General features: G+C 38.9%; 44 protein-coding genes, 2 tRNA genes and 1 rRNA gene. 40 read left to right on the top strand and 7 right to left on the bottom strand.

Annotation, left to right across the window (positions count from 1 at the left end; translation table 11 throughout):
* Nucleotides 1–19 precede the first annotated feature (19 nt).
* The 4 genes from QCQ61_RS12975 to QCQ61_RS12990 form a co-directional block, all read right to left on the bottom strand.
* Nucleotides 20–96: transfer RNA gene (locus QCQ61_RS12975), tRNA-Ala, on the bottom strand.
* Between the two features lie 141 nt (nt 97–237).
* Nucleotides 238–311 (bottom strand) — tRNA-Ile (locus QCQ61_RS12980).
* Nucleotides 312–494: 183 nt separating this feature from the next.
* Nucleotides 495–2,018: ribosomal RNA gene (locus tag QCQ61_RS12985) — 16S ribosomal RNA — on the bottom strand.
* 582 nt (nt 2,019–2,600) lie between these two features.
* Nucleotides 2,601–3,299 carry a DUF4294 domain-containing protein gene (locus QCQ61_RS12990; RefSeq protein ID WP_279448078.1) on the bottom strand — a complete coding sequence of 233 codons (699 nt, stop codon included), beginning with the start codon at nt 3,297–3,299 and terminating at the stop codon, nt 2,601–2,603.
* A gap of 125 nt (nt 3,300–3,424) precedes the next feature.
* On the opposite strand from QCQ61_RS12990, the gene QCQ61_RS12995 reads away from it, so the two are divergent.
* Complete coding sequence (locus tag QCQ61_RS12995) at nt 3,425–4,510, top strand: M42 family metallopeptidase (protein ID WP_279448079.1); 1,086 nt, start codon at nt 3,425–3,427, stop codon at nt 4,508–4,510.
* Between the two features lie 329 nt (nt 4,511–4,839).
* Here the strand turns inward: QCQ61_RS12995 and QCQ61_RS13000 are convergent, their stop codons facing one another.
* Nucleotides 4,840–6,237, bottom strand: coding sequence for an alanine/glycine:cation symporter family protein (locus QCQ61_RS13000; protein WP_279448080.1), 1,398 nt, complete (start codon nt 6,235–6,237; stop codon nt 4,840–4,842).
* 79 nt (nt 6,238–6,316) lie between these two features.
* Between QCQ61_RS13000 and QCQ61_RS13005 the strand changes: the two genes are divergently transcribed.
* Nucleotides 6,317–7,582, top strand: a complete 1,266-nt coding sequence (locus QCQ61_RS13005) for an acyloxyacyl hydrolase (protein WP_279448081.1) — start codon at nt 6,317–6,319, stop codon at nt 7,580–7,582.
* On the top strand, nt 7,579–8,901 hold the full coding sequence (locus tag QCQ61_RS13010; protein WP_279448082.1) for an acyloxyacyl hydrolase: 1,323 nt from the start codon (nt 7,579–7,581) through the stop codon (nt 8,899–8,901). Before QCQ61_RS13005 ends, QCQ61_RS13010 begins: the two co-directional genes overlap by 4 nt.
* A 15-nt stretch (nt 8,902–8,916) precedes the next feature.
* On the opposite strand, the gene QCQ61_RS13015 is transcribed toward QCQ61_RS13010, so the two are convergent.
* Complete coding sequence (locus QCQ61_RS13015) at nt 8,917–9,867, bottom strand: phosphoribosylaminoimidazolesuccinocarboxamide synthase (RefSeq protein WP_279448083.1); 951 nt, start codon at nt 9,865–9,867, stop codon at nt 8,917–8,919.
* Nucleotides 9,868–9,962: 95 nt separating this feature from the next.
* A complete protein-coding gene (locus QCQ61_RS13020) occupies nt 9,963–10,916 on the bottom strand; it encodes a PhoH family protein (RefSeq protein WP_279448084.1) in 954 nt (317 codons plus the stop codon).
* 209 nt (nt 10,917–11,125) lie between these two features.
* Between QCQ61_RS13020 and QCQ61_RS13025 the strand changes: the two genes are divergently transcribed.
* The 37 genes from QCQ61_RS13025 to QCQ61_RS13205 all read left to right on the top strand — a co-directional run bounded on the left by QCQ61_RS13025 (nt 11,126) and on the right by QCQ61_RS13205 (nt 57,495).
* Nucleotides 11,126–11,965: an SAM hydrolase/SAM-dependent halogenase family protein gene (locus tag QCQ61_RS13025; protein WP_279448085.1), complete on the top strand. Its 840-nt coding sequence runs from the start codon at nt 11,126–11,128 to the stop codon at nt 11,963–11,965.
* Between the two features lie 131 nt (nt 11,966–12,096).
* On the top strand, nt 12,097–12,390 hold the full coding sequence (locus tag QCQ61_RS13030) for a putative quinol monooxygenase (protein WP_279448086.1): 294 nt from the start codon (nt 12,097–12,099) through the stop codon (nt 12,388–12,390).
* Between the two features lie 166 nt (nt 12,391–12,556).
* Nucleotides 12,557–14,953: a gliding motility-associated ABC transporter substrate-binding protein GldG gene (gene gldG / locus QCQ61_RS13035; RefSeq protein WP_279448087.1), complete on the top strand. Its 2,397-nt coding sequence runs from the start codon at nt 12,557–12,559 to the stop codon at nt 14,951–14,953.
* 210 nt (nt 14,954–15,163) lie between these two features.
* Nucleotides 15,164–16,282 carry a DNA polymerase III subunit beta gene (gene dnaN / locus QCQ61_RS13040; RefSeq protein WP_279448088.1) on the top strand — a complete coding sequence of 373 codons (1,119 nt, stop codon included), beginning with the start codon at nt 15,164–15,166 and terminating at the stop codon, nt 16,280–16,282.
* Nucleotides 16,283–16,471: 189 nt separating this feature from the next.
* On the top strand, nt 16,472–17,287 hold the full coding sequence (locus QCQ61_RS13045) for an alpha/beta fold hydrolase (protein ID WP_279448089.1): 816 nt from the start codon (nt 16,472–16,474) through the stop codon (nt 17,285–17,287).
* Complete coding sequence (locus QCQ61_RS13050; protein WP_279448090.1) at nt 17,287–19,299, top strand: ATP-binding protein; 2,013 nt, start codon at nt 17,287–17,289, stop codon at nt 19,297–19,299. The genes QCQ61_RS13045 and QCQ61_RS13050 overlap by 1 nt, the downstream gene beginning before the upstream one ends.
* A gap of 174 nt (nt 19,300–19,473) precedes the next feature.
* Nucleotides 19,474–20,517, top strand: coding sequence for a T9SS type A sorting domain-containing protein (locus tag QCQ61_RS13055; protein WP_279448091.1), 1,044 nt, complete (start codon nt 19,474–19,476; stop codon nt 20,515–20,517).
* Nucleotides 20,518–20,728: 211 nt separating this feature from the next.
* Entirely contained in the window at nt 20,729–21,067 is a 339-nt protein-coding gene (locus QCQ61_RS13060; protein WP_279448092.1) for a type II toxin-antitoxin system RelE/ParE family toxin, read from the top strand.
* Between the two features lie 4 nt (nt 21,068–21,071).
* A complete protein-coding gene (locus tag QCQ61_RS13065) occupies nt 21,072–21,404 on the top strand; it encodes a helix-turn-helix domain-containing protein (protein ID WP_279448093.1) in 333 nt (110 codons plus the stop codon).
* A gap of 2,199 nt (nt 21,405–23,603) precedes the next feature.
* On the top strand, nt 23,604–24,998 hold the full coding sequence (mnmE, locus tag QCQ61_RS13070) for a tRNA uridine-5-carboxymethylaminomethyl(34) synthesis GTPase MnmE (RefSeq protein WP_279448094.1): 1,395 nt from the start codon (nt 23,604–23,606) through the stop codon (nt 24,996–24,998).
* A gap of 242 nt (nt 24,999–25,240) precedes the next feature.
* The gene (locus QCQ61_RS13075; RefSeq protein WP_279448095.1) at nt 25,241–25,591 is read left to right on the top strand and encodes a helix-turn-helix domain-containing protein; all 351 of its coding nucleotides are present in this window, start codon (nt 25,241–25,243) and stop codon (nt 25,589–25,591) included.
* Nucleotides 25,591–26,685, top strand: a complete 1,095-nt coding sequence (locus tag QCQ61_RS13080) for a site-specific integrase (RefSeq protein WP_279448096.1) — start codon at nt 25,591–25,593, stop codon at nt 26,683–26,685. The genes QCQ61_RS13075 and QCQ61_RS13080 overlap by 1 nt, the downstream gene beginning before the upstream one ends.
* The gene (locus QCQ61_RS13085) at nt 26,685–27,638 is read left to right on the top strand and encodes a DUF6617 family protein (RefSeq protein WP_279448097.1); all 954 of its coding nucleotides are present in this window, start codon (nt 26,685–26,687) and stop codon (nt 27,636–27,638) included. The genes QCQ61_RS13080 and QCQ61_RS13085 overlap by 1 nt, the downstream gene beginning before the upstream one ends.
* Nucleotides 27,639–27,796: 158 nt before the next feature.
* Nucleotides 27,797–28,096 (top strand): helix-turn-helix domain-containing protein, encoded by a 300-nt coding sequence (locus QCQ61_RS13090; protein WP_269353725.1) that lies wholly within the window; start codon nt 27,797–27,799, stop codon nt 28,094–28,096.
* Nucleotides 28,093–28,389 carry a helix-turn-helix domain-containing protein gene (locus QCQ61_RS13095; protein ID WP_269353724.1) on the top strand — a complete coding sequence of 99 codons (297 nt, stop codon included), beginning with the start codon at nt 28,093–28,095 and terminating at the stop codon, nt 28,387–28,389. Before QCQ61_RS13090 ends, QCQ61_RS13095 begins: the two co-directional genes overlap by 4 nt.
* Nucleotides 28,376–29,296, top strand: coding sequence for a BT4734/BF3469 family protein (locus QCQ61_RS13100; protein WP_279448098.1), 921 nt, complete (start codon nt 28,376–28,378; stop codon nt 29,294–29,296). Before QCQ61_RS13095 ends, QCQ61_RS13100 begins: the two co-directional genes overlap by 14 nt.
* A 3-nt stretch (nt 29,297–29,299) precedes the next feature.
* Nucleotides 29,300–31,114, top strand: coding sequence for a DUF3987 domain-containing protein (locus QCQ61_RS13105; protein WP_279448099.1), 1,815 nt, complete (start codon nt 29,300–29,302; stop codon nt 31,112–31,114).
* Nucleotides 31,115–31,238: 124 nt separating this feature from the next.
* Nucleotides 31,239–31,565, top strand: a complete 327-nt coding sequence (locus QCQ61_RS13110; RefSeq protein WP_279448100.1) for a helix-turn-helix domain-containing protein — start codon at nt 31,239–31,241, stop codon at nt 31,563–31,565.
* A complete protein-coding gene (gene dcm, locus QCQ61_RS13115) occupies nt 31,555–32,811 on the top strand; it encodes a DNA (cytosine-5-)-methyltransferase (protein WP_279448101.1) in 1,257 nt (418 codons plus the stop codon). Before QCQ61_RS13110 ends, dcm begins: the two co-directional genes overlap by 11 nt.
* Nucleotides 32,808–34,484, top strand: a complete 1,677-nt coding sequence (locus QCQ61_RS13120; RefSeq protein WP_279448102.1) for an McrB family protein — start codon at nt 32,808–32,810, stop codon at nt 34,482–34,484. Before dcm ends, QCQ61_RS13120 begins: the two co-directional genes overlap by 4 nt.
* Nucleotides 34,468–36,165 (top strand): hypothetical protein, encoded by a 1,698-nt coding sequence (locus QCQ61_RS13125; RefSeq protein WP_279448103.1) that lies wholly within the window; start codon nt 34,468–34,470, stop codon nt 36,163–36,165. Before QCQ61_RS13120 ends, QCQ61_RS13125 begins: the two co-directional genes overlap by 17 nt.
* 12 nt (nt 36,166–36,177) lie before the next feature.
* Nucleotides 36,178–36,501, top strand: a complete 324-nt coding sequence (locus QCQ61_RS13130; RefSeq protein ID WP_269353716.1) for a hypothetical protein — start codon at nt 36,178–36,180, stop codon at nt 36,499–36,501.
* Nucleotides 36,502–36,559: 58 nt separating this feature from the next.
* On the top strand, nt 36,560–38,641 hold the full coding sequence (locus tag QCQ61_RS13135; RefSeq protein WP_279448104.1) for a Piwi domain-containing protein: 2,082 nt from the start codon (nt 36,560–36,562) through the stop codon (nt 38,639–38,641).
* A 168-nt stretch (nt 38,642–38,809) separates the two neighbouring features.
* A complete protein-coding gene (locus tag QCQ61_RS13140) occupies nt 38,810–39,832 on the top strand; it encodes a hypothetical protein (protein WP_279448105.1) in 1,023 nt (340 codons plus the stop codon).
* A gap of 5 nt (nt 39,833–39,837) precedes the next feature.
* The gene (locus QCQ61_RS13145) at nt 39,838–40,158 is read left to right on the top strand and encodes an STAS-like domain-containing protein (RefSeq protein WP_279448106.1); all 321 of its coding nucleotides are present in this window, start codon (nt 39,838–39,840) and stop codon (nt 40,156–40,158) included.
* Nucleotides 40,142–40,699, top strand: coding sequence for a hypothetical protein (locus tag QCQ61_RS13150; RefSeq protein ID WP_279448107.1), 558 nt, complete (start codon nt 40,142–40,144; stop codon nt 40,697–40,699). Before QCQ61_RS13145 ends, QCQ61_RS13150 begins: the two co-directional genes overlap by 17 nt.
* Before the next feature lie 732 nt (nt 40,700–41,431).
* Nucleotides 41,432–45,847, top strand: coding sequence for a CusA/CzcA family heavy metal efflux RND transporter (locus tag QCQ61_RS13155; protein WP_279448108.1), 4,416 nt, complete (start codon nt 41,432–41,434; stop codon nt 45,845–45,847).
* Nucleotides 45,848–45,863: 16 nt separating this feature from the next.
* Nucleotides 45,864–47,120, top strand: a complete 1,257-nt coding sequence (locus QCQ61_RS13160; RefSeq protein ID WP_279448109.1) for an efflux RND transporter periplasmic adaptor subunit — start codon at nt 45,864–45,866, stop codon at nt 47,118–47,120.
* 107 nt (nt 47,121–47,227) lie between these two features.
* Entirely contained in the window at nt 47,228–47,566 is a 339-nt protein-coding gene (locus tag QCQ61_RS13165) for a P-II family nitrogen regulator (RefSeq protein WP_279448110.1), read from the top strand.
* A 16-nt stretch (nt 47,567–47,582) separates the two neighbouring features.
* Nucleotides 47,583–48,005, top strand: coding sequence for a Fur family transcriptional regulator (locus QCQ61_RS13170; RefSeq protein ID WP_154192128.1), 423 nt, complete (start codon nt 47,583–47,585; stop codon nt 48,003–48,005).
* 44 nt (nt 48,006–48,049) lie between these two features.
* The gene (locus QCQ61_RS13175; RefSeq protein WP_154192127.1) at nt 48,050–48,397 is read left to right on the top strand and encodes a SpoIIAA family protein; all 348 of its coding nucleotides are present in this window, start codon (nt 48,050–48,052) and stop codon (nt 48,395–48,397) included.
* A gap of 9 nt (nt 48,398–48,406) precedes the next feature.
* Nucleotides 48,407–50,932 (top strand): heavy metal translocating P-type ATPase, encoded by a 2,526-nt coding sequence (locus QCQ61_RS13180; RefSeq protein ID WP_237608730.1) that lies wholly within the window; start codon nt 48,407–48,409, stop codon nt 50,930–50,932.
* 39 nt (nt 50,933–50,971) lie between these two features.
* Nucleotides 50,972–51,406 carry a Fur family transcriptional regulator gene (locus QCQ61_RS13185; protein ID WP_237608731.1) on the top strand — a complete coding sequence of 145 codons (435 nt, stop codon included), beginning with the start codon at nt 50,972–50,974 and terminating at the stop codon, nt 51,404–51,406.
* An 80-nt stretch (nt 51,407–51,486) separates the two neighbouring features.
* On the top strand, nt 51,487–52,803 hold the full coding sequence (locus QCQ61_RS13190) for an APC family permease (RefSeq protein ID WP_269353708.1): 1,317 nt from the start codon (nt 51,487–51,489) through the stop codon (nt 52,801–52,803).
* 174 nt (nt 52,804–52,977) lie between these two features.
* Nucleotides 52,978–53,187, top strand: a complete 210-nt coding sequence (locus QCQ61_RS13195) for a GDCCVxC domain-containing (seleno)protein (protein WP_073217619.1) — start codon at nt 52,978–52,980, stop codon at nt 53,185–53,187.
* A gap of 59 nt (nt 53,188–53,246) precedes the next feature.
* Nucleotides 53,247–55,151: a heavy metal translocating P-type ATPase gene (locus QCQ61_RS13200; protein ID WP_279448112.1), complete on the top strand. Its 1,905-nt coding sequence runs from the start codon at nt 53,247–53,249 to the stop codon at nt 55,149–55,151.
* A gap of 2,053 nt (nt 55,152–57,204) precedes the next feature.
* Nucleotides 57,205–57,495, top strand: coding sequence for a helix-turn-helix domain-containing protein (locus QCQ61_RS13205; RefSeq protein ID WP_279448113.1), 291 nt, complete (start codon nt 57,205–57,207; stop codon nt 57,493–57,495).
* Nucleotides 57,496–57,671: the final 176 nt, after the last annotated feature.

Raw genomic sequence — 57,671 nt, forward strand, 5'->3', positions numbered from 1 at the left:
AAACAACGGTTGTTGTCCGTGGTGGAGAATATCGGAGTCGAACCGATGACCTCCTGCGTGCAAGGCAGGCGCTCTAGCCAGCTGAGCTAATCCCCCGTAATCGATTTCAGATTGTTGATTTACGATTAACGATTGTTGAACTCACTCAACTTCTTAAAATCTCTATTTTTATTTAAATGAACTTTTGCAGACCAAAAGATCGGCAATCGCCAATCTCCAATCTAATATTTCTATTCGTAGTCTCAGGCAGACTCGAACTGCCGACCTCTACATTATCAGTGTAGCGCTCTAACCAGCTGAGCTATGAGACTGTACCTAAGAGTAAAGATTAAAGAGGAAAGAGAAAAGACATCCTTGCGGCATCCCTCTTTGTTCTTTGTTCTTTCTTCTTTTCTCTCAAAAAATTATAAAATTGACAGCTAAACCAAGCAAGACTCCCTTGTTCTTTTCATATAAGAGCCTCTCTTTGTTGAATTTCGGTCGTCTTTCTCTAGAAAGGAGGTGTTCCAGCCGCACCTTCCGGTACGGCTACCTTGTTACGACTTAGCCCTAGTTACCAGCTTCACCCTAGGCCGCTCCTTGCGGTGACGGACTTCAGGTGCTTCCAGCTTCCATGGCTTGACGGGCGGTGTGTACAAGGCCCGGGAACGTATTCACCGGATCATGGCTGATATCCGATTACTAGCGATTCCAGCTTCACGGGGTCGAGTTGCAGACCCCGATCCGAACTGAGACAGGTTTTGTGGATTCGCTCCGCCTTGCGGCGTGGCTGCCCATTGTACCTGCCATTGTAGCACGTGTGTGGCCCAGGACGTAAGGGCCGTGATGATTTGACGTCATCCCCACCTTCCTCACGGTTTGCACCGGCAGTCTTGTTAGAGTTCCCGACTTGACTCGCTGGCAACTAACAACAGGGGTTGCGCTCGTTATAGGACTTAACCTGACACCTCACGGCACGAGCTGACGACAACCATGCAGCACCTTGTAATCTGTCCGAAGAAAAGGGTGTTTCCACCCCTGTCAGACTACATTTAAGCCCTGGTAAGGTTCCTCGCGTATCATCGAATTAAACCACATGCTCCACCGCTTGTGCGGGCCCCCGTCAATTCCTTTGAGTTTCATTCTTGCGAACGTACTCCCCAGGTGGGATACTTATCACTTTCGCTTGGCCACCCAGCGCACCAATGTGCGCCGGACAGCTAGTATCCATCGTTTACGGCGTGGACTACCAGGGTATCTAATCCTGTTCGCTCCCCACGCTTTCGTCCATCAGCGTCAATGCGTTGTTAGTGACCTGCCTTCGCAATCGGTATTCTATGTGATATCTAAGCATTTCACCGCTACACCACATATTCTAGCCACTTCACAACGATTCAAGACGACCAGTATCAATGGCAGGTCTACAGTTGAGCTGCAGAATTTCACCACTGACTTAATCGCCCGCCTACGGACCCTTTAAACCCAATGATTCCGGATAACGCTCGGACCCTCCGTATTACCGCGGCTGCTGGCACGGAGTTAGCCGGTCCTTATTCGTACGGTACCGTCAAGCCGCTACACGTAGCGGTGTTTCTTCCCGTAAAAAAGCAGTTTACAACCCATAGGGCAGTCTTCCTGCACGCGGCATGGCTGGATCAGGCTCTCGCCCATTGTCCAATATTCCTCACTGCTGCCTCCCGTAGGAGTCTGGTCCGTGTCTCAGTACCAGTGTGGGGGATCCCCCTCTCAGGGCCCCTACCCATCGTAGCCTTGGTGTGCCGTTACCACACCAACTAGCTAATGGGACGCATGATCATCTTGTACCGATAAATCTTTAATTATAAAGCAATGCCGCTCTATAATGCTATGGGGCATTAATCCAAGTTTCCCTGGGCTATTCCCCTGTACAAGGCAGATTCCATACGCGTTACTCACCCGTGCGCCGGTCTCTATGGTGCAAGCACCATATACCCCTCGACTTGCATGTGTTAGGCCTGCCGCTAGCGTTCATCCTGAGCCAGGATCAAACTCTTCATCGTATAATCTTCAATAATATTGCGACCATACATCAGTAAGAGCTCGACTCTCAAAAAAATCCCAGAAAATCTCACTTAGTTTAGTTTCTTTGTTGACCGACACCCTTTCGGATGCCGATCTACGCTGTCAATTTCAATATCTCAATGAACTTTTTTTCTATTCTTCTCGCCTCGCAAACTCGTGTTCTGTAGTCACTCATTCGCTAAGCGGGTGCAAATATACAACTCTTTTTTAATCCCGCAATACTTTTTAAAAAAATATTTCAAAAAAATTTCAGAGCGTCCGGCTTAACTCTTTTTGAACAGCTATCTGTCCTGCTAAGCGGGTGCAAATATAAAACCCTTTTCTGTTCCCGCAACATTATTTAAAGGTTTTTTTGAATGTTTTTTATCAACAAATAATAAGGCTTTGAAAGCGACCATATTACCAAATAAAAAAAATGAAATGGATCTAAAAACTGTTTTTATATCTTCAGAAAAACCATTCTGAAGCCAACACCTTCATATAACGGAGGTTACCAAAAACCAAAAGAGCGAACTACGAATATAACATGTTTTACAATGCTGTGCAACTACTTGAATGGCTTAGTTATTAACAGTTTTTTTGTTCCACGCGGCCTTTAAATCTAAATAGTTTATAGAAAAAGCTGGTTTTTGACGCTCTAAGATATTTTCCTGAAAGGATCTTTCCAGAATATCTTCAATTAAATAGTCTTCTTTTACATCAAAAGGATTGTATGCTTCCTTTAAGGATATTTCAAAAAGACTGGCTGTAGTGTTGTACCAGAATGCCCGCCAACCAGTGCGCAGTTCTTTTACAAGGTCAAAAGCCGTGCGACCCGTTTGCCTGTGGATTAGTTTTACCAAAATTTGACCTTCGGTATGTGTTAGTTTTTTTAGCTTTTCTGAAAATTCTCCTTCAATATATTTTTGAATACGTTTGGTATAACGTCTCTTGTCGCGGTTTTTGTCGATGGTTTTCAATCTTTCGGTCATTGTTGTTAGCCTTTCCGAAGCCAATTTTGCATAGGGATACACTTTTCGGGTTTTTCGACGGAGTATTAAATAGCGTCTTCGATCCTGTTCTGAACTAAATTTTAATTTGTCGAGCAAGATCACTTCATCTAGGTCTATTATTTCGCGAGCTATGGTATCACCTTCAATTATGTAGAACATAACTTTGGTAGAATCTTTTTGCTTTTTTAGGTATTCGGTATCTGTTTGTGCAATAGCATGTAAGCCGAAGAAAAATAGGCATATATATATAGGTAGAAAAAATTTCATCTAAAACTGTTTTTTTAAGCTCGGTACTCTCCAAGAACGTGCCAAAAATAAGCAAATTGCCTCGTTGCCCTTAATAAGAATTTGCTAATTTTACCCTTTACACAAATAATCAGAAAAACGCATTTATGAATACATCAATATTGAATGACAATTCGCTTAAATTTTTAGAATCGTATTTAAATAACGCATCGCCTACCGGTTACGAATGGGACGGACAAAAGCTTTGGATGGAGTATTTAAAGCCATACGTAGATGACTTTTTTACCGACACCTACGGCACGGCGGTAGGAGTTATTAATCCCGATGCAAAATTTAGAGTGGTAATTGAAGGCCACGCAGACGAAATATCCTGGTATGTTAATTATATTTCAGACAATGGCTTGCTCTATGTAATTAGAAATGGCGGAAGCGACCATCAGATAGCGCCTTCAAAAATTGTAAATATTCATACCAAAAACGGTATAAAAAAAGGTGTTTTTGGGTGGCCGGCAATTCACACACGCGACAAACAAAAGGAAGAAAGTCCTAAACCGGATAATATTTTTATAGATGTTGGCGCAAAAGATAAAGAAGAAGTTGAAAAAATGGGCATACATGTAGGTTGTGTGATAACCTACCCCGATCCTTTTCATATATTAAACGAAGATAAATTTGTGTGTCGCGCTTTAGACAATAGAATGGGCGGTTTTATGATTGCCGAAGTAGCGCGTTTGCTTCACGAAAATAATATTACACTACCCTTTGGGCTTTATATTACTAATTCGGTGCAGGAGGAAATTGGCTTAAGGGGTGCCGAAATGATTGCGGAGCGCATTAAACCGAATATTGCAATCGTGACCGATGTTACCCACGATACCACTACCCCAATGATAGATAAAAAAGTACAGGGACTGGCGGAAATTGGCTGCGGGCCAGTGATTGCCTACGCCCCTGCCGTACAGCAAAAACTGCGGGATTTAATTGTTGATACCGCCGAAAAGAAAATGATACCCTTCCAAAGAGCTGCACTTTCAAGGGCTACCGGTACAGATACCGATGCCTTTGCATATAGCAACGGCGGGGTGGCGAGTGCTTTAATTTCTCTGCCACTTCGGTATATGCACACTACGGTAGAAATGGTGCATAGAGATGACGTGGAGAACGTAATTAAACTAATCTACGAAACGCTCCTTAATATAAAAGACGGAGAAACTTTTAGTTATTTTGACTAAATTAGTGTTGTCCGATTAAAAACTTAAGACCGCTTTGCTATAAGGCGTAAGATGAAGCCTCTACTTATTGAAATACAATTATCTAAGAATAAACAACTAACTATTTTTTCGAAGGGTTCAAAAAACTTAAAAGCGAGGTAGCGGGTTTAGATTTGTCTGTAATTTTCAATAATAACAATACTTTCAAAAATATTAATCGGACTACATTGTTACTACCTTCAGTTTTGTTTATAACCGCAGCAAGTGAAAATTTGCTGCGGTTTTCATTTAATTATAGTTGAAAAAAGCAAGCTGAAACTGAGATGCAGGTGAAATTGGCATTTAAATAATTAGAAATCTTTCTTTGCAGCTATATTATGCTGTTTTAATTTTTCAAAATAAATCTTTGCAGCTGTAATCACTTTCGGCGCAAGAAGTATGGTAGCCGTCATTGTGGGAATTGCCATTAAAGCGAAGAAGGTATCAATTAGATTTATCATCATACTCAAGGAGGTGGTGGCACCGATGAGAATACTCAGAATATAGAAATAATTATAAATCCCTTTGTTTTTTGCACCAAAAAGAAAGGCCATGCACTTGCTACCGTAGTAGGAATAGGAGAAGAGCGAAGAAATACTAAAAATAGCGATACACGCCAGCAGACCATATTTGCCGAATAAGGGCATACTTTCCTCAAATGCTGAAGCCGTTAAACTAACACCGTTTGCATCGCTGCTTTGCCATACTCCAGTTACCAAAATTGCCAAAGCGGTAAGGGTGCAAATAATAAGGGTATCAATAGCTGGGCCTAACATGGCTACCAGACCTTCGCGAATAGGTTCGTTGGTTTTTGCGGCACCGTGAGCCATGGGGGCGGTACCGATTCCCGCTTCGTTTGAAAAGGCACCACGGCGAATGCCCAGTAGGATTATACCTCCTACAATGCCACCCAAAAATGCATCGCCTTTGTAGAAGTTAGCCGAAAAGGCATCAGTAAAAATCAATCCCAAATATTTAGGGATTACATCTATATTCGTAACGAGAATAAACACCACAAGGCCGAAGTAAAGCAAAACCATTGCCGGAACCAGTTTAGATGCGGTTTTGCTAATTCGTTCCAAGCCGCCCAAAATTACTATGGCGGTAATTCCTGAAAGTATAACACCTATTATTAAATCGGTTTTAAAGCCTTCATAAACGCCAGCTGGTTTTAGTAATATGTCGTTTATGGCTTGTGTAAGTTGGTTTACGTTAAACACCGGCAAGGCGCCAATTAAACCGGCAACACTGAATACTATTGCCATCGGCAGCCATTTTTTGCCTAAACCTTCGGTTATAAAATACATGGGGCCACCCTGAACAACCCCCTCACTATCTTTTCCTCTGTAAAGGATGGAAAGAGTTGCAGTAAAAAACTTAGTACTCATACCAATTACAGCACTAACCCACATCCAAAAGACAGCTCCGGGGCCGCCAATTGCGATGGCAACCGCAACGCCTGCAATATTGCCCATCCCAACAGTTGCGGAAAGAGCGGTTGTAAGAGCTTGAAAATGTGTAATTTCACCTAAATCATTTTTATCGTCATATTTACCGCGCAAAACGGCAATGGCGTGCCCTAAATACCGAAATGGTAAAAAGCGAATTCGAATTATTAGGTATAATCCACCGCCAATTAATAGTATTAAAAGCGGCAAACCCCAAGCTGCGGAAGCCATTTCGGCAATAAATTTGTCGGTTTTTTCCAAGTTTCGACTTTAAATGTTTTAACGAATGTAGGATTAAAATTTTTAAAATTAATAAGGAAATTGTTACTTGTAGCGCCAAATGAAATTACAACTAACCATTTTAATGCTATTTGCATGCATTTTCACATTCGCACAAAGCTCGGATGATTGGAAGAAACCTGCCTTTTACTTTAATCCCGAAATACTTTTGGGGCTTACCATGGAGTCTAATGACGGTTTCCCTGAAACAAAACTACAAAAGCAACTTATATTAAATTTTGGACGTACCCATGCGAACAATCCGCAGGCTTGGGCCAAAAGATTAAGAGGTCCCACCACGGGGTTGAGTTTTGGTGTAACCGATTACGGGAATTTAGATAGTTTGGGAATTTCAATTACCGCCATGCCTTTTATTGAGTTTAAAGCTTTTGGCAGCGAGCGGTGGAAAGTGCTTACGGGAATGGGCGCATCATATTTCACGAAACAGTACAATGCCGAAACCAATCCGAAGAACCAAGCGGTAACTACCGATATTACTTGGGCGTTTAGAATGTATTTATACTATCACTTTCTAACTACCAAAAATATAGATTGGCGCATGGGGCTTGGCTACTCGCATCACTCCAATGGGCATATGCGGTTGTTAAATCAAGGGTATAATTCGTTTTTGGTTAGCTTTTCGGCAGCGATAAAGAATCCGATGGGTGCTTCTAAAAACACAGTTGCCGCAATGGTGCCCAACGATGAAAATACAACTTATAACTACTTTAGTGTTCGCAGCGGTTTGGGTCAGAATGTTTTTGCCTTGGCGTTTAACGATAAAAGAAACGTTTATACAGTTGCGGGGGAATACGGTCAGGTTTACAACAACACCTTTAAAATTGGCATTGGCTTGTACTACCGGTTTTACCAACATTATTACGATTATATAGCGGGGAATGAGTCTTTGGTTCAAGCGGGTCGGGAGTTTGATTATTTTAGGAGCAACCCTTGGTATTACGCATCTAATGTGGGAATTACGGTACATGGCGAAATATTCTTAAACCACTTTGGCATAGACGTGCAGCTAGGATACAACTTGCACAAACCAGCCTATAAAATAGATTGGCGCATAAATCAAGGGTGGGATAACCCACCGCGCGAAATTCCGAGAAGTTGGGTTTTGGGCGAATACAACTCCGGCTTTAAAAAGAAGAGTCGGGTTTCTTCCCGTTTGGGTTTAAAGTATTATTTAATAGGTATGGAAAAGGCCCCAAAAAACAATTTTTATATCGGGGCGCATCTTAAGGCGAATCTCGGGCAAGCCGATTTTTCTGAGTTGAGTTTTGGATATGTTCACAGTTTTAATCATAGATTAAAGCCGTGATAAAGACACTTTATTTTCGATTTAACGGTAATTTCGCCCTACATTTAAGTTGCTTTCGTTTTAAGGTGGCGAGCTGTTGCTGCATTCTTTTATTTTGCACTCTTTCGGTCGTAGGACAAACGGATGCCAATTGGTTGGACCATTCGTTATTTTTTAATACTGAATTACTTTTAGGGGAAACACAGGAAGCCAACTTCGGTTTTCCAAGTACCAAAACGCAAAAACAAATTATTTTTAATATTGGAAGAGATCAATCCAAGAATCCGCAGGAATGGTCGCAACGGTTAAAAGGTCCGAAAACGGGTTATTCGTTTGGCATCACCGATTTTGGCAATAGAGACAGTTTGGGGCTGGCTTTTTCATTTATGCCTTTTATACGTTTTAATGCGTTTAGAAGCGAAAGAATTAGTGTGCTGGCAAGCTTGGGAACTTCGTTTTTTACGGAAAAATACGAGGCTAAAAAGAATCCGAGAAATCAAGCCGTAACCACAGATATTACCTGGGCCTGTAGGCTGTTTTTTTATTATCGGCTTTTTACTTCAGACTATATTAATATGCACTTAGGTTTTGGATATGCCCACCACTCCAACGGGCATATGCGGTTACACAATAAAGGCTACAATTCATATTTACTGAGTTTATCTGCCGATATAAAAAGTATGCCGGAAGCGGAGTTAGAAACTGGCGAAGTAGCGTTTCCCACTTTAAAAAATTCGGTTTATACGTATTTTGATTTTCGGGCTGGGCTTGGGCAAAATTCATTTGCTTTGGCCTTTAATGAAAAAAAGCAGGTGTACACTGTTGCTGGCGAATACGGACTGGTTTATAACAACACGTTAAAAGTAGGGCTCGGCTTCTATTTTAGACTTTACGAACATTATTACGATTATATAAACGAAAACGAATGGTTGGTGCGCAATGGGCAGGAATACGCTTATTTTAAGAGCTTGCCAGTGTATTACGCCACAAATTTAGGGGTGCATGTTAGTGGGGAAGTTTTAATGAACCACGTGAGCGTAAATCTTCAAATTGGGATTAATTTACACAAGCCCGCCTATAAAATGGAATGGCGAATTAACAAGGGTTGGGAAAATACGCCTAGAGAAATTCCGGAAGGTTGGGTTCTTGGGAATTTTGACGGATTTTATAAATTTAAAGAATTTATTTCCGGAAGGTTGGGCTTAAAATACTATATAATCGGAACTAAGTTGCGGCCCAAAAACAACCTGTATATTGCCGCGCATATCAATTCAAATTTGGGGCAGGCGGATTTCTCCGAAATAAGTTTGGGGTATGTACGCAGCTTCAATTTTCGGTAACTCGTTAGTACTTATTTAATTAGCCAGGTAGTGCAAAACATTTTCCTCAATACGCTTATGAATATTTGAAACATCTGCTTTTACAAATTTTTCACCTGTAATATTTTCGTAAAGCTCAATATATCTTTCAGAAACTGATTCAATATAGGCATCGGTCATTGCAGGTACTTGCTGGCCTTCCAAACCTTGGAAGCCATTTTGGATTAGCCATTGGCGCACAAATTCTTTTGAAAGTTGTTTTTGAGGTTCGTTGTTTTTCTGGCGTTCTTGATATCCTTCGGCATAAAAATAACGCGATGAATCTGGGGTGTGAATTTCATCGATCAGCACCACTTTTCCATCTTTTGTTTTGCCGAATTCGTATTTAGTATCTACCAAAATAAGACCTCTTTCGGCTGCAATCTCACTGCCGCGTTGAAAGAGTTTTCGGGTGTAATCTTCCAATTGCAAGTAATCTTCTTCTGAAACAATGCCACGGTTTAAAATTTCTTCCCTTGAAATATCTTCGTCGTGATCGCCCATTTCGGCTTTGGTTGCCGGAGTGATAATAGGTTGGGGAAATTTATCGTTTTCCTTCATACCTTCTGGCATGGCAACGCCGCAAAGCATCCGTTTGCCAGCTTTATATTCGCGGGCCGCGTGGCCACTCATATAACCGCGTATAACCATTTCGACTTTAAAAGGTTCGCAAGCTTCGCCAATGGCAACATTAGGATCTGGAGTTGCAATTAACCAATTGGGCACCAAATCTTCGGTGTCGCGCATCATTTTAGTAGCAATCTGATTTAATATCTGGCCCTTGTACGGAATACCTTTGGGCATAACAACATCAAAAGCGCTAAGCCTATCGGTTGCTACCATTAAAAGTGTATTGTTTTCTAAGGTATAAACCTCGCGCACCTTGCCGTGATAGACGTGTTTTTGTCCGGGAAAGTTGAAGTTGGTTGAAATTATTGTATTACACATTGGGATGATGGCTTGTTGGGATTTGTTATTTCGTTAATTCGTTAATTTGAAATTTAGGATTTGGGATTTGGGATTTGGGATTTGGAATTTGGAATTTAATCTACGTTTTCAATTTTTTTATAAGCGGCAATTACTTCTTTTACCAAGCGGTGACGGATTACATCTTTATCGTCTAAATATATCATTCCTACGCCATTCACATCTTTTAAAACCAGCAATGCTTCTTTTAAACCGGAGGTGATTCGGCGTGGTAAATCTATTTGTCCGGGGTCGCCGGTGATCATAAACTTTGCGTTTTTTCCCATTCGGGTAAGGAACATTTTCATCTGTGCGTGGGTTGTATTTTGGGCTTCGTCTAAAATAACAAAGGCATTATCTAAGGTACGGCCGCGCATAAAAGCCAGAGGGGCAATTTGTATAACGCCGTTTTCAATATGTGCCGCCAGTTTTTCGGCGGGAATCATATCGCGAAGTGCATCGTACAACGGCTGCATATAGGGATCTAATTTTTCCTTTAGGTCGCCTGGAAGAAAGCCAAGATTTTCACCTGCTTCTACAGCTGGCCTTGTTAAAATAATACGCTTAACCTCCTTTTCCTTTAAGGCTTTAACCGCAAGAGCTACCCCGGTATATGTTTTTCCAGTTCCGGCGGGGCCTACTGCAAAAACCATATCGTTTTTACTCATTAGGGCCACGAGCTTGCGTTGGTTGGCGGTTTGTGCCTTAATGGGTTTTCCGCTTGTGCCGTGAACTATTACTTCCCCACTGCTGGCAGGAGTTTCGTAATCGTCTTTTGTGCGGCTTAATAGCACGCGTTCAATTACGTTTTCGTCTAATTTGTTGTATTTGGCCACTTGTTCCAAAAGCATCATCATTCGTCTATCAAATTCCTCCAGCACGTCTTCATCTCCATAAGCCTTTATTTTATTGCCACGGGCAACGATTTTTAGCTTTGGGAAATATTTTTTGAGAAGATCAATATTTGCGTTTTCCAGTCCGAAGAAATCTCTAGGACTAATCTCGGTAAGTTCAATGATAAGTTCGTTCAAAAGGCGTATATTTTAAATATAATGTTTGGTCTAAAGCTATTCAATTTTCTGCGATTTCGATATAAAAAATAGCGATGTAAATTTTACAAAAACACGAAATAATTTATTGTGATTTAAAATTTACGTATTCGGTCAGAAATAGTTTTGCTACTAACAAAAGTAACCTATTTTTGTGGGAACTCTTTTAAGAAAATATCAACAATCCATTTATGGCTATAATTACACTTACTACTGACTTTGGAGAGAAGGATCACTTTGTTGGCGCGGTTAAGGGAGCTATTTATTCAGAAATGGAAGATGCGAAAATTGTTGATATCTCGCATTATGTTTCGCCCTTCCACTTGCATGAGGCTGCTTATATAATCCAAAATGCCTATAAGAGTTTTCCACTTGGCAGCATCCATATTATTGGGGTAGATTCGGAATTAAATCCTGAAAATAAACACATTGCGGTGTATATGGACGGGCATTATTTTGTGTGTGCCGACAACGGAATTATCTCGATGCTTACCTCGGAGATGCGGCCCGAGAAAATTGTAGAAATAAATATTCACGATAGGATAATAAGCAATTTTCCGGTTTTAGACGTATTCGTAAAAGTTGCCGGACATATTGCCCGTGGGGGAACCCTGGATGTAATCGGGAAAAATATTACTGAAATAAAGGAACTCACAGGACTGCGCCCCGTAATAAGCAACCAAGACAGTGTAATTATTGGCAACGTAATTTACATTGACAACTATGGCAATGTGATTAGCAATATTTCCAGAAAGCTCTTTAAGGAAGTAGGACGCGGCAGACCGTTTATTATTAATGCACGAACAGCTAAATTTGATACAGTTTACGAGCGGTATAGCGATGCCATAAATTTTAACAATACTGCCGATAAACGGGAAGAAGACGGAAAGCGACTGGCACTTTGGAACTCATCTGAATTTTTGGAATTGGCAATTTACAAAAGCAATCCCACTTCGGTGGGGGGCGCTGCCAGCCTGTTTGGGTTGGAGTTTAGGGATACGGTTACGGTAAATTTTAATACTGAATTATAAGGTAATGGGTTTATGGCTTCTGCATATTTATAAGCCATAGAACGATTGGAGACGAAGCGCGTTCAGAGAGAAACAATGCCTATAAAGAAAGCGAAAAAGATAGAATAGTTTAGCCAATTAAATATGGAATTATGTTTACAAGAATTGTAAAAATGGAATTTGAAAAGGAAAACATCCCAGATTTTCTGGCTAATTTTGAAGTGGTAAAAGAGAAGATCCGCAGCTTTCCGGGGTGTTTGTTTTTGGAACTTTACCGCGATAAAAATGACGAAACAATCTTTTTCACCTATAGTCGTTGGCATAAGGAAGCAGCCTTGGAAAATTATAGAAACAGCCAACTGTTTAAAGAAGTTTGGAGTGTAACAAAACCGATGTTTCGCAAAAGAGCTGAAGCTTGGAGTGTAGATACGGTGGCTAGTTTGTAGTTGACGGTTGACGGTTGGCGGTTGGCGGTTGTCTGTTGTCTGTTGTCTGTTGTCTGTTGTCTGTTGTGGGTTGTCGGTTGTCGGTTGTGGGTTGGCTGTTGTGGGTTGTCTGTTGTGGGTTAATTAATAAAAATACTTGGCGTCTTGGCGTCTTTGTGAGAGAAAAATGTTTACAATAATAAAACGCGAAATAAACTCCTTTTTTTCCAGTACTGTTGGGTATTTGGTAATTGCCGTGTTTTTGGTTATAAACGGTTTGTTTTTGTGGGTTTTTAGCGGAAACTACAACGTGTTGGATTCTGGGTTTGCAGACCTTTCCCCCTATTTTCAACTTGCGCCGTGGGTACTGTTGTTTTTAATTCCCGCGGTATGTATGCGTGCCTTTAGCGACGAGATTAAGATGGGCACTTTAGAGCTATTGCTCACCAAACCCCTGCACTTAAAAGAAATAGTATTGGGGAAATATTTTGGCGCCGTTATATTAATTGTAATTGCACTTATTCCCACAGGTTTATATGTATTAACCATTTCAGAATTGGGGCTTCCGCGGGGCAATTGGGATCTTGGCAGCACATTGGGCTCATATATTGGGTTGTTGTTTTTGGTATTGGCCTATACATCAATTGGGGTGTTTGCATCTACACTTTCGCAAAACCAAATTGTAGCTTTTATCATTGCTGTTTTTCTGTGTTTTGTGCTGTATTACGGGTTTGAGGCTTTTGCATCTTCCTCGTTTACTATTTCGCAATTGGGCATGAAAGCACATTTTGACAGTGTAGCGCGTGGGGTTTTAGATACACGGGACCTTGTATATTTTGCAGTACTATCTATACTGTTTATAGGTCTTACAGTATTTAAACTGGAAAAGAAATCACCTGCTTTATCAAAAAAACGAACCACCCATTATTTGCAGTTTGCAGTGGGTTTAATCTTATTGATCGGGCTCGGTAATTATATTTATAAGCGTTTCGATTTAACGCAGGACAAAAGGTTTACACTTTCTGAAGAAACAAAGAACATTATTGCTTCCATAGATTCGCCAATTATAGTTGATGTGTTTTTGAAAGGTGATTTTCCGCCGGAATTTAAAAGACTTCAAGGGGAAACAGAACAACTTTTAGCCGAGTTTTCGGCTTATAATTCGAATATAAAATTCGATTTTATAAATCCTACCGAAGAAGGGAACGATGCTTTTCTGGCGCAATTTGAAAAGTTTGGACTAACCCCTGCCCAGGTGTCGGTTACTGAAAAGGGGAAACAAAGTACCGAGTTGGTTTATCCGTGGGCATTGGCACATCACGATGGCCGCTCCGTAAAAATAGCCCTACTTAAAAACCAACTGGGGGCAAGCTCGGAGGAACGGGTAAATAGTTCGTTGCAAAACCTACAATACGCCTTTGCCGATGGATTTAAAAAATTAGCAAACGAGAAGTCGAAAAAAATAGCTGTTTTAAAGGGCAATGGCGAATACGACGATCGGTATATAGCGGACTTTTTTGCCACGCTGCGGGAGTATTATTTTATTGCACCTTTTACCTTGGATTCGGTTGCTTCCAATCCTGAAAAAACCTTAAAGGCATTACACAGCTTCGATTTAATTGTAGCCGCACAGCCAACAGAAGCATTTAGCGATGCCGAAAAATACGTGTTGGATCAATATATAATGAAGGGTGGTAAATCGCTTTGGCTGATGGATGCCACACAGATGCAAACTGATTCTGCCACCGGAAAAACCTTTGCCTTTGGGAAGGATTTAAATCTGGGCGATTTCTTTTTTAAATACGGCATTCGAATCAACCCCAATTTGGTTAAGGATGTTTATTCGGCGCCAATAGTATTGGCCAGTGGCGATGAGCGGGAGGCACAATACAACCGCTACCCGTGGTTTTTTAATCCGTTGAGCAGCAGCGCGAACAACCATCCCATAGTAACAAATATTGAAGCGGTAAAGTTTAGTTATGCCAGTGGGATAGACACGCTTCCCAACAACATACAGAAAACGGTTTTGCTATCTACTTCGCCTATATCGAAAAGTGTGGGACTCCCCTTCCCTATTGACTTTGATATGGAAATTCCGAAGAACTTGCAAGTGGTAAATGAGGGGCCTGCCCCTGGGGATTTTAGCGCAGGCGAAATACCGTTAGCAGTGTTATTGGAAGGCAATTTTACTTCGGTTTATAAAAATAGAGTTAAGCCCATAAGCTTAGAGAACACTAAAAACGTAGACGAGGGGGTAGCTTCCAAAATGGTGGTAATTAGCGATGGCGACGTTATTAAAAACCAAATGCAGGGCAACAGACCGCTGGAACTAGGTTTTGATAAAATGACCAATCAATTCTACGGAAATAAGGAATTTCTGCTTAATACGGTTAATTATCTGCTTGACGACAGCGGACTTATAAACATTAGAACGCGCCAAATTGCGGTGCCATTTCTGGATCCGCAAAAAACTGTAGCGCAGCGTACCAAGTGGCAAATGCTTAATATATTGCTACCGTTGGGATTACTAGCTATTTTTGGATTGGTTTTTACCAGCTACCGCAAACGAAAATACACCCGTTAAATGTTGATAAGTTTGTTTTAACAAACACTTCAATTGAAATATATTTGTACTTCGGCGAAGTTTATATAAAGCAAGGTCGAAATGCGCAATACCCATAACGAATACATTAAATTACGATAAATTTGGGTAGGATTGCCTAGCTTTTATTCCATTAAATTTAAAAGTTTTGGGGCGTATTTATTGAGAATTATTTCATAAAAAACACATAGAATGAAATTTATTGTATCGAGTTCCTATTTATTAAAACAACTACAAGTATTAGGCGGTATTATTAACAACAACAATACCCTGCCAATTTTAGATAATTTCTTGTTTAACCTAGACGGAAAATCGCTTACTGTTTCCGCTTCCGATTTGGAGACTACCATTTCTTCAAAATTAGAAGTAGAAAGTGCCGAAAAAGGAATGGTTTGTATTCCCGCACGGCTTTTATTGGAGACGTTGAAAACCTTTCCCGAGCAGCCGCTAACCTTTACTATTGAAGACAATAACACTATTGAAATTAGCAGTAACCACGGTAAATATGCTCTGGCATATGCCGATGGGGAGGAATTTCCGAATGCAGTAGATTTAAAGGATCCTTCGGCTACAATTGTACAGGGCGACGTACTTGCTACCGCAATTAGCAAAACAATCTTTGCCTCTGGAAATGACGATTTACGACCTGTAATGAGCGGGGTTTTCTTTCAGTTTTCAACAGATAATTTGGTGTTTGTAGCTACCGATGCCCACAAGTTGGTTAAATATACCCGCGATGATATAAGCGCCTCCCAAACGGCAGAATTTATTATGCCGAAAAAACCACTTACCCTTTTAAAAAGCATACTTGCGGGAAGTGAAGAAGATGTTACCATTGAGTACAACGAGAGCAATGCGAAGTTTATTTTTGAAAACACCGAAATGGTGTGCCGCCTTATAGACGGTAAATATCCAAATTACGAAGCTGTTATTCCGAAGGAGAACCCGAACAAATTGGTTATAGACCGAAATCAGTTTTTAAATTCCGTGCGTAGGGTATCTATTTTCTCAAGTAAGACTACGCATCAAATTAGGTTAAAGATTGCCGGTGCCGAACTGAATATTTCGGCAGAAGATATAGATTACAGCAATAAAGCCGAGGAACGATTAACCTGCGATTATCAGGGCGATGATATGCAGATAGGCTTTAACAGCAGGTTTTTAACCGAGATGCTAAACAATCTTACCAGCGATGAAGTTTCTTTAGAGATGAGCCTTCCTAACCGCGCAGGGATACTTACTCCGGTAGATGGCCTGGATGAAGGCGAAACCGTTACCATGCTCGTTATGCCAGTGATGCTTAACAATTAGTAAGTAATTATAGAAGTTATTTGTATAGAATACGGTTGTTATTAGCTATCAGTAATAGTAATACAGTTTCTTTTTAAACAAAAAGAACCGCAATTTTTCTACCACTAGTTAACTATTGTGAATTTTAACATTTCATAATAGTTAACTAGTTTTTTTTTCTATTTTTAAACAATCAAAAACCTACATATTATGTCCGACCAATTTAAAGATATTGACCAAGCGTTTAATATAAGTATTTTGGGAAAAGGTACTCAACCCATGGTATTCGCCCATGGTTACGGTTGCGACCAAAATATGTGGCGATTTGTTTACCCTTACTTTCAAGAGAAGTATAAGGTTATTTTATTTGATTATATAGGTGCTGGAAATTCGGATATTTCGGCATATACCAATGAAAAGTACAATTCGCTGGAGAGTTACGCCAACGACGTTCTTGCAATTTGCGAGCATTTAAAATTAAAAGATATAATATTTGTAGGGCATTCGGTTAGTGCAATGATTGGAATGTTAGCTTCGATTAAGGCACCTTCCCTATTTTCAAAATTAATTTTAATAGGTCCGTCGCCCTGTTACATCAATAAAGAAAACTATATTGGCGGCTTCGATAAGGAATCTATCGATGAACTTTTAGAGGCTTTAGACAGTAACTATCTGGGGTGGTCGCAAAATATGGCACCCGTTATAATGGGCAACGAAGACAGACCCCAATTAGGGAAAGAATTAAGTAATAGTTTTTGTAATACCGACCCTGAAATCGCTAAAAATTTTGCCCGAGTTACTTTTCTATCAGACAATCGGGAGGATTTACAAAAAGTGTCGCATCCTTGCCTTATACTGCAGTGTTCGCAGGATGTAATTGCGCCTACTGAAGTTGGAAAATACGTGGCAAATACCGTTAAAGATGGCATCCTTAAAATTTTAAAAGCCACGGGGCACTGTCCTAATTTAAGCGCCCCCGAAGAAACCGCAGAAGCAATGATAAATTTTCTAGAAAATAATCCTTAGTGGACAAAAACTATAATTCGTTAAAGCAAACAGATTCTATTCGTTTAAAGGCAGCTTTAGACTTATATGAAAATGCACCTTGCGGTTCAGTTGTATTTCGTAACGATGGGTTAATTATTGCTATGAACAATACCCTGGCCCATTGGCTAGGTTTTAAAAAAGATGAAATTGTTAATGTTCGTACGCTTCCAAGTTTTTTTAAAGTAGGTGGAAAAATATATTTTGAAACACACTTTTTTCCCTTGATTAAAATGCAAGGCTTTATCCACGAAGTGTATTTTGATATGTTGCGGAAGGATAAAAGTAATTTTCACGCTTTAATTAATGTAAGGGAAATACCTGCGAAAGAAAGTAATGAAGCTACATTTCAGGCGACTATTTTAGATGTTTCGGACCGCAGGGAGTACGAAAAGCAGCTATTGGAAGCAAAGCGAAAAGCCGAAGCCGACAGCAAAGCAAAAGCAGATTTTTTAGCTACGATAAGTCACGAAATTCGCACCCCATTAAATGCTATCTTGGGTATTGGCAATCTACTTCACAATACTCCATTAAACGAAAACCAAAAGGAATACGCTCGACTTCTATTAGGCTCTTCAGAACATTTGCTCAGCCTTGTAAATAATTTATTGGATTTAAGTAAGATTGAAGCAAAGAAGCTAGAATTGGAATACGTTTCTTTTAACTTGAATGAACTCATTACCATTTTAAAACAAATATATTCGGTAAAGGCTTCAGAAAAAGGGGTTGAATTGCGATTAGAATTATCAGAAGATGTTCCTCAAAATATAATTGGCGATCCCGTTAAATTAAATCAGATTCTTACCAACCTTATCGGGAATGCTATAAAATTCACCAAAAAGGGAGCTATTACAGTGGCTATAAGTGTAATTCAGAAAGTAAAAAAACAAGTTACTTTAAAATTTGAAGTTACCGATACTGGCATTGGCATACCGGAAGAAAAACTTGAAACCATTTTCCAAGAATTCTCCCAGGCAAGTTACGACGTAAGTGTAGAATATGGCGGAACAGGCTTGGGACTTACCATTAGCAAAAAACTACTCGAACTTCAGGGCAGTCAGTTGCACGTTAGTAGTAAGCTCAATAAAGGATCAACTTTTAGTTTTGAATTAAATTATAAGATTGATAAAAAGAAAGTCAATAAAACCGCACAACTTCTCAATAAAAAAGACGACGTAAGTTTTGACGATTATAAGGTTTTAATAGTTGACGATAACCATGTGAACATTTTTATTACGGCTCAATATCTGGATCAATGGCGTATTTCATATGTTACAGCTAAAAGTGGCACGGAGGCTTTATCTATTTTAAAGAAAGAAAGTGTAGATATTGTATTACTCGATTTACAAATGCCAAAAATGAACGGGTATCAAACTGCAGAAAAAATTAGAGCATTAAAACTTTCTAAAAAGCCTGTAATTGTTGCATATTCGGCAACTACAAAAGGTGAAGTGCAAAACGAACTTATTAAAGCTGGTATAGACGACCACCTGCCGAAACCTTTTCAACCAACAGAACTTTTCGATCTTTTAAAGATGTATAAAACCTTAAAGCAAACAAAAGGGAAGAAAAAGCGAAAAAGTTTGATGAAGACTGCCACCTTATCTAAAAAGTATGCGAAAGAATTAAAGCCTGTGGATAACACTACAATTGAGGAAAGTTTTAGTTTGGAGCGATACCAGAAAATGGCTAATAACAACCCGAAGTACCTAAGAAAGTTTATAAAAAGTTCGCTAAAAGCCATAAAGGATTATGAAGGTGAATTTAAAACCGCTTTAAAGAATAAAGATGTATCCGGATTAGAAAGTCTTATCCATCAATCTACAATGACATTGTATTACATAAAAGCCGAGAAATTAACTTCATTAATGAAGAAGTGTAAAGACTTAATTGCGACCAATGATAGCGACACGAATTTAAAATTGGCTATTGACGATTGCAAAAAAGAGTTTGCAATCATATTTGAGGGTTTAAAAAAGGCTAAAAACAAATAGTCTCTTTTGTATATTTCACTAATATATTTCAGCACCTATCTCTTACTATAGCGGGCCACTTCTTCCTTTTTTCACTTTATTCTATTAAAATTATGTAAGAAGAAGAGTTTTCGTGATGACATTTTTGGTTTACTCCGATTGTATAGGAGAAGTACTAACTAAAATTGACAAATTATGAGAACATTGTACACCTTTATTGCTGTTTTATTTTTAAACATTTTAATCTGCCCCGCCCAAGTAACCGATGTGGTAACCGGAATTAACGACCCTTCACGATTACTTCTTGACGGCAATACACTGTATTATTGCACAGGATCGGAAATTTTTAAGATAGATGTAACGGAGAACTCTCCAACACCTATTTCGGTATTAAGTGGTTTAAATGGTGTGGTAGGAATGACTGTTGATGGCAATACCCTATATTTTTCTGAATTTAATGCGGGATCAATTTCAAAGATAGACCTCACCGATCCCAACCCAACGAAAGAAACCGTTATTGATGGGCTTAATACCCCTGCTACGATTTATCTTTCTGGAACTACTATGTATTATTCAGATGCCAATGACAATGTGGTCAATAAATTTGATGTAACCGACCCCAACCCCACCACGGTTTTGGTTGCTACCAGCAATGTAAATTTTAGTCCCACTGGTTTGGCACTACAGGGAGATATACTGTATATGGGACAAGGACAGGCCAATCGGGTTTCAAAAGTGGATGTTACAAGTGGGGTAACCCAACCGGTAGATGTGGTAACCGGAGTTCAAAGACCGCTGGGGATACGTATTGTGGGAAACAATTTATTTATGGCAGAATATATTGGGAATAAGGTATCTATAAAAAATCTTACCGCTGGTTCAGGTACGGCGGAGGATGTTGTAACAGGCATAGACAAACCCACCGATATAGAAATTTGGGGGAATACGCTTTTTATTATGGAAAGGGGAGCCAATAGAATAGTAAAAATGGAGTTGCAATTGGGCGTAACGGAGTTTAATGCAAACCGTATTACCCTGTTTCCAAATCCGACGTCGGCGTTTATTGAAATCTCCAATCTACGGGAAACGACAAATTATATTATTTATGCCATTGATGGATCGCAAGTAGGTACAGGTACAATTAATCCGAAGGAAAAAATAGATGTTTCGAACCTATCGAGCGGTAGCTATTTCTTGAGAACTGAGCACGGAGCTATGGCTAAGTTTATAAAAAAATAGGCGATGTGTTTCTCTACCCATATGCTGCCCCGATGGGGCAGTTTGTTTTAGGTATTTAGCTGGACATTGCATTTTATTTAGCTACCGCACGTTTGTTATGGGTGTGATTCTCTATCCAAATGTTACCAATATTGCAATTAAGAAACATAAGTTTCCATATAATACAACTTTTTGATTTATATTTGTCTATTAAAATGGATGCATTAAACGAATGAAACCAAAGTTTGAAGTCGTTTTTCTTGAACAAGCGATTGACTTTATGGCTAAAATTGACCCAAAGTCAAAAAAGAAGGTTTATTATAATATAGACAAAGCCAAGCTGACTAATGATCCTGAACTATTTAAAAAATTAGAAGATAAGATTTGGGAATTTAGAACAAAATATATTGGACTTCAATACAGACTCCTCGCCTTTTGGGACAAAACTGACAAAACTGAAACACTAGTCCTGGCGACCCATGGAATTATAAAGAAAACGGACAAAGTTCCAAAAGCCGATATAGAAAAAGCGAAAAAGATTATGGCGGAATATTTTACCCAAAAAGAATAGAAATATGGAAGCAAAAAAGAAAAAGATGAAAATGATGACCCTTGACCAAATGAAGGATAAGGATTTGGGAGAGATTGGAACACCTGTGCGCGATAAATACGAGTTCGACTTAAAAATGGAAGTCTTGGGTGATATGATAAAGTTGGTTCGGAAAGAAAGAAAATTGACACAAGAACAACTCGGAGAGTTAATTGGAGTTCAGAAATCCCAAATTTCAAAATTGGAACGGAATACGAAAAATGTGACTATTGAAACCATTTTAAAAGTATTTGGAGCTTTAAAGGCCAACGTAAAATTCAGCGTAGAAATGAACGAATTGGAGTTTACAGTGGCATAAGCACTGGGATTGGAAAGGCATATTATGTCCCTACGGGACATTTGTTGCTAGGGGTGGCGTTTCTCTACCTATATGCTGCCCCGCTGGGGCGGTTTGTTTTCGGTATTCAGCTGGACATTGCATTTTATATATCTACCGGACGTTTGTTATGGGCATGATATTTCTTCACCTATATTCTGCTTTGCTGGGGCAGTTGTTTTTTGTATTCAATTTGGGATTGGAAAGGCATATTATGTCCCTACGGGACATTTGTTGCTAGGGATGGCGTTTCTCTACCTATATGCTGCCCCGCTGGGGCGGTTTGTTTTCGGTATTCAGCTGGACATTGCATTTTATATATCTACCGGACGTTTGTTATGGGCATGATATTTCTTCACCTATATTCTGCTTTGCTGGGGCAGTTGTTTTTTTGGTACTCCATTGGAGATTGGAAAGGCATATTATGTCCCTACGGGACATTTGTTGCTAGGGGTGGCGTTTCTCTACCTATATGCTGCCCCGCTGGGGCGGTTTGTTTTCGGTATTCAGCTGGACATTGCATTTTATATATCTACCGGACGTTTGTTATGGGCATGATGTTTCTTCACCTATATTCTGCTTTGCTGGGGCAGTTGTTTTTTTGGTACTCCATTTGGGATTGGAAAGGCATAGTATGTCCCTACGGGACATTTTGTTGCTAGAGGTGGTGTTTCTCTACCCATATGCTGCCCCGATGGGGCAGTTTGTTTTAGGTATTTAGCTGGACATTGCATTTTATTTAGCTACCGTACGTTTGTTATGGGCATGATGTTTCTTCACCTATATTCTGCTTTGCTGGGGCAGTTGTTTTTTTGGTACTCCATTTGGGATTGGAAAGGCATATTATGTCCCTACGGGACATTTGTTGCTAGGGGTGGCGTTTCTCTACCTATATGCTGCCCCGCTGGGGCGGTTTGTTTTCGGTATTCAGCTGGACATTGCATTTTATATATCTACCGGACGTTTGTTATGGGCATGATATTTCTTCACCTATATTCTGCTTTGCTGGGGCAGTTGTTTTTTGTATTCAATTTGGGATTGGAAAGGCATATTATGTCCCTACGGGACATTTGTTGCTAGGGGTGGCGTTTCTCTACCTATATGCTGCCCCGCTGGGGCGGTTTGTTTTCGGTATTCAGCTGGACATTGCATTTTATATATCTACCGGACGTTTGTTATGGGCATGATATTTCTTCACCTATATTCTGCTTTGCTGGGGCAGTTGTTTTTTGTATTCAATTTGGGATTGGAAAGGCATATTATGTCCCTACGGGACATTTTGTTGCTAGGGGTGGCGTTTTTCTACCCATATGCTGCCCCGCTGGGGCAGTTTGTTTTAGGTAATTAGCTGGACATTGCATTTTTTATATATACCGGACGTTTGTTATGGGCATGATGTTTCTTCACCTATATTCTGCTTTGCTGGGGCAGTTGTTTTTTGTATTCAATTTGGGATTGGAAAAGCATATTATTGCCTTACGGGACATTTTGTTGCTCGAGGTGGTGTTTCTCTACCCATATGCTGCCTCGCTGGGCAGTTTGTTTTAGGTATTTAGCTGGACATTGCATTTTATATAGCTACCGTACGTTTGTTATGGGCATAATGTTTCTTCACCTATATTCTGCTTTGCTGGGGCAGTTGTTTTTTGTATTCAATTTGGGATTGGAAAAGCATATTATTGCCTTACGGGACATTTTGTTGCTCGAGGTGGTGTTTCTCTACCCATATGCTGCCTCGCTGGGCAGTTTGTTTTCGGTATTCAGCTGGACATTGCATTTTATATAGCTACCGTACGTTTGTTATGGGCATAATGTTTCTTCACCTATATTCTGCTTTGCTGGGGCAGTTGTTTTTTGTATTCAATTTGGGATTGGAAAAGCATATTATTGCCTTACGGGACATTTTGTTGCTCGAGGTGGTGTTTCTCTACCCATATGCTGCCTCGCTGGGCAGTTTGTTACACCAAAATGAGTTTTAAATACGCTAATCTAAACTTTTTGATATATATGATTTTTAGAAGATTATAGGGTAGAGAAAGAGAGAAAAGGAATTGAAAGGCTTATGGATAGAATAGTATATGCAAACAAGGTAAAAGGGGTGGTATTCTTACAACTCCTTTTTTTATTGTGGCTATCTTAAACTTATAAAACTTGTGGAAAGTAATGTTACCTTTGCAATCCATGACACACACAGATACCATAGTTGCAATGGCAACACCTGCGGGCGTAGGAGCAATAGCGGTAATACGGCTTTCGGGCCCCGAGGCATTACCTATTGCCGCCTCACTATTTAAATCGGTTTCAGGCAAGGATATTTCAAAACAAAACACCCATACCGTTCACCTTGGAAATATAATAGACGGGGAACGTGTTATAGACCAGGTGCTGGCCACCATTTTTAAAAACCCGAATAGTTATACGGGCGAGGATGTGGTTGAAATATCTTGTCACGGCAGTAATTACATCCAACAGGAAATCATTCAATTATGCCTGCGCAAAGGTTGCCGAATGGCACAGGCGGGGGAATTTACGCTTCGCGCATTTCTGCACGGCAAAATGGATTTGAGTCAGGCGGAAGCTGTGGCAGATTTAATAGCCAGCGATAGTGCTGCCAGCCACCAATTGGCGATACAACAGATGCGTGGGGGCTTTTCTTCAGAAATAAAAAAACTACGCGAGGAGCTATTGAACTTTGCTTCGCTTATAGAGTTGGAGCTGGATTTTGCGGAAGAAGATGTTGAATTCGCAAATCGGGAGGAGTTTCAGAAACTTATTACGAGGATAAGTTTGGTATTAAAGCGATTGTTGGATTCGTTTGCAACAGGCAATGTATTAAAGAATGGTATTCCCGTAGCTATTGTCGGCGAGCCCAACGTTGGAAAATCTACTTTACTAAACGTATTGTTAAACGAAGAGCGTGCCATAGTAAGTGACATTGCAGGTACGACCCGCGATACGATAGAAGACGAAATTACCATAGACGGCATAGGTTTTCGATTTATAGATACGGCAGGAATTCGCGATACGGCCGATGTTATTGAAGGTTTGGGCATTAAGAAAACCTTTGAAAAGATTGAGGCCGCACAAGTAGTTATTTATCTTTTTGATGCGTCGCCCTCCTCTCAAGGGATAGCTTATAAAGATGTTCAATCTGAAATAGAAAAAATCCGAAACAGATACCCGTTAAAAAACTTAATTATTGTAGCCAATAAGGTTGATAAGCTTTCAGAAGAAGAAATTGAAAAGCTACAGGCAGCGATTGGTAGTCTTCATTTATTATCGGCCAAAAAAGCTATGGGCGTGAAAGAGCTACAGGATAAATTGCTTGAATTTGTAAATACTGGCGCGCTTCGCAATAACGAAACTATAGTTACCAACAGTAGGCATTACGATGCCATGTTAAAAGCATTGGAGGAAATAAACAAGGTACAGGAAGGAATTAACAGCGGTTTAAGCGGCGATTTGTTGGCTATTGACATTAGGCAAGCCTTATATTATTTTGGTGAAATTACCGGTGAAATCAGCAATGACGAGCTACTGGGAAATATATTTGCCAATTTCTGCATCGGAAAGTAATTACATTTCCCTTGCTACCCTAAACCCTTCTTTTTCTTACTCTTAGAGCGTTTTTCTTTCCTTTATTTGTTGCTAATTTTCCTTTTTATTGCTTATATTTGTTTCTAATTTGTTGCTAATAGCAACAAATCTGTTGCTAACAACAGATTTTTTAGACCGTGGCGAAATGATGTTACATACAGATACATACTGATATTTCCAGATACCTCCAGTGACAGAAACAAGCCTAAAAAGATTATACAATGAGCAGCAACATCGAAATACGTAAAATTTGTCAAGATTGCGGAAATTCATTTATCGCCCGAACTACTGTAACCAAATTCTGTAGTCACAAATGCGCCTCGAGAAATTACAAAAAACGCAAGCGAGATGAGAAAATCCAGCAAGTGGCTCCAGTAAGTGTTCAACGAATGGAATTCAATCAAGAGCAATTAAAGGACAAGGACTTCTTAAGTATAGATGAAACCTGCAAATTATTAGGTACAAGCCGAATGACGATATATCGTCAGATTAAGAGCGGAAACATAAAAGCCGGAAAAATTGGGAGACGTACCATTATCCAGAGAACCGAAATCGATAAACTTTTTCAATAATGAAGGTAACACTAAGAAAACGCAATCAAGGTGGTAAAACCAGTTTATACTTGGATTATTACCACAAAGGTAAACGCAAAGCCGAATACCTTAAACTCTACCTTGACCCCGCGGCCAAAACCAAAGAAGCGAAAGAAGTCAACAAGAAGACCTTGCAGTTAGCAGAAACCATTCGGGCCCAGCGACAAATCGAAATCCAAAACGGTGTATATGGTTTCAGGGACAACGAAAAACTAAAAGCCAGCTTCACCAATTACATTGAGCTACTGACTGAAAAAAGAAAAGACAGCACCGGCAATTACGGCAATTGGGACAGTATGCTAAAGCACTTAAAATCCTACATTCCTTGGGATACTACTTTTTCGGAAGTAAACAGAGAGTTTGTCCAAGGCTTTAAAGAGTTCCTGGATAAGGAAGTAAAAACGAAAGGCAACCAAAGTCTTTCCCAAAACTCCAAATACTCATATTTCAATAAACTTAGAGCGGCATTGAAACAAGCTGTTAAAGACGGCATCATTCCCACCAATCCGGCAGAAGGAATTGATGGTTTTAAGCAAGGCGAACCTCAGCGCGAATTCCTAACCCTTGAAGAACTTCAAGCTGCGGTTAAAGCGGAATGTGAAATTCCACAAATGAAAACAGCTTTCATATTTTCTTGCTTAACTGGATTACGCTGGTCAGACATAAATAAACTACTTTGGTCAGAAGTTCAACACTCCAATGAAATGGGTTATTACATACGTTTCAGACAAAAGAAAACTAAAGGAGCAGAAACGCTTCCTATCTCCGCCCAAGCCTTCGGCTTGCTTGGAGAACGTCAAGATAAGGATGAAAGAGTATTCAAAGGGTTAAAATATTCAGCGTGGCATAATCTAAAATTACAGCAGTGGATGATGAAAGCCGGCATTTCCAAAACCATTACCTTTCATTGCGCTCGGCATACATACGCTACTTTACAACTTTCGGCAGGTACCGACATTTATACCGTATCAAAACTTCTTGGCCATAGAGAATTAAGAACCACACAGATTTACGCCAAGGTTATTGATGAAAAGAAGAAAGAAGCAGCTAACAAAATTCAACTTGACTTATAATGAGTGGTAATATTTTTTCATCCCTGGTGTCTATAACGAGAGGAATTCATAGAGACAATAAAACAGAGCACGAGTACACCTTGCTTTTAACTCATATAGATAAAGTGTCTTTGGCTTCCAATGCTGCTTTTGAAATAAAGTTCAAGCGTCCTTTGAACAGTAAAAAGGAATATTATCAGCAAGTAATCCGTAATGAAACAGAAAAAATAATACAGTCATTTCTTGAGGAATTTCCTTCTAATGCCATTATGGAAGAAAATAAATTCGCTTACGGTATCTTCGAAAACAAATTCACAAAATACTTACAAGACATCGCCTATTATATTGAAAACAGACAGATTGATGATGATTTAAGAACCGATGATAATTATATTATCCACTACCTAAAAATTTCCGCGCTCCGATTATATGCCGAACTGCAGGAGCAATACGGTCAATATTCAACCAATCCCGCTTACACTATTCCAGAATTAGCCGAAAAATATTTCAATGACCCTGATTTTGGAACTGACAGTATTTGTAAAAAGGAAAAGAAAAGTGTTTTAACTGTAGAAAAAGGTAGCTCCAAGACGATTAGAAATACAAAGACCTCCTTTAATTTCACAAAAACAGACACTTCCATTTTACTCAAAGTTCTCCAACAATTACAGCTGAAAATTGATTTGCTGAAAATTGAAACAAATGTTGAACAGCTATATCAACTTTTAATATCATCAGATTACAATCAGTTGGATTATAAAATTTATCTTGAATGTGAAACTACTCAATTCAGCTACATTGTTTCTCAGCTGAATCCTTTTTTCACCAATCTTAAACCCGCCTCAATTGAGCGCTCCAACAAGTTCATTACCCTAACTGGTGTACCGTTAAAAGCGAATAATCTCTACAAAAACAAAGTTCATAACACGAAAGAAAAGGAAGAGATTGATAAAATAATCCAACAACTGCAATAAAAAACAGTAAGAATAGTAAGAAATCTTACTGTTACCTTACCCTTAGCTTACACCCTTACTAAAATCGTCCTACTCTTTTTAAACCTTTGTCCTGTTCTTGAAACCCAAGAATGACAATTGGCCAATTGTCCATTTATCTATTCCAAAATATAATAGCAATGGACGAAATTTTAAAAAGACTCGAAATAATCGAGAAACACGTATTAGACCAGAACATCATTCTGAAGAATGTACTCAACTTCAATGAAGCTTGTAAGTACTTGGAATTATCCCAATCGCATCTGTATAAACTTACGAGTGCCGGCAGTATTCCTCATTACAAACCCAACGGTAAAAAATTGTATTTCAACCGTGCCGAATTGGAAGAGTGGTTATTGCGTAACCGCAATACCACACAAGATGAAATCGATAAACAAGCAGCTAATTATCTAATCAAAAAAGGGAGGGTAAAGCTATGACAGAGATAATCGATTTGCTCTTGGCACTCTCCCAAGAGATTAAGGACCTAAAAACACGTATCGATATTACCAGGGCAACGAGAGTAGAACGCCTAAAAGATACGTGGATTGACAATCAAGATGTAATGCAAATGCTACACATAAGTCAGCGAACCCTGCAAACGCTCCGGACGAATGGTACTATTCCCTTTAGCCGGATACGCGGTAAATTTTATTACAAGGTATCCGACATTGAGAAGCTTTTGCAAGACCATTATTATAACCCAAATTTCAAATGCGATGGAAATAAGTAAAGAAGCAATTCTAAACAAAACGCATTATGGGTTAAAAGTTTATGCCTACATCCTACGGCAGTATTATCCTGAATCAGTCCTTTCCCTAAAGGGAAGGGACTGCGGGATAACCCGAAACCCATTTAATGGAGGAAAGGACACATTACAAATAAACATTGTTGATAATGTTGCCCAACACTATGACACAGAACTAACTGATTTTAAAGGAGATATTTTTGAGTTTGCATCGTATCACTTTAAAACATTAGAAGAACAGGATTTATTGATAAAATTGAATGAAGCACTGCATCTACGTATTGGTCAAAAGAACAGTTTTTACAATCAAGAAGAATTCCAACCCGCGGTCGAGTTTCCCGAAATCGCAACACAGGCTTCGCCCGTGTTCAGCTATTTTCAAAAACCTGTAACCAATATAATCCCAAATCGGCAAGCCTCTTTGGTTGAGGTGTTCCACCTCATCAAAGGAGATGATTTTGCTTCGTGTACAAGTACACTTCGCAAAATTCAAGACGTGAAAAAAGCCCGAAAGTATAAGGCGTTTCATTTCGATTATGTAACCTTTTCCGGATTGTTCTCAAAACGAAACGATAAGGACCTTAAAAAGCATTCGGGACTTTTAACTATTGACTTTGACCACCTCAAAGATATTTCCAATTTAAGGGAAGCTTTGCTCAAAGATGAATACTTTGAAACCGAACTTCTTTTTACATCACCTTCCGGTGATGGCCTAAAGTGGGTTATCCCTATTGAATTAACCAAAGTCAAACACCAAGATTTCTTTAAAGCGGCCGCCAACTACATCCAGCATTCATACAGCTTGGAAGTGGACGTATCGGGCAAAGACATTTCAAGAGCCTGTTTTTTACCACACGACCCTAATGTTTTTATCAATCCAAAATATTTATAAGTTATGCAGAAAAAAACGTTTAATCCGTTGGATTGGATGGAAAACCCAACCCAACAACAGCAACTTACAGAACAGAAACCACAACCAGTTACAGACAATAATTCAGATGTTGAAAAAATCATCCAGAACATAGAGGCAAATCAAATTGATATTGCCCCAAATTATAACGACTGGATTAACATAGGCTTCGCCTTCGCGGATGAATTTGGAGAAACTGGAAGAAACCTGTTCCACAGGGTCAGCCAATACTATTCCGGCTACAATTCAAAAGAATGCGACAAGCAATTTGACAATTGCCTAAAGTCCAAAGGTCAAGGCGTATCCCTCAAAAGTTTCTTCTTTCTTGCCAAACAAGCGGGAGTTTCGATTGCGACGCAATCTTCACACACCAGTGCTTCCTCGCTTGCTAATCGCAAGCATCGGATAAATGAACAACAACAAAATTCTCATTCAGAAGAACGAACACGGGAAAAAATGCCAACGTTCCCAAAATCTCTATATCCTGAACTTCCTCAATTTCTACAACAGGTCGTTGCTATCGCAACTTCTGATGAAGAAAGGGATATTTTGCTGTTAGGTTCCCTGGTCGCAATCAGTGCTTGTTTACCAAAAGTCTATAGCATTTATGACGGTAAAAAAGTATTCTCCAATCTCTTTCTTTTTGTTACAGCCCAAGCTTCAGCAGGTAAGGGCCGTATGGTGCATTGCCGCCAATTGGTAAATCCCATTCACAAAGAATTACGCGAAGAAGCCAAATTGCACAAACAGCACTACGAGTTGGATTTAGCAGAGTATAATGCCAAAAAAGGCAAGGAAGAAGGTGTCGAAAAACCCTCCAAACCACCTGAAAAAATGCTATTCATTCCAGCAAATAATAGTTCTACAGGAGCCTACCAGCTTTTGGGAGACAGCGATGGCAAAGGACTGATTTTTGAAACCGAAGGAGACACCTTAGCGCACGCCTTTAAAAGCGATTACGGCAATTACAGCGATGGTTTCAGAAAAGCCTTCCATCACGAAACTATTTCCTATTACCGCAGAACCGACCGCGAATTTGTGGACATTGAAAATCCTTGCCTTTCTACGGTGCTTTCGGGAACCCCAAAACAAGTTTCGGCATTGATACCCAATGCTGAAAACGGCTTATTCAGCCGTTTCATTTTTTACTATATGAATATAAATCCTGTTTGGAAAAATGTATTTGCGAGCACCACCGACAACGGTCTCGATGATTACTTTGAAACCTTAGGGAATGAGTTCTACGAACTCTATAAATTACTCAAAAGCAATGGAGAATTTCAATTCAATCTTACGGTTGACCAGCAAGAACAATTCAATTCATTTTTTAGTAAAATACAAGGCAAATACATCACGCTACAAGGATTGGATTATATGGCCACTATTCGCAGATTAGGGTTAATCGCTTATAGGTTCTGTATGTTGTTTTCCGCTTTGCGGATACTGGAGACAGGAGATATTTCAAACAAATTAGTTTGCGAAGAAAGGGATTTTCAAGCTTCGCTTGAAATTATTAAAGTTTTGGTAGTTCACTCAAGTAAAGTATTCAGTGAATTACCAGAAGAAGAACAAAAACCCTCCCGCAAAAACAGAAAGGAAAAATTTCTCCACAATCTACCAAAACACTTCAACCGGCAGATATATTTAGAAGTTGCCAAAGAATTGAAAATTCCAGCGAAAACAGCTGAAGGTTATATTACGAGTTTTATAAAGGCAAATCTCATTCATCGCGAACAACAGGACAACTATTTAAATCTCCTTAATGAGGAAAATGAGGATATTGAGGATGTTAAGAAATAGCATCCTCAATATCCTCTACTTCCTTAATATCCTGTTTTCAAAAATATCTCCTTGCATATTTTATTCTGTAAAAAAATAATTGTTATTTTGAGCAAGATTTTATTTTCAAGAAAAAAAATTCAAAATGAAAAAAGGAATTGGAGAATATTTGCGAGAATTACGTAAATCCGAAGGATTTACTCTTACTCAAATGGGTGCGAAATTGGGAATGGATTCAGGAGCACTTAGTAAAATTGAGAATGGTAAGAGAATTTTAGATGCTGGATATCTACCAATAGTGGCTCAGGTTTTTAATCTCGATTTAGAAATTTTAAAAACCGAATTTTTTGCAGAGAAAATTGCTAACGAATTGATAGAAAACTCTTGCAATGAAAGTACACTAAGACTTGCAGAGGAAAAGATTAAATACATAAAAGTTAAAACGGCTGAACAGACTAAACTTGAAATATAAAATGCTTAAATATTCTACCATAAGAAAAAGATTTAATTTAGAAAGACTTAATTCTGATTCTACAGAATTAGCAAATTTTACCCATTTTCTTCAGAATTCTAATGAAGATATTTTTAGAGCTAATGCATTGAATTATTTAGAAGAATATGATTTAGATATTTTATCCGCATTTGAACCTTCAAGTATTCCTTATTTGCCTATAAAATGGGATATACCTTTTCCAGGTCCAGAAAATCCTGATTTTACATTTATTGACCTATTTGCTGGCATTGGTGGATTTAGAATAGGTGCTCAGGAGAATAATGGAAAATGTGTTTTTAGCTCTGAATGGGATAAATATGCAATGCTCACTTATGAAAAGAATTTTGGTGAGATTCCATTTGGTGATATAACTAAGATAAGCGCAAGTGAAATTCCAGACCACGATATTTTATTTGCAGGATTTCCGTGTCAACCTTTTAGTTATTCTGGACGAAATGAAGGCTTCAAAGATAAGACAAGAGGAACATTGTTTTTCGATGTTCTTAGAATTCTTGAGGAAAAAAGGCCTAAGATGTTTCTACTTGAAAACGTAAAAGGTATAATGTCACAGAATAAAGGAAAAACCTTGCAAATAATACTCGAATCCCTTGAGAATATAGGGTATCATATTAAATGGGAAATTTTAAAAAGCTATGACTTTGGGTTACCACAGATGAGGGAAAGATGGTATTGTGTTGGTTCAATAAATCCGATAATATTTGAATTTCCAGTTGGTAAAGCGAATAAACCTGCTCTGAAAGAAATAATTGATTTCAGCGAAAAAAGCCCTTTATTAGCATTATCTCAATTTGAAATGGAAAGAATTGATTTTCATTTTAAAAACGTGGGAAACGGTGTAGAGCGCGTAAAACACGATAATTCCAAATATGAACCTAATACTAAAAAAGGTAAACACGGTGTCTATTCATTTCAAAAAGCTGACGGTTCATTAAGATTTCACGTAGGAGACAGGTCAAAAACTCAAATACAAGAAGCCTTTTATTGTACGTTAAATTCATATTCACCTACAATTATTGCCAATCGTGTACCTAAACTTTGGGATTTGGGCAGGAAATTATCTATACTGGAATCAAAACGTTTACAGGGTTTTCCCGATGAATATGATTTTCCTGTTTCCGATAATCAGGCTTATAGGCAGTTAGGCAATAGTGTATCAGTTCCAGTAGTTCAAGCTATAATCCAAGAAATGAAAAAATATCTATGAGCAAACTAAGTCTTGAAACCGTCCTGCAAAGCTATAAAAACTTGGACGGGCACATTAATAATCAGATAATTGGACTACTCTCCGTTTTTATCAATTCAGATGTGAGTGGCATTATTCAGCCTAATCAAACTTATAGGGTTCCAATTAATATTTTAGCAAGTTATCTTCAGGAGCAATTCTATTTGGGTGAGAAAATTAAAGAATACCCCAATCTTGACTATTGGTATTTTCGATTATCTCAAAATTGGGTTGATAAGCTATTTGAATTAAATAATGAAAAACAGATTAACTTACTTGACCTCGCTGTATTTCTATTTAAGAATGAAAATTTTGAAAGTACCCCTGATGGTAAGGAACTCGTTCTAAAATTAAAAAACAGCCTTCGCCTACCGCAAAAGGTTTTTGATGAATTATTCTATTACAACCCAGGCAGTTTAGTCATAGACGTTAACACACCTGAATATTCGGCAAAAACATTTTTAAAAGTTTATAAACAACATTTTGGATTATCCACAGATGCTGCTACTATAAGTTTTGACAGTAATTCTTTCTTGGTCAAAAGTCATCCTGGCGAATTGTCAAGAGGACCATTCATTCAACCTTTATATTCTGCAATGTCTATTCAGGAATTACTATTACTTACAAAGTTTGACTTAGACCAATACTATCCTAAAATTGATATTCAGAACTTTAACCTATCAAAAAATATGAATAACAAAATCTTCTACGGTGCCCCTGGCACAGGAAAATCCTATAAGCTTGAACAAATACTTAAAAGTGTCCCGCAAGAGCAAAAGGAGCGCATTACCTTCCATCCGGATTTTGACTACGCTTCTTTTGTCGGTGGCTACAAGCCTGTTTCCGTAAAGAAGGAGGATGAAAGTTTTGATATTCAGTATAAGTTCGTCCCACAAGCTTTCGCTAATATATATGTTAGAGCGTGGAAAGATGCTAATCCTGAGAATAAGTATTATTTGGCAATTGAAGAAATTAATCGCGGCAACTGTGCGGAAATTTTTGGAGATATATTTCAACTTTTAGACCGTGATGCTAATTATACGGTTACACCATCTGAGGAGTTTCAAAAGCATTTAGAAGAAGAATTGGGAGCAGGACACGAGGGACTTAAAGACGGACTAAAATTGCCAAAAAATTTATACATATATGCCACGATGAACACGTCAGACCAATCACTATTCCCTATGGACAGTGCATTTAAAAGACGGTGGGATTGGGAGTATATACCTATTTGCTATGGCGAGACGACAGAAGAAGATAAACCGAATCCATCCTTTTCCTATTCCGTACAGCTTGATGACAATAGAAGTTTTAGCTGGAATGATTTTATTTCAAAAATAAATACGGAACATATTCAAAACCAGCCAACACTTGGTATGGACAAATGTATCGGCAATTATTTCATTAAGCCCAACGCAGATGGTGTAATCACTTTGGAAGCCTTTGTAAATAAAGTCCTGTTCTACCTCTGGAATGATGTATTTAAAGATGAAAAAAATGATGTATTTGCCGAAAATGAAGCTTATGAAAGTTATTTCCCTATAAAATCTAATGGCTTAAACAAACTTATAGCATTACTTAAGCGCATTGATGTAGAAATAGAAGAACACCCACAAAACGGTCAAGAAGAACAACAAGATGAAGTTATTAATTGAGGAACAAGAATATCCGGTTAAGCAGCTGGAAGCCCTCTTTGACGACTTCAAATTCTATAAACAGACTGGAAACAAAGGAGTAATCAAATCGGTTGGATACTACCACTCTTATAAAAATAACGAATTGGTATTTATGTTACCAAAGGTTTTTATGAAAGATGGTACGACTACCATATTTGGTTTAAATACACAGGAGTTATACGATACGCTTAAGGATACTTCCGTCAAACACGACCGGGACCTACAATGGTTGCGCGAACTATCTATATATTTTTACAATAGTCTTATTGAATACAACCGCAGATGGGAAAAGAACAGTCTGCTCAATCCATCTAAAACTTTTGAACTAAACACAAATATTGGCAGCAATAACTATTCATATCTCGACATTGTTTTAGCCTTTACAAATTTCTATAAAAGGAACAAAAACTTCATCTTACAGCATCACATTGAGCAGGTAACCAATAAGATAACGAAGCCAAAATGGGAAAGAACGGTGCGTAAGGCATTACCATTGATGACTGCATCTGGTACGCCAGTTTATTTAGGTATTCGCAATAAAAAGAAGGTGCGCAATTTAGAAGAAGAACTGATTACCTACTACTTCTCAATTCTCAACAAACTCAATAACGCACATCAGCTTAATCTAAAGATTGATAAGTCTTATAAACTTATAACTGGTTACAAATTTGACCAACTCTGCTTAGATGAATATGGATTGACCAAGTTGCGTAAAATTAAATATCGGTATTTCAATGATACGCTCAGAAGAATGTATCAGCTATGCGAACTTTATTTTTCCAATAACAGTAAGGCGAGTAGTAAAAAAGACAAAGAAGAATATCTCTGCGTGAATAACTACAACATCATATTTGAAGATATGATTGACAAATTGTTTACTGATACAGTAGCAAACGATGAATCCATACAGCACCTAAAGAAGAATCAGGATGGGAAGCTCATAGACCATATTTATGAAGACCAATCCATTATTGACCGCAGCAATATCTTTTACATAGGTGATTCTAAATATTACAAGCCAAATAATGAAGCAGGTAGTCTATCCAAATACAAACAGATTACCTACGCAAAGAATATCATTCAGTACAACATAGATTTATGGAATAAAGAAAATAGGTTTTATAATGACCAAATAGTTTATCGCGATGACTTGACGGAAGGTTATAATATTACTCCTAATTTTTTTATCTATGGTCATATAACGGCCAAAGACGATTTTACTAATCATCAAATTGAACCTAAATCAGATAAACCGCGGTGCTCATACCATTGGCAACATAGACTTTTCGACCGCGATACCCTGTTTGTACATCAATATTCTATCAACTTCCTTTTTGTTCTAAAAGCATACACGGCTTACAATCCAGCCAATTTGAAAAAGTTCCAACTGGAAGTGAAAAATATTTTTAGAAGTGGATTTATAGACTACTTCAATGACCCTGAATTAAGTCAATTCACGTTCTATCAGTCCAACATTGACGGCAAGCAAAAGGATGATTACATAAAAGACAACTTTAAAACACTCAACGGTAAATGTATCACAACCATTGATGGTAAATTGATTATTGCAAAACACGCAGAAGATGTAATCTTAGAAGGTTTTATTAAAGAGAATGCGGTACATTTTGAACTTATTGAAACTCTTCCTATAAAAAATTAAATTACTTCAGATATGGCCACCGAAGAACAAAAAGCAATGCAAGTAGAAAATTTTCTAAATAGAGCCTACAAGTTGGACAGGCGTATAAAGAGACCTTCCAAAGGAGAATATTACTCACTCACCCGTGCGGAACAAGATGGGAATGCTCAAAAAGAATTGGATATTTTAAAAAATAGAATAGAACAAGCCATTGACATTTTTTTCAAACAAAGGTTAAACCATAAAACCGAAGAACACCTCAGAATATTACTATCGCATAATGCAAGTGCTAAAAATAGTAACGATATCAATAATGTAGTTGAAAAAGGGCTACTACTTACCGAACCATTTAAATAACATAATGCTCTAACGCATATATAGAAATCCTATGTAGAACAACCAAAACCACCAACCAATGCAAGAACACATCAAATTTAACGCCCTAAACTTCAATTGGCCCCGCCGGCTATTGACCTTTTACGTATCGCTCCAGAAATCGGAAGGAGACGACACGATATATTATAAGAAGTTTCCAAAAAGTATTTCTGAGGTGTTCAGCAAGATAGAATTGGAAGGAGTAACCGAAATTTACACCACATTTACAAACCCTAAAGATGGTTTTAAACCCCTTAAAATTGACTTCAATAATGCCAATTTAAGTTTGTATAAACAATACCTGAATGCCCAAATCAGGAAATATTTTGATAATCTAAATATTATTAATCGGAAGAACCGTATCATCAAAGACAGGCAAGTTTGGGTACTAAATCAAGAATATCACAAGGACTATCATTGCTATGATAAATTCTCCATAAAAGTACAGATTGCAGAAATCTCAGACTATCCGGAATTAATAATCTCCTTTGATGGCACATCAAAAGTTTTAAAAAAATCGGTACAAGAAATTGAAAGTTCGCAACTCGTTAAAACAGCGGTTTATAGAAATCAAATTATAAATTTTCAGATGAACCGAGACACTCCTGAAAAAGAAACTTTCTTTAACAGTCTCATCCTAAATGAAATTTACCCAGTTCTTAATGGAAACTTGCAAAAAGAATTGGGTATACCCTTTCAGATTAAAAAAATAAAAAACCGATACACTGCCTATCTGGAAAAAATCCAAAAGTTCACCAAGGAATACTTATTTACCGAAGCCTTCAAACAAATATGCGATTTGAGGAGTGAGGAATTTATTGATGCCCCAATAAATCGGATTGGCCATATCCCAAAAGAGAAAGCTTTATTAGAATATGGCAAAGACAATTTTGGCAATAAACAAACCGGAATCTCTCCAAAACTCGAATTAAAGAATTATCGCCCCTATTCCCGACCTCCTAACCAAAATATCAAGTTTTTCTTTATCTATCACGCAGAACATAAGCCTCTTATCAAAAAATTATGGGATTATTTAAAAAAAGGAACTGGTTATTCATATAAGGGATTGAAAGAGTTTATAGATATTCCTGTCAATTCTGAACCAGATAATTTTATAGAATTCACGAATAAAGAAAACCCTCTTCCCCAAATAGAACAAAGACTTTATGAATTACAATGGGATAAATCAGTAGCTTATCTGGCATTTTATATTAGCCCCTACACCCGATTTGAATCCAACCCACAATTAAAGAATATTTATTATCGTATAAAAGAATTGTTCTTGGACGAGAACATTATGACCCAGGTTATAGATTTTGAGGATTTACAGCGCAACATTTCGGACTATCAATGGCACTTAAACAATATATCCTTAGCCATACACGCCAAACTGGGAGGAAAACCTTGGAAACTGGCCGTCACCGATAAAAAGGAGTTGATTATTGGTGTTGGAGCCTTTACCAATTTAGACCATAAGCATAGATATGTTGCAAGTGCATTTAGCTTCCAAAATAACGGCATCTTCAACAAGTTCGATTGTTTTTCCAAAGACCAGACAGAACAATTAGCAGGCAGTATATCCAAAGCTATACGTACTTTTTTTAACCAATCCGAAGCCGATAAAATTGTCATTCATTTCTATAAAGAAATGAGCAAGGAGGAATTAGAACCCATTCTACGGGTTATGAGCAAACTTAAACTTGAGAATAAGCCAATTTATATTTTAAACATCAATAAGACAGAAACCAAAGACATTATAGCCTATGACATTGATTCTGATAGTTTGATGCCATATTCCGGCACCTTCATCCGTTTAGGAGAACGAAATTTCCTGTTGTTTAATAATGGCCGCTTTGAAGAAGAAAAATTTTATCCTTCAGACGGTTATCCTTTCCCTATAAAGATTGGTTTGAGCAGTCCTACCCCAGATGCTTTCGAAGACGACAACGTCATTACAGAATTACTGACGCAGGCATTCCAATTCAGTAGATTATATTGGAAGTCTTTAAAACCCCAAAACGTACCCATCACTATAAAATATCCCGCAATGGTTGCACAGTTAGTCCCACGCTTCCAAACCGGTATCGAAGATGAATCAAAAGATAAACTATGGTTTTTATAAGCCTAAAAACATAAAATACAATCGAAATCTGTCGGCCAAAAAAACTTGCCAATAACAATAAAATATCTTGAAATAGTTGCAGAAATACTCCCACACTTTGACGGTAACTAAATACCTGAATTTGGACAAGATAACCTTTGGGTTCTGTAGCTTGTTTATTAATATTCAATGAAAAAACTTAAACCAAAATATAAAAGGTATCTACAAATGCGCAGTAGACGCCAAATGAAAAATAAAAAACGAAATGGCAATCCTCGTTCATTACGTCAATCAACTTCTGGTTTAATTCCTCGTAATCATACACTTAGTTTTATAGACGTTCCTACTCCTATAGTCTTTAAACTTCAATATGAACATTGTGAAGAAGTTATTAGCTATATTAATAAAATCAAAGGTATTGGCAGAAGCGGCAGACATATGAATATTATAATGGATGATATTATTGATATTGGCGAAGGCGCAATATCAATGTTATTATCGGTTATGGAAGAGCTTGTTAGGGAAGGAATCATATTTACAGGCACTAAACCAAAACAACCAATACCACGAGGGATTTTAGAGAAATCGGGGTTCTTTAAATTTGTAAAAGGAAAAATTGATGAAAGTAACAGTACAACTAAAAATACAATTTTAAATACGGGCGATAATCAAACCCCTCAATCGGAATTAGCTGAAGAAATTATTAAATCAATGGAGACTGTTTGGGGGCAAAAAGGTAGAAGCCCTTCCATTTATAGCTGTGTATTTGAAATGATGAGAAATGCTTGTGACCACGCTTTCAAAAATGAGAATCAAATTAGATGGCATTTTGCATTAAGTCATTCCGAAATTGACAATTTGGTTAAGTTTTCTTTTGTAGACAATGGGAAAGGAATAATAAGAACATTTACTGAAGGAATTTTGAAAAATTTCTTAAATTTATTTAATGACAATCTTGATATAGTAGAAACAGCATTTACGAATGGTATTGCCTCTCGTACTGGTTTATCGTGGAGAGGCAAAGGACTCCCTACAATTTATGAGAACTATGATGATGGTCATTTGAATAATCTTGTTGTCATCTCTAATAATGTTTATATAGATTTTGATAGAAAAATTAGGCACAAACTTAAGAACTCCTTCTCAGGCACATATTATTATTGGAAAGTTGACCAAAGTTGTACAAAAGAGTGTTTTGAAATTAAGAATTAAAAAAAATGGTAGAAATAAATATATACGAGGATTTTACTGATACTCCTGGAGCAAGAACTTATGAGGATGGGGAATTTTCTGGACAACAGTTTTTTGATAAATTATTGTTGCCGAAATATGAAGAAGCAGTAAATAAAAATGAAAAACTACAAATAAATCTGGATGGTACCAATGGCTATGCAAGTTCATTTTTAAATGAAGCATTTAGTCGGTTAGGTAATAAATTTAATCCAGAAACTGTATGGAATAATTTAATTCTAATTTCAAACGAAGTTCCAAAATACATTGATAAAGTAAAAGAATCCATTTATGAAAAAAGGAAGTAATATTTTTATCAACCTGATATTCTTTCTTGGTGGTTGTCTAATAACTTATTTTGCTCTTCAATATTCCTACTTTAATATTAATACAGAAGTAAATGTAGTTGAGACTTTATTAAGTCTAATTATAGCATTAATTGGTTTATATATAGCCATTTCCATTCAAAAGAAGTATAACAAAAATCAAAGTCTTCACTCTATTGTTCAAAGCAAAATGGATAATATTTGGAATGGTTTTTCAATATTTGATAATCAATTGAATGATCAAAACACTATTCAACTTAAAATTGTAACAAAATCTTTCAAGAGTTTATACAAAGAACTTAACAACCTAAAAATAGTATTTACCACATTTAATTTGAATGCTACTTGTATTAATAAATTAGAAAAAAGTATGGAAGCATTTGACACTTTAATTACAAGTGATTTGCCAATTTCCAATAACGTTATTAAACTTTCAAATCACAAAACTGTTATTAAAGACCAGTCAAATTTAATTCATCAAGATATAGTTAATTCTCTGAAAGAAATAAACGATATCCTTTAAGCCACCGCACAGCCACTTGCTTCCAGTCGGTTCTTTTCGCTCGTTCGTGCCTCACTCTCTACAATCACCCACTTCCATCAACGCGCAGCAAGAGTACTCCTTCAATCGGTTCCGTTGCTCTCCACCTCATTCAGTCCTACACTTGATGTTTCAACTCCTGTGAATCATCATAATCGCACAGCCTGTGCATCGATTAATTTGTATATTTGTAGCACTTTATGAAATTACTCTTTTCCATATCAATGTCAACACTATTCCTTTTTCAGGGAATTAGCCTTGATATGGACTTTTGTGGACCAATAAAAGAAATTTCAAACATCATTACCCATTATCAAGACCATAAAATGTATGGCGACTCTTTCCTTGAATATGTAGTTGAAGATTACATTGACAATGATGCAAAAAATGAAGGGCATCATAATAACCCAGATAAGGAGAATACACCAGTTCATTCCCATCATCAATGTTGTCATCCTTTAGTGTTATTTATTACGAACAACAATTCGGCCCTAATCAATCGACTAAAGTTTGAAGATAAAGAGCCGTTCAATTTATATACAGTTAACTTATATTCCAGATATCTGGAATCTCTCTTCCAACCCCCGCGAGTATAATTCAGTTTTTTTAAGGATAGCTATATCCTAACGTGATGCTTCTCAAGATAGGCATTGCTTTATAAAAGCGTTGCATCTATTCGCATCGTAAGTTTTAAACTGAATTAATACATTTTCTATGATTAACAAAATCATTTCATTTTCCATTAATAATAAATTTATTATTGGCTTATTTATAGTGGCACTTGTTGGTACGGGCATTTGGTCTATGGCCACTATAAACTTGGGTTCTGTACCCGATATAACAAACAACCAAGTACAGGTAATAACCGTGGCCCCAAACTTGGGGACAGAAGATATAGAACAATTTGTTACCTATCCCGTAGAATTGGCAATGGCCAATCTTCCTGACGTCATCGAGCTGCGTTCAGTATCCCGTTTTGGGCTGTCCGTGGTTACCATTGTTTTTAAGGACGAGGCAGGCACTTATCTGCCACGGCAATTGGTACAGGAGAAATTAACCGAAGTTGCCGGAGAAATCCCCGAAGGTTTTGGCACACCTTTTATGGCACCCATAACAACAGGTCTGGGCGAAATTTTTCAATATACCTTAAAAGTGACAGAAGGCTATGAAGACAAATATGACGCAATGGAGCTTCGTACCATCCAAGATTGGATTGTAAAACGCCAAATGGCTTTAGTGCCAGGCGTAGTCGAGGTCAATGCTTTTGGAGGTTATGTAAAACAATATGAAGTTGCCATAAATCCTGATAAACTAAAAAGTTTTGGCATTACAATGAATCAGGTTTTTGAAGCTCTTAAAGTGAACAATGCTAATACCGGTGGTGCTTACATTGAAAAAAACCACCAAGCCAATTTTATCCGTGGCGAAGGGCTGGCTCGAAGTATCGCCGATTTGGAAAACACGGTTGTGACCACTCAAAATGGAAGCCCTGTCTTGGTAAGGGACGTTGCCGAAAAAGTGGGCTACGGAAACCAAGTGCGTTATGGTGCATTTACCCAAGACGGTCACGAATCCGTAGGTGGACAAATTTTAATGCTGAAAGGCGAAAGCCCAGGCGACGTGATTGAAAATGTGGAAAAGCGTATTGTAGAAATTCAAAAATCCCTGCCGGAAGGTGTTTATATTGATGCTTTTTTAAGCCGAAGTGAACTTATTGAGGCAACCACAAGTACCGTTAAAAACAATCTAATAGAAGGAGCCCTAATCGTCATATTTGTTTTGGTCTTACTTTTGGGAAGCTTCCGTGGTGGCTTGATAGCAGCTTCGATAATCCCTTTATGTCTATTATTTGCATTTATTTTGATGAAACAATTTGGCATTTGGGCAAATTTAATGTCCTTGGGTGCGATCGATTTTGGAATTATTGTAGATGGAGCGGTGATTATCGTGGAAGGAGCGGTTTTCCACATTCATCAACGGATGAAAAAATCCACAACCGCCATCAACCAAGCTGAAATGGATGAAATCGCCTATGATTCTTCAAGTAAAATGATGAATTCTGCCTTCTTCGGTCAACTAATTGTTCTTATAGTTTTTACACCGATTCTTTTTTTGACCGGTGTGGAAGGGAAAATGTTCCGGCCAATGGCATTTACATTTGGTTTTGCCGTTTTAGGAGCGATTATCCTTTGTCTTACCTACGTGCCAATGATGTCATCATTATTTTTAAAACCTGCTAAAAATCAAAATAGTTGGTTCGCCAAGTTTGAAAACAAGATTGATAGGTTCAGTGATAAAATTATGGATGTTCTGAATCGTATCTATCTGCCTATATTAAATTTTGCACTTCGCTTTCGGGCAGGTGTGGTTATAGGCGCGGTTTCCTTGCTTTTGATTTCAGGATTTATTTTCAGCAATATGGGAGCAGAATTTGTCCCTAAATTTGATGAAGGCGATATTGCATTTCAAGCATTGATAAAACCGGGGAGCAGTCTTACAGAATCTATTGAGGCTTCAGAGAAACTTCAGAAGTTAATCAATGAGTTTCCGGAAGTAAAAACAGTAGTTTCTAGGATTGGTGTGGCCGAAATACCGACAGACCCGATGCCTATGGATATTGCCGATAGTTATATTATTCTTGAAAAAGATAAGAGTAAATGGACTTCCGCAGATAGTAAAGAAGAACTGATAGAAAAAATACAGGAAAAAATTTCAGTAGTTCCCGGCGTAAATTTCGTGTTTACCCAACCTGTAGAACTTCGTTTTAATGAGTTGCTAACTGGAGTCCGTGAGGACGTGGCAATCAAATTGTACGGAGAAGATTTGGATGTGTTGGCAGATAAGGTACAGGAAATCGCAGCGGTAATACGTGAAGTGCCGGGTGCAGCAGACCTTAACGTAGAGGCTACAAGCGGTTTGCCACAAATGACAGTAGTGTATAACCGCGCAAAAATGGCGCAATACGGTGTAACCGTGGATAAATTGAATGATTATGTAAGTGCCGCCTTTGCAGGCGAAAGGGCAGGTGTGATTTTTGAAGGCGAAAAGCGTTTTGATGTGGTCATCAGGTTGGCAGAGGACTTTAGACAAGACATCAATAGTTTAAAAAATCTTTACATAGACCTGCCGAACGGTGCTCAAGTGCCTCTAAAGGAAGTTGCGGATATCAGTTATAAATCCGGGCCAATGCAAATTTCAAGAGACAACACTATGCGTCGTATATCTGTGGGTGTAAATGTTCGTGGACGCGATGTAAAATCGATGGTCGAGGAAATTCAGCAAAAACTGGAAACGGAAGTGGAATTGCCACCAGGTTATTACGTCACTTATGGAGGATCATTTGAAAACCTGCAACGTGCATCAGACCGATTGATGATAGTAGTGCCCATCGTTCTACTAACAATATTTATCCTGCTTTATTTCGCTTTAAATTCATTTTCACAGGCTTTGATGATTTATATGGCAGTGCCTTTGGCGGCAATAGGCGGGGTTTTCATTTTGTTGATCCGTGGAATGCCTTTCAGTATTTCGGCAGGGGTCGGGTTTATCGTACTCTTTGGAGTAGCGGTTTTAAACGGTCTGATACTCATAAACAAATTCAATGAACTAAAAGAAAGTGGAATGACAGATTTAAAAAAACGTATATACGAAGCTACGCACGAACGTTTACGTCCCATTTTATTGACTGCCATTACCACAATTATGGGCTTTATCCCAATGGCGGTTTCCACCTCTGGTGGTGCAGAAGTACAGCGACCATTGGCAACAGTAGTCATTGGAGGAATGCTTACGGCAACATTTTTGACCTTGGTGGTTATTCCTATTCTTTACTATTGGCTGGAATCGAGAAAGGAACGAAACAATACAAAGGGGGATATAAGCTATGTCAACAGGTCAACAAACATTATAACGGTATTATTGATGGTTGGAGGTTTGATGGCTTCTGGTACTTCATTTGCCCAAGACAATAGTCAAGATGGTACAATTCCAAAGACCTTGACCATTGATGAGGCCATTGCTATGGCAAAACAGAATTATCCTACGCTCAAGGAAAGCCAGGCATTTATTGAACGGGAAAAGGCGATGAAAGGCACCAGTTTTGACCTTGGTAGTACGGAAGTATTCACTGGCAAGGAAGAATATGGCAATAACCTACCCGGAATACAAACAACCGTTGGTGTGCAACAGGGAAATATTGATTTGCTTTCCGGGTTTTCAAAATCGAAATTTTACAAAGAACGTATTGCCTTGGGAGAAAAGTTTTTTGTGGCAAGTGAACAACAGTTGGTGCGTAATGTGATGCAGGCGTATGACCAAATTAATTATTACAAGGCACAGTTGCGTTTTGCTGACCAATTGGACAGTACTTATGCCAATTTTAAGAACGCTGCCCAACTTAGGTATGACACAGGAGAAACAGGCAAGTTGGAGTTTATTGCAGCCTCTTCCGAATTTCAGCAGATACAAGTATTAAAACAACAAGCTTTCGATGATATTGAAATCGCCAAACGTGCCTTAAAGCAATATTTGGGAACCGATGAAAACATCGAGACGGTTGATGGCGTTTACGAGCCATTGGATTTTATGGCTACATTAGATTCAACTTCAGTGGCAAATAATCCAATGTTGCAATATGCCTTGCAAAATGCCGAAGTAAGCAAGGCAAACGTGGGTGTCGAAAAATCCCAATTTCTACCTAAATTTAGTTTATCGTATGGCAGGCAGGTTGTAGATGATGTTTCAGGCTTCAACACCTATCAGGCGGGTATTAGCATTCCGCTATGGTTTTTTCCGCAGAAGTCAAGGGTAAAAGCAGCAAAGGCAGACGCAATGGTAGCAGAGAATCAATATTTGGAGCAAAAGGCGGTTACAGAAAGTCGCGTGTCGCAATTGACCAAATCCCTTGAAAAAACAAAGAAGATTTTGCAATATTACGAAGAAGGCGCACTATTGTTGGCAGAACAGCAAATTACCACAGCGCAATTGGCATCCAAGGAAGGCGAAATAGATTATGTCAATTATATCACAATTCTCAACAGTGCCATCAGGATAAAACAAAACCATTTGCAATACATAAACCAGTTTAACCAACAATCCATTGAGATACAATATCAATTGGGCAATTTATAATCTTAAAAAAAGAAAAATGAAGAATATATTATTAGTAAGTACCGTATTATTTACACTTATGTTTATGAGTTGTAATGATGCCCCAAAATCTGAACTTGGGCATAACGAAGCCGAAGGCGTATCAAAAACCAATGAAGCTGGGGAAGATGCACACGGCGATGAAGGCCACAATGAAGGAGAAGAAGAAGGTCACAGCGAGGAAGAAGGCGTTGTGGAACTTACAAAGCAACAGGCCGAAACCATAGGTTTGGAAATGAAACCTTTGGAGGAACGCAATTTAGGGAACAACATTAAGGTAACGGGAACGCTGGAGCTTTTCCCACAGGACAAGGCGAACATAAGCCCGTTTGTTGGTGGAAATGTGAGTGCCATAAAAGTAATACCCGGAGATAACGTAAGCAAAGGTCAAGTGCTGGCATATATAGAACACCCGGATATCATTGCAATGCAACAGGACTATCAGGAAAAAAATGACGAACTGGTCTTTTTGAAACAGGATTTTGAACGCAAGCAGACGCTTTATGACAAAGGCGTTTCTTCGGGAAAGGAATTTCAAATGGCTCAATCAAAATTTCGTTCCACAACATCCAGCGTCAATGGTTTGAGGGCCCAATTGAAACTGTTGGGCATTAATCCCGACAAAGTGGCGGAAGGTCAAATATATTCCGCTGTTCCCATTACCACGCCAATAAGTGGATACGTGGCAGAAGTAAATATAAGTTTGGGCGATTATGTGGGCGCACAATCCAAAATGTTCTCAATAAGCGATAACTCAAAAATTTACGTCAATTTTAAAGTATATGAAAAGGACATATACCAAATAGAGAAAGGGCAACAGATATATTTTTCCACGGCCTCTCGCCCAGATGAACTGCTTAAAGCAACCGTTCGGTCTATAGGTAAAACTTTTGAGACAGACCCAAAAGCCATAGAAGTTCTTGCTGATATAGAAAACAAGGATAAAAATCTTTTGCCAGGTATGTATGTGGAAGGGCGCATAGTGCAGGGCGAGAAAAAAGGTTTCGCTATTCCTGAAGCTGCTATCATAAAAGAAGGCGAGCAATCCTTCATTTTCATTTTGGATGAAGACGAAGAAATGGAAGCGGGCAAAATGAAATTCAAAATGATACCCGTAACGGTTGGTATTACTGATTTAGGCTTTGTTGAAGTCAATCTTCCTGCCGAAGTTTCAAAGGATGCCAAAGTTGTCATAAGTGGAGCTTATAACCTGTCTTCGGAAATGGTTAAAGGCGAACTGGAACACGCACATTAATTCAATCACCATCAAAGATTTTGATTCCGGGTTTGTTTATCGTCTTAATAAGTTAGTTAAAAATTAAAAAACAGGCTCGGTTCAAAATCGATTAAAAATTTAAAAAAATGAAGGAAATAAAAGCATTTATAAAACCGAACCGGATCCAAAGGGTAATTGAAGCTCTTGCTGATAGTGGTTTTAAAAGTATGACCCTGTCACAAGCAGAAGGCACGGGCGCGTTCAAGGCAAAAGGCGCAAGACCGTCGCTGGATTTTCACGTAACAGATAGTCCAGTGGTCAAATTGGAATTGGTCTGTCAAAATGAGGAAGCCCAAGCGGCCATTGAAACAATTATAGCCAACGCCAAAACCGACGGGCCTGGAGATGGTATAATTTATATAGCTAATATAGAAGATGCGTTTCACATTAAAACAGGAGATTCCTTAAAACGTTACGACCTGTAATTCTCTTTCTAAACAAATGGAAAAAATAGTTCAATTTTTAGAAAGCAAAGGAATACGACCTACAGCTATGCGCCTTATGACCTATAAGCGGTTGGCAGAGTTGAATGTTGCCATCAGCCTTGGCGATTTGGAAAAAGATTTTAAGATCAGTGAAAGAAGTACCCTGTTTAGGACTATGAAAGCGTTTGAAGAAAAAGGGATTGTGCATCAAATCGAGGATGGGACAGGGGTTATAAAATACGCCCTTTGCGAAGAAAATTGTGAATGCGAGGTCGGCAACGACCTTCATTTGCACTTTCATTGCAACAATTGTAATGAAACGGTCTGTTTAACAGAGCATAAAATCCCTCACATCAACTTGCCTGATGGCTATATCACGGAGGACATTAACTTGGTGGTAAAGGGTATTTGCGAAAAATGCAGTGGCAATTTGGATTAAACGTTTGGTTTTTAAATTCAATTATCATTTATAAATAGTGAGCAATGATAACAATCTATAAAAAAGAGGCTACTGTATATATGGTAGCAGAGAATAAGCTGGATGCCAAGGATTATGAAAACTTGATACCGGTCTTAACAGAACACATAAATGCATATCAGGAAGTGTTCTGGTACATTGAAATGCAAAATTTTGAAGGTTGGGCAGCAGAGACATACTGGAAGGGAATTGAATTATACCTTCCGAATGAAAAGCATTTAAAGCGAGTTGCTTTGGTGGGCAGCGTTAAATGGCAAGAGCAATTTACCGAGGTATTGCTTCCTTTTTCAGAAGCTCATATAAAATTTTATAAGACCGAAGAAAAAGACGATGCCAAAGAGTGGATAAAATAAAAATAAAAAATGGAAAAACTACAACTAAAAATACCGGTCATCCTTCCGCAAGTTCCTAACGAAAAAGATTCTTGTGTTGAAAGGCTTATTCAAAAACTACAAGCTAAAGAGGGCATCGAAAAAGTGCACATTGCCGATGCAAACGGAGCTGATGTGCCAAAGCTCTGTTTTCATTATGACCCAGATATCATTTCCATTGACCGCATTCAATCCCTCGCCGAAAGTACTGGTGCCGAGATTACCGAAAAATACGGGCATTTGCTCATTGAAGTTAAAGGAATCAGACACACAAGACAGGCTCGTTCCATAGAGAGAAGCCTTTTGGCAATCAATGGAGTTTTGGAAGCTTCCGTTTCAGGCTCTGGAATGGTACGACTTGAGTTTGATAAAAAGCAAACAAATTTTGATGAAATAAGCAAACAAATTGAAAAGGAAGACCTTCAGGTTCAACGCAGTGCTTCAAACGAAAATGATTACACCGAAGCATCCAAAAAACAAGAGCGTTCAAAGAAGGAAGAGACTAAAGAGCAAACTTCCACCGAGGGACACGAGCACAAAGAAGGCGAGACCCACGAGGAAGGAGAAGAGCACGCCCACGGTGGTATTTTCGGTAAAAATACGGAGCTTATTTTTTCCATTATCTGTGGGGCACTTCTCGGAATAGGTTTCGGCCTTTCCTATGTGGAATCCATCCCAGATTGGGTCAGTCTTACTTTATACATTGGTGCTTACTTTTTCGGTGGTTTCTTTACGGCCAAGGAAGCAGTACAGACGGTTGCCAAAGGCGGTTTTGAAATTGACTTCTTAATGCTGGTTGCCGCCATTGGTGCAGCCATTCTGGGAGAATGGGCAGAAGGTGCATTGTTATTGTTCCTGTTTAGTTTGGGGCACGCCCTTGAACATTATGCAATGGAAAAGGCCCGAAAGTCCATTGCGGCACTGGCAGATTTAGCACCAAAAACAGCATTGCTGAAAAAAGATGGTAAGACAGAAGAAGTCGGGATTGAAAAATTAAGTATAGGCGATATCATTGTGGTCAAACCCAACAGTAAAATATCTGCCGATGGTGTTGTGGTCAATGGAAAAAGCAGTGTCAACCAAGCACCTATCACAGGGGAAAGTGTACCTGTGGACAAAATTCCTGTGGAAGATACGGGCAAGGACTATTCGGCAGACGATGATATCAAGGACGAAAACCGCGTTTTTGCCGGAACTATCAACGGTAATAATACTTTGGAAATAAAGGTAATCAAAGAAGCCAAAGACTCTACGCTGTCCCGACTGGTCAAATTGGTCAACGAGGCACAGACCCAAAAATCCCCCACCCAACTTTTGACCGACAAGTTTGAAAAATACTTTGTACCATCCGTACTGATATTGGTTGGTATCCTACTCTTTGCCTTTTTGGTCATTGATGAACCGTTTAGTGCCAGTTTTTACCGTGCAATGGCAGTATTGGTAGCCGCCAGCCCTTGTGCACTCGCCATTTCAACACCAAGTGCGGTATTAAGCGGTGTGGCACGGGCAGCACGGGGCGGTGTACTTATCAAAGGTGGGCGACCGCTTGAGGATTTAGGGGTCATTACCGCTTTGGCTTTTGATAAAACGGGCACACTTACCGAAGGCAAGCCCAAACTTACCGAAGTAGTACCACTGGGGAATATTGAAGAAAATGAACTGTTAAAGATAGCCGTTGCCGTTGAAAACTTGAGCGACCACCCTTTGGCCAAAGCCGTCGTAAGGGATGGGAAAGAGCGTCTGAAAGGTACTGATATTACCGATGCGTCAGATTTGGAAGCGGTTCTCGGAAAAGGTATCAAAGCTTCTTTGGGCAAGGATAAAATCTATATAGGAAACCTTGACTTGTATGAAGACCTCGATGAAGCAAAACCATCCGAAGATATATCGAATAAAGTAAAAGAACTTGAAGGTGGTGGAAATACCACAATGCTCATAAGAAGGAACAAAGAATATATAGGTATCATCGCCCTGATGGATACCCCACGGGAAGCGGCCAAGGAAACCCTTAAAAAATTAAAGGAAATCGGTATTAAGCGGATGATAATGCTAACTGGCGATAATCAAAAGGTTGCCGATGCCGTTGCTAAAGAAATTGGGTTGACCGATGCCTGGGGAAGCCTGTTGCCAGAGGAAAAGGTAGATGCCATTAAAAAATTAAAAGAACAGGAATCCAAAGTCGCAATGGTAGGCGACGGTGTGAACGATGCCCCTGCAATGGCAAACAGCACCGTAGGTATCGCAATGGGTGCAGCGGGCAGTGATGTGGCATTGGAAACAGCTGACATTGCCCTAATGGCCGATAAACTGGAAACCCTGCCCTTTGCCATAGGTTTGAGCAGGAAGGCAAAGACCATTATCAAGCAAAACCTTTGGGTCAGTCTTGGTATTGTTGCCCTGCTTATACCCTCAACCATTTTTGGGCTTGCCAATATCGGTATTGCGGTGGTAGTCCACGAAGGCTCAACACTACTTGTGGTATTCAATGCCTTAAGGCTTTTAGCGTATAAAAAATAAATTTAGTAAAAAAGATTGCTTTTTGAATCAATGCTAAAAATGACAAAGACGGAAAAAACACTTTTAAACCGAGGGATTCGACCTACTCAAATGAGGTCGAAGATATACAAGTTCCTGAAAAGGAAACAAAGTGCCATGTCCTTTTCCGATTTGAAAAAGGCGTTTGTTCAAAAGAGCGAAACCAATAAAACAGCAAACAGAACTACCTTTTATCGCAATCTCAAGATTTTTGAGGATAAAGGGTTGATTCATCAGATTAATGATGGTGTAGGAGTGGCAAAATATGCGATTTCTGATGAAAATGCCAAAGGTAAATACGGTACAGATTTACATATGCACTTTCATTGTACCGTTTGTAGGAAAACCATCTGTTTACCAAATAAAATATCGGAAGAAAGCCTGCCAGACGATTATGAAGTGAACGATGTGAACTTGGTTTTGAAAGGAATATGTGAAAAATGCAGGAAAAAATAACAGGTGGGAGTACTTGAACCTTGAACCCTTGCGCCCAATGGTCCAGTTCAGGTTTCTTTCACCCTCTTTAACTAAAAAATATGGCAGAATTAAAAAAATCATTGGGAACACTTCGACTCACTTTTTATGGCGTTGGCACCATTGTGGGCGCAGGAATTTACACGGTAATCGGCGCAGCAGCTGGACAAGCGGGAACAGACCTCTGGTTAAGTTTTATCTTTGCTGCCATTGCAGCAAGTGTGTCGGCAATGTCTTATGCTGAATTATCCTCAACCTATCCGAATGCGGGTGCGGAATTTATTTTTGTACGCAAGGCGTTTCCTAAGATTGATATTCCGTCTTTTCTCACGGGCTGGACGATTGCGTTCCACAGTTCGGCCACCATTGCAGCGGTGCTACTGGCTTTTTCAGGCTATTTCAACACTTTTTTTAGTATTCCTTCCCTACTTGTCAGTTATGGTGTTTTGGTTATGCTCTCGTTGATAAGCATTACGGGCATCAAGAAATCATCTACCGCTAATATCATTATGGTTAGTATTCAGCTCTTGGGATTGTTCCTTCTTATAGCGTTCGGACTTTTGGAAACAGGCCCACCAAAAGCAGCATTTTTTAAAGTTGAATCCTTTTCCGGTACTTTGGCAGCAACGGCTACCTTGTTTTTTGTTTATACTGGCTTTGAACATATGGCGGCTTTGGGTTCAGAGGTAAAAAACCCTGGCAAGACAATTCCTCGTGCCTTTCTATTGACAATGGTTTTTACAACCGTCATCTATTTGCTCATATCTTTTACGGTACTCAACATTGCCGACCCGTCAGAACTGGCAAAAGTGGATTCGCCACTTTCACTTGCGGCATCCAACCTCAACAGTTGGTTGCCCGTTGCCTTGGCCGTAGCAGCACTTTTCGCCACTGCAAATGCGGCTTTTAGTGGTATAATTTCTATTAGCAGGTTGCTTTTTGGAATGGCAAGCGTAGGCGAACTACCAAAATTTATGACCAAAACCAATGCACAGAAAGTTCCGTGGGCAACTACCCTTGTAGTTATGGTAGCAGTTGCTGGATTTATATTGTTGGGCGATATCAAAATCGTAGCGGGAATGTCATCTTTGGGTGCATTGCTTGTTTTTGTTGCCGTGAACATTGCACTTATCGTATTGCGTTTCAAAGCACCCAATAAAGAAAGACCATTCAAAGTTCCTTTATCCATTGGAAAAGTTCCAGTATTGCCCATATTGGCGATACTCATTAGTTTGTCCTTGGTAATTCAATATGATTGGGAAGTATATTCAGCATTTGTGGGAGCTATTGCAGTAGGCATTATCTTGGATTATTTTTTGGACAAAAAGTCAAAAGATGAAATAGACCCTGAAAAAGAAAAGGAGCTTTTTAACCATTAATCTAATGTTATGGACTGGATGTTTGAAGATTTTAAAACCGAACTGGATAACCTAAATCCTTACGAAAATGGTAACGCGATCATTGAGTTTGACGATACTAAAACGAATGAAGGTGAAAATTGAGGAAGCAATTAATGCAACAAATTACAAGGTAACAAGAAAAAATAAAAATCAATGGAAGCTATATTAAAATCAGAAATTACCTGTCCAAACTGCGGACACAAAAAAGTAGAAGATATGCCAACAAATTCCTGTCAATTCTTTTATGAATGCGAGAAGTGTAAAACTGTTCTAAAACCAAAAGAAGGTGACTGTTGCGTTTACTGTTCTTATGGTTCTTTGCCCTGTCCTCCTATCCAGTTAACAAGAAAAGATGAATGCTGATGCAAATGCAATTCCTGTGCATAACCTTTTAAAGTATCTTTAAAGAAAATTTTAATAAAATGAAAGCAGCTACATCCCGGCCCTTAAGCCCAAAAGTTAATAAAGAAAAAACAGGCTGGAAAACCCACTGGGACCTTCTGCTTGCCTTGCTGATTTTGGTTATACTGTTAACATTGGAATATGGGTTTAACCTCGACATACCCACTATACCTTTATTGGCAATTAACCTCATTGCTTATATTCTCGCCGGAAGAAAAGTTTTAGATCTCGCTTGGCGAAAGTCAAAAAGAGGCGATTTCTTCAATGAATTTGTATTGATGAGTGTGGCAACAATCGGCGCATTCATCATTGGAGAATATGAAGAAGGTGTTGCCGTAATGGTATTTTACCAAATAGGCGAATGGTTTCAGGACTCGGCAGTTAAGCGCGCCAAAAGAAGCATTAAAGCCTTGCTTGATATAAGGCCTGATGAAGTTATCGTTCTAAGAAACGGAAAATCACAGGTTATACATCCTTCAGAAGTAGAAATAGGAGAAAAGATACAAGTGAAACCTGGTGAAAAGGTTGCCTTGGATGGTGATCTCATTTCTGAAAAAGCCTCTTTCAACACTGCGGCATTAACAGGGGAGAGCAAACCAGATACCAAATATAAAGGTGAACAGGTACTGGCCGGGATGATCAATCAAAATACACTTGCAGAAGTAAAGGTAACCGCCCTGTTTAGGGATAGTAAACTCAGCAAAATCTTGGAAATGGTACAGGATGCCACCGCACGTAAATCACAGACCCAACTCTTCATATCCCGTTTTGCCAAAGTATATACCCCAATCGTATTTTTCCTTGCACTGGCACTTTGTGTAACCCCAATATTTTTTGTGGATGATTATGTGTTTCGGGAATGGTTTTATCGTGCCTTGGTATTCTTGGTGATCAGTTGCCCCTGTGCATTGGTTGTTTCCATACCTCTGGGCTACTTTGGAGGTATCGGCCTTGCTTCCCGAAATGGAATCCTGTTCAAAGGCGGAAACTATTTGGATGTTATGACCCAAGTAAAAACAGTGGTGATGGACAAAACAGGCACCTTGACCAAAGGGGTCTTTAAAGTTCAGCAAGTAGTACCCGAAGGAATTGAAAAAGAAGAACTGATCAAAGTAGCAGCAGCTTTGGAAAAGAACTCGACCCATCCCATAGCCATAGCTGTAACGGATTATGCCGATAATAAACACCAAGGCCTACAAACTTCAAACATTGAAGAAATAGCAGGACACGGCTTGAAAGGCATCGTTGGTAATAAGGAAGTATTGGCTGGAAACCTTAAACTTTTAAAGAAATATGACATAGCTTATCCTGCCGAAGTCGAACAGATTGTAGATACCATAGTGGTATTGTCCATTGATAATAAGTACGCCGGTTATATCACTATTGCCGATGAAATAAAGGAAGATGCATATCAGGCCATCAAGGAAATGCACCGTCTAAACATAAAAACCGTAATGTTATCTGGTGATAAACAAACAGTGGTAGATCAGGTGGCAAAAGTTTTGGGAATTGATGAAGCTTATGGTGGACTGCTTCCGGACGAAAAAGTGGAGAAAGTGGAGGCTCTTAAAAAAGAAGGAGTAAAATTGGCCTTTGTAGGCGATGGTGTTAACGATGCTCCGGTTATTGCCCTCGCCGATGTTGGTATTGCAATGGGCGGTCTCGGTAGTGATGCCACCATCGAAACAGCAGATGTAGTTATTCAAAACGACCAGCCGTCAAAGATCGTTGCAGCAATAAAGGCGGGTAAAATCACCAAAAACATTGTCTGGCAAAATATCATTCTCGCTATGACAGTCAAAATTATAGTACTTGCATTAGGTGCAGGCGGTGTTGCTACTTTATGGGAAGCCGTTATCGCAGATGTGGGTGTAGCTCTTTTAGCTATATTGAATGCTGTGAGAATACAACGGAAGGATTTATAACATCCGCATACTTATCTTGGCTTCAAAAAGATTGTTTTTCTCGAACGAAAAAAATGTTCCTTGCTCTGGCGGTTGTTGCTATGTTCGCTTCAAAAACTTAATAGACAACCCAGATGTCATTTATAAATTGCTCATTCCTCTACTGATATTTTTATTGTGATATTTTTTATTGGTCAAATCCTCAGGCAAATCCCTAAAGTTTAGCTATTCAGACAGGGTAAGCCTGACATTAACTACTACGACAAGAAATTCACCTATTTCATTAGCCATTGCCGTTTCTGCTTTTTTTTATGAACCATTAATAGCATTATCATTAATTATTGAACCATTGGTTGAACTTCCAGTTTGGTTTTGACATCACAAATCATATTGTATTATTGTGCTTAATATACTGACCCTAATTTCCTCACCACTAAAGCTAACCTTATTCCTTCTATAGCGGAATTAGATGATTCCAATTTAAGGAAAAAAACCCACCGCACAGCCATTTGCTTCCAGTCGGTTCTTTTCGTTCGTTCGTGCCTCACTCTCTACAATCACCCACTTCCAGCAACGCGCAGCAAGAGTACTCCTTCAATCGGTTCCGTTGCTCTCCACCTCAATCAGTCGCACCCTTGCTTTTTCCCACGCGCATCCAAACGCAGGTAAAGCGGTGTTCGTCAGTCCTTCCGCTTTGTTCCGCAAAAACATATCTGCAAGGGTAAAATGAACTCCCTGCGGTCGCCCTTGCATATACCGTTCACTTGCCAGGTGTCTTGCGCTCCAGTGGGTGCTCGCCACCTGCCGTTCACTTGTTTTGCTTCACACGCTACTCTCCTTCCTCACCCGTGGCTACTCCATCCCCCCAAACCCTAATAAGGTGTTCGCTGCGCTCACCACTTTTTTTATTGGGGGTCTGCCGCCACTTGTTAATTGTGCGAGCCTGCGGGTCGCTTCGGGCTGATCGGGCTGTCACGTTTTTTGCAATCCGCCATTTGCTTTCAGTAGGTTCTTTTCGTTCGATCGTGCCTCTCTCTCTACAATCACCCACTTTCAGCAACCCGCGCAAGAGTAGCTCATTCTCTCCACTACACGAGCCTACGTACCTCCATTTCGCAATGCCATTAAATTCACTTCAATCTTTTTTTGACGATTTTATACTCAATAAAAACACTTCAATTAGATAGATGTCAAGGCATTGCTCCATTCCGGCTCCGGCATCGTTTCGTTCCGATCAGTCGCTACCCTTGCCTTTCCCTACCCGGAAGCAAAAAATCGCGCCAGCCCTGCCGTAAACGGTAGGCGTCTGCCGCCCTCATTCTTCGGGCTACCGCAGCCACCACCCTTGCTCCGCTCGCAGGCGGCTCGCATTATAGTTCCAGCAATCCATTCCGTTACTCTCCATTCCTTGCTTCCACTATAGCTACGCTTGTTTACCTGCGTTTTACCTCGATTACGAATTTGAATAATTTCAAAAAAACCTTAATAAAAAGTGTTCGAATCTCATAGCCCGCTGTATTCTATTGTTGCTCAATATTCTTGGCCATTTCGGACTAAAATTCCTCAATTAATCCACAGTATTAAATTCGAGAAGAAGAATAAACTCAAACATAGAGCAAAGGTACAGGCGTGCGGATGCGAGAGCTGCAAGGGTTCGCTTCGCCTGTTTTAAAAAAAAATCTCCACCCTTGCTTTTAGCTTGAATTATAATTTTCACTGTTATTTAAATTATGGTCTGCGCCTGTCAATTCCATTTTTAAAACCCGGGTAGTATTTTTTTTAACAGCCCGTGCATCAATCGCACCGATCCTGTGTAGTGGCACTATGTTTAATTTAATCTTTTCAATTATGTATCATTCACTTTTTTCAGTCCGTTGTGGCAGCCGTTGGTTGTTGGCGGGCGTTCGGTTGTCAGGTCGTCCATTCTTTGTGGGCGTTGTTCGTTGTGGTGTTGTAGATTATACCATCCGCCTCTTTTGGTTAGAGGTTACCTTGTCAGAGCTCCCTTTTTAGGGGGCTTTTTTTTTACTCGTTAGAAAAATAAATATTTTTAAGTGATTTAAAATCAGAAGAAATGATAACCAAAACAATCGAAATCACAGAAATATCAGTTAACGAACTTACCGATATAGTAGCAGAAAAATTATTTAATAAACTTAAAATGTATTTACCGGATTATAAATCTACCGAAGAAGATGTTTTTCTGTCACCGAAAGAAACAGCAGAATTTTTAAAAATTAGTAGGGGTACTCTTTGGCGTTGGACAAAAGATGGAAAAATAAACTGTTACGGAATAGGTGCTCGCCGATATTACAGTAAAAATGAGTTGATGGAACTCCTTAAAGGTAATATTTTAAGACATTAATCCATTTTTAAAAGAAGTTTTAATCTGATGTTTTTTTCAAAATATAAATAAAAGAGACAAGCGAAGATAGGCGGGTTCGCGCAAGTCCATCGCCACAACGGATTGTAAAGGTCAAGCCCTCCGGGTTTTGAAAAAAATCTCCACCCTGCGGGTAGTATTTTTCCCAAAAACCTTGA

It is taken from the genome of Aequorivita marisscotiae (assembly GCF_029814825.1).
GTDB classification, from domain to species: Bacteria; Bacteroidota; Bacteroidia; order Flavobacteriales; family Flavobacteriaceae; genus Aequorivita; species Aequorivita marisscotiae.

What these genes read in the sequence shown, in the direction of transcription:
- QCQ61_RS13065 (WP_279448093.1), top strand. Translation starts at nt 21,072, where the DNA reads ATGGAAGCAAAAAAGAAAAAGATGAAAATGATGACCCTTGACCAAATG.
- QCQ61_RS13160 (WP_279448109.1), top strand. Translation starts at nt 45,864, where the DNA reads ATGAAGAATATATTATTAGTAAGTACCGTATTATTTACACTTATGTTT.
- QCQ61_RS13085 (WP_279448097.1), top strand. Translation starts at nt 26,685, where the DNA reads ATGAGTGGTAATATTTTTTCATCCCTGGTGTCTATAACGAGAGGAATT.
- QCQ61_RS13150 (WP_279448107.1), top strand. Translation starts at nt 40,142, where the DNA reads ATGAAAAAAGGAAGTAATATTTTTATCAACCTGATATTCTTTCTTGGT.
- mnmE (WP_279448094.1), top strand. Translation starts at nt 23,604, where the DNA reads ATGACACACACAGATACCATAGTTGCAATGGCAACACCTGCGGGCGTA.
- QCQ61_RS13105 (WP_279448099.1), top strand. Translation starts at nt 29,300, where the DNA reads ATGCAGAAAAAAACGTTTAATCCGTTGGATTGGATGGAAAACCCAACC.
- QCQ61_RS13170 (WP_154192128.1), top strand. Translation starts at nt 47,583, where the DNA reads ATGGAAAAAATAGTTCAATTTTTAGAAAGCAAAGGAATACGACCTACA.
- QCQ61_RS13200 (WP_279448112.1), top strand. Translation starts at nt 53,247, where the DNA reads ATGAAAGCAGCTACATCCCGGCCCTTAAGCCCAAAAGTTAATAAAGAA.
- QCQ61_RS13080 (WP_279448096.1), top strand. Translation starts at nt 25,591, where the DNA reads ATGAAGGTAACACTAAGAAAACGCAATCAAGGTGGTAAAACCAGTTTA.
- QCQ61_RS13110 (WP_279448100.1), top strand. Translation starts at nt 31,239, where the DNA reads ATGAAAAAAGGAATTGGAGAATATTTGCGAGAATTACGTAAATCCGAA.
- QCQ61_RS13125 (WP_279448103.1), top strand. Translation starts at nt 34,468, where the DNA reads ATGAAGTTATTAATTGAGGAACAAGAATATCCGGTTAAGCAGCTGGAA.
- QCQ61_RS12995 (WP_279448079.1), top strand. Translation starts at nt 3,425, where the DNA reads ATGAATACATCAATATTGAATGACAATTCGCTTAAATTTTTAGAATCG.
- QCQ61_RS13190 (WP_269353708.1), top strand. Translation starts at nt 51,487, where the DNA reads ATGGCAGAATTAAAAAAATCATTGGGAACACTTCGACTCACTTTTTAT.
- QCQ61_RS13195 (WP_073217619.1), top strand. Translation starts at nt 52,978, where the DNA reads ATGGAAGCTATATTAAAATCAGAAATTACCTGTCCAAACTGCGGACAC.
- QCQ61_RS13155 (WP_279448108.1), top strand. Translation starts at nt 41,432, where the DNA reads ATGATTAACAAAATCATTTCATTTTCCATTAATAATAAATTTATTATT.
- QCQ61_RS13015 (WP_279448083.1), bottom strand. Translation starts at nt 9,867, where the DNA reads ATGTGTAATACAATAATTTCAACCAACTTCAACTTTCCCGGACAAAAA.
- QCQ61_RS13005 (WP_279448081.1), top strand. Translation starts at nt 6,317, where the DNA reads ATGAAATTACAACTAACCATTTTAATGCTATTTGCATGCATTTTCACA.
- QCQ61_RS13030 (WP_279448086.1), top strand. Translation starts at nt 12,097, where the DNA reads ATGTTTACAAGAATTGTAAAAATGGAATTTGAAAAGGAAAACATCCCA.
- QCQ61_RS13145 (WP_279448106.1), top strand. Translation starts at nt 39,838, where the DNA reads ATGGTAGAAATAAATATATACGAGGATTTTACTGATACTCCTGGAGCA.
- QCQ61_RS13055 (WP_279448091.1), top strand. Translation starts at nt 19,474, where the DNA reads ATGAGAACATTGTACACCTTTATTGCTGTTTTATTTTTAAACATTTTA.
- QCQ61_RS13180 (WP_237608730.1), top strand. Translation starts at nt 48,407, where the DNA reads ATGGAAAAACTACAACTAAAAATACCGGTCATCCTTCCGCAAGTTCCT.
- QCQ61_RS13165 (WP_279448110.1), top strand. Translation starts at nt 47,228, where the DNA reads ATGAAGGAAATAAAAGCATTTATAAAACCGAACCGGATCCAAAGGGTA.
- QCQ61_RS13025 (WP_279448085.1), top strand. Translation starts at nt 11,126, where the DNA reads ATGGCTATAATTACACTTACTACTGACTTTGGAGAGAAGGATCACTTT.
- QCQ61_RS13130 (WP_269353716.1), top strand. Translation starts at nt 36,178, where the DNA reads ATGGCCACCGAAGAACAAAAAGCAATGCAAGTAGAAAATTTTCTAAAT.
- QCQ61_RS13095 (WP_269353724.1), top strand. Translation starts at nt 28,093, where the DNA reads ATGACAGAGATAATCGATTTGCTCTTGGCACTCTCCCAAGAGATTAAG.
- QCQ61_RS13060 (WP_279448092.1), top strand. Translation starts at nt 20,729, where the DNA reads ATGAAACCAAAGTTTGAAGTCGTTTTTCTTGAACAAGCGATTGACTTT.
- QCQ61_RS13045 (WP_279448089.1), top strand. Translation starts at nt 16,472, where the DNA reads ATGTCCGACCAATTTAAAGATATTGACCAAGCGTTTAATATAAGTATT.
- QCQ61_RS13175 (WP_154192127.1), top strand. Translation starts at nt 48,050, where the DNA reads ATGATAACAATCTATAAAAAAGAGGCTACTGTATATATGGTAGCAGAG.
- QCQ61_RS13100 (WP_279448098.1), top strand. Translation starts at nt 28,376, where the DNA reads ATGGAAATAAGTAAAGAAGCAATTCTAAACAAAACGCATTATGGGTTA.
- QCQ61_RS13205 (WP_279448113.1), top strand. Translation starts at nt 57,205, where the DNA reads ATGATAACCAAAACAATCGAAATCACAGAAATATCAGTTAACGAACTT.
- QCQ61_RS13075 (WP_279448095.1), top strand. Translation starts at nt 25,241, where the DNA reads ATGAGCAGCAACATCGAAATACGTAAAATTTGTCAAGATTGCGGAAAT.
- QCQ61_RS13135 (WP_279448104.1), top strand. Translation starts at nt 36,560, where the DNA reads ATGCAAGAACACATCAAATTTAACGCCCTAAACTTCAATTGGCCCCGC.
- QCQ61_RS13120 (WP_279448102.1), top strand. Translation starts at nt 32,808, where the DNA reads ATGAGCAAACTAAGTCTTGAAACCGTCCTGCAAAGCTATAAAAACTTG.
- gldG (WP_279448087.1), top strand. Translation starts at nt 12,557, where the DNA reads ATGTTTACAATAATAAAACGCGAAATAAACTCCTTTTTTTCCAGTACT.
- dnaN (WP_279448088.1), top strand. Translation starts at nt 15,164, where the DNA reads ATGAAATTTATTGTATCGAGTTCCTATTTATTAAAACAACTACAAGTA.
- QCQ61_RS12990 (WP_279448078.1), bottom strand. Translation starts at nt 3,299, where the DNA reads ATGAAATTTTTTCTACCTATATATATATGCCTATTTTTCTTCGGCTTA.
- QCQ61_RS13140 (WP_279448105.1), top strand. Translation starts at nt 38,810, where the DNA reads ATGAAAAAACTTAAACCAAAATATAAAAGGTATCTACAAATGCGCAGT.
- QCQ61_RS13090 (WP_269353725.1), top strand. Translation starts at nt 27,797, where the DNA reads ATGGACGAAATTTTAAAAAGACTCGAAATAATCGAGAAACACGTATTA.
- QCQ61_RS13185 (WP_237608731.1), top strand. Translation starts at nt 50,972, where the DNA reads ATGACAAAGACGGAAAAAACACTTTTAAACCGAGGGATTCGACCTACT.